Here is a 52,858-nt window from a genome sequence, read left to right as displayed (position 1 = left end):
CGACGGCGCCCCGCTCGTGGTGGAGCGGGGCGCCGTCAAGCGGCAGCGCCCGGACGTCATTCCTGCGGCGCGGCCTGTTAAACGGTGGCCTCCAGCGGGCCGAAAACGGCTTCGATCATGGCCCGTGCCGTTTCGTTGTCAGTCTTTTCGGCCAGCGCAAGCTCCGAGGACAGGATCCGCATGGCCTGTTCGAGCTGGTGCTTTTCACCGGCCGAGGAGCCGCGTTCGATGGCCCGCAGCGAGAGGTCGCGGACCACTTCGCTGACCCGGTAGATGTCACCGCTGTTAATCTTTTCCTGGTTGGCCTTGAACCGGCGCGACCAGTTTTCCTGATCCTCCGGCACCTTCGCCTTCAGGATCGCAAAGACTTCCTTGACGCCTTTTTTGCTGATGGCCTTGCGTACGCCGACCGTTTCCGCGTTGCCCAGCGGCAGTTCGATCAGCAGGCCGTCGTGATGCGCGCGGAACTGAACGAACTTGGTCTGGCAGTCCTTGAACGGCCGGGTCCGGAGATCGGTCACGGTGACAGCGCCGTGCGGGGGATAGACGAGGGTGTCGCCAACTTTAATGTTCATTGATGCCCTTTCATGCCATTATGGCAGATACTGCCACATTGGCAGCGAATACTCAAATATGGGGTATCTTGGAAGCTGCTATGCCACAGAAAACGCCGACCAGCGGCGCTTCCAGAACCGATGTGCCCGGCCCGACCACGGCTGAGCTCCCTGTCGCTGCACCCGGATTAAGGGAGCGACGGCGGCGCCAGACCCGGACGGAAATCAGCGAGGCCGCGCTGCATCTGTTTCAGGAACACGGCGTGGATGCCACCACCGTGGACGGCATTGCCCACGCCGCCGGGATTTCCCAGCGCACGTTCTTCCGGTACTTCACCAGCAAGGAAGAAGCCGCGCTGCCGGCACACCAGGATTTCGACGCCGCGCTCGAGGCCGGGCTGCTCACCATCGATCCGGCCGGCAACCCGCGCGAAGAGCTTGAGCGCGTCTACCAAGAGGTCATGCAGGGGTACGCGGACAACGACGCCCCGGCAGCCCGCCGCATGTTGCTCGTCAACCAGCTCATCCGCAAGGAGCCCCTGCTTAAGGCGGCCATGCTCAAGCACAATGCCACCCGGACAACCGGGCTGGTGGAGGCCCTGATGGACCGGTTCGGCCGCGACGGGGTGAGCGACCTGCAGATCAGGCTGGCGTTCGAGACCTGTGCGGCAGTGGTCCGGGTCGCGTTCGAGGTGTGGGTGGCCCGGCGCGAGGCCGGCCGGAATGACAACCTGCCGGACATTTACGCGGCTGCCCTGCAGTTGTCCCACTGACCATGGGAAACACAAGAACCCCGGCCCTTACGACGACGACGCCGTGTCCGTGCCCGAGCGGCCGGGCCTACGGCGAGTGCTGTGGGCCGTTCCACCGCGGCGAGGCCGAGGCGCCAACGGCGGAAGCGCTGATGCGGTCGCGCTACACGGCGTTCGTCGTCGGGGATGCCGCCTATCTGCTGCGCACGTGGCATTCCGAAACGCGGCCCGCGCGGCTCGAACTGGACCCCGCGCTGCACTGGACCGGGCTGGAAATCCTCAAGACCGTCCGCGGCGGCGTAACCGACCGCGTGGGCACCGTGGAGTTCCGCGCCGGCTACCGCGAGGGCGGCCGGGACCGCACGCAGCAGGAGAAGAGCACCTTTGTGCGCGAGGACGGCCGCTGGGTCTACCGCGACGCCATAGCCTGAGCGCACCCGGCCGAGATGGGCGGCGGCGGTGCACCACCCCGGGCTTCCGTCAGTCGCCCGCGCGCCCGGCATCACGCCGCGCGAGCACGGGGGCGCCGTCGTCGTTGTTCAGTCCAGGGCCAGGACGGCGTAGATCCCGAGCGCGCCGAGCACCACCACGCTGCCGGCAACCCAGGCGGCAGCGGCGGCGTCGGCGTGGATCCTCTCGTCGGCCACGCCGGAGACCGCCCGGCGGTACCGGAGTTTCTGCGTGATGTAGATGCCGAACGCCGTGCACAGCGCCACGGCGACCAGCGTCCCGGTGAACCAGCCGTATTCCGGCATCCAGCGCAGGAACATGGCTGTCGCCACGATCATGGCCAGAGTGGTCCGGCTCCAGGCCAGGGACGTGCGTTCGGGCTGCAGGCCGGCGTCGTGGTGTTCCGGCTCCGGCACGGCGCGGGCGCGTCGCATCAGGACGGCCGCAGGACGACGAAGACCACCAGCAAGGCCGCCACCACACCGCCGCCTACCGCCAGGATCGGGGCTATCAGCGGCAGCGGCAGGGGAGTCTTGTGGCGCATGGCCCGCTCGACGTTGAGCCAGCGGAAGAACGAGCCGCCGCCGATCGCCATGGCCAGGACCAGGAGGATGATGGCGATGGTCTTGCGGATTTCCGGGACGAAGACGCCGCCGGTGAAGACCTCCACCGCGATGCCGCCGGCCAGGAGTGCCAGCGAGGTGCGGATCCACGCCAGGAAGGTACGCTCGTTGGCCAGCGTGAACCGCGGGTCGGGCTCGGTGCCGCCGCGGAGCAGTTTGTCGGCGAGTTTGCCGCGTTCCGGGCTGGGCGAGGGCGAAGAAGTAGGCACGGCTTCATGGTAACCAAGTCCGCGGGTGGCGCGGCGACGGCTTACGTCACATGCCAGACGTCAGGCCGCCGGCCGGTCCCGGTCGTCGTCGTTGTCCTGGTCCATGCGGGCCACGGTGAAGAAGCGGTTGCCCGCCCCCTTGTGTGAACTCGGCACCAGGAGTTTGGAGTATTTTTCGCACCACTGGGCGGCGCCGCCGGAATCCGCGGCAGCCGCAGCGATGGCGTCAATATCGTCGGACCACCCCAGAACGCGTTCCCCCTCGAGGCAGAACTGGATGAGTCCCAACTCGGTATCTACATGCAGTTCGACGTCCACCCAAACGTCGAATAGCACAGTGCTGCTGGCTGTATCTTCTGTTTTGTATGTGTTCATCACGAGACCTGTGTTGCGCGTCACACCCTGTGGCGCCCTCCCACTATAGGGTTCACCATGCGGAATGCCAAACGGTTTCCCCAGCGTGAACGGCCGGTAAAGTGAATCGGGCGATGACTCAGACACCTTCCGCCCAGCGCCTCACCTGCAACGTGCCGATGCGTTGGGGAGACATGGATGCCTACGGGCACATCAACAACGTGGAAATCCTGCGCATTTTGGAGGAGGCACGCATCCACGCGTTCGGGCCTCCGGCCGGCACCGGCGGTCCCGGGCTCGAGGTGGATTTGCCGGTCTTCTCCGACCTGCCCGAATCCACCCAGGCTTTGGTGGCGGAGCACCGGGTGAAGTACGTCCGGCCGCTCAGTTACCGCAACATCCCGGCACACGTGGAGGTCTGGATCAGTGCGATCAAGGGCGCCAGCCTGACCATCGCCTACCGGATCATGGACCCGGTAACCGCCGAGCAGTGCGTGCTGGCCGAAACCACGCTCGCGTTCTTCCACACGGATACCGGGCGGCTGCTGCGCCTGAATGAGCGCCAGCGATCGATCCTGGAACCCTACCTGGGAGAGTCCAACTTCCGCTGAGACGACGACGGCGATCGGCCGCCGTCGTGCCTAGCCCTCCCAGCCCAGATTGCGGGCAATCCGCTCCAGCACGTCGAGGGTGGCCGTGTACTCTTCCTCGCTGATACCGTCCGCCATGCGGGCGCGCGTGCGGTCGATCACCTCACCGAGGGAGGCCAGGCTGGCCCGCCCGGTGTCGGTCAGCGCATAGTGGCCGTTCTCGGCGCTGACCCAGCCGCTTTCCACAAGTTCTTCGACCGGTTCCTGGGGCCCTTCGCCCTCTTCCTCCGGAATGAAAGGCCCTAGGGCTTCCGCGAGCTCGCCGGCGGTGGATGGCTTGTCCGCGAGCAGGTTCATCATCTGCCACTGCCGGCGGGTGATGCCGTGTTCCTCCATGGTCTCGATGAACTGCTCGTCGAGCAGCCGGTCAACGAGCTTCAGCCAATAACCGATAGGTCGTAGAGGTGCCATGCCGCCACCCTACAAGGGTCCGAGCGGCTGATCGACTGAAATTGCCGGACGCGCCGCTTAGTTGGCAAAGGCACCCCGGGGCCTGCGTGGCCGGTTCCTGACGGGCGCGCGGTTGGACCCGGCGCAGACGGGGACGCTTTCTGCCCTGAGCAGACCCTGCTGACGCCGACGGCGCCGCTTCCTACGATGGAAGCAGCCAGAAGGGAGTTCCGCCGTGCTCGAACTTCAGAAGCTTCATCGCGGGCCAAGTTCAGCGCCTCCGCCTTTGCTCCGCGACGTCTATGGGGCGGTGCTGCGCAGGGAGCGTCGTCGCCAGCGGCGCACCCTCGACGACGTCGCCAGCCGGGCCGGCGTGTCACTCCAGTACCTCTCGGAGATCGAACGCGGCCGTAAGGAGGCCTCCTCGGAGATCCTCGCGGCAGTCTGTGCGTCGCTGGGGTCGGGGCTGGCCGCCTTCCTGGCAGCAGTTCACCGTGAAATGGCGGCGGTCGAAGGAAGGGCTGTGCTGCATCTTCAGTCCATGCCATCGGCCTCCCGGCGCGTTGGCCGCGCGCGGCAGGAATGTGCAGATGCTGCTGACCTGCTTTCTGTGGGCTTGGCCGACCGGGACCTGACGCCGCAGGACATGGCGGACGCGGGCCGCCAACTGGGTACGGGCGCTCAAGGCGGGCCGCCGCCGCTTCTAATGGCCGCCTGACGTTATACGCCGCTGCATGCCCGGCGCGGGTCGCCGTGCACAGGGCAACGCGGGACGTGTTCCGGCAACGAACCCCTCCACCGCTCGCCGCCGTACACTGCGCCAGCGTCTGCGGCGGAATTGCGCCACCGGTTGCATCGGTTCTGCGCCACGGGTTGCGCAGGTTCTGCGCCGCCAACGGCTGCGGCCGGAGACAGGAAAAACGGGCAGGTGCAGCCTTTCGGCTGCGCCTGCCCGTTTTAGTTCGGACGTCCACTTGATCCGGGCTTGCCCGTTGCGGTTTCCGCCTGTTCCGGCGGTTGCCCGCTGGGGTGTCCGCCCGTGCCGGGGGTTACCCGGCGAGGTTCGGCCGGGCCGCCTGAGACTTAAGCCAGGGGGGCCAGCTTGGTCTTGCCGAAGACGGCGCGGTCCACCGAGATCCGGCCGGGGCCAACCAGTGCCAGCGCCAGCGCTGCGGCGCCGAGCAGCAGCACCAGTTCGTAGCCGCCGCCGTCCACGAAGACGCCGGCGGGAGCGTGGACGAGCACCAGGGCGCCGAGCATGTCCAGCGTCAACAGGGCCGCCACGAGCCGCGTCAGCAGGCCGAGGATCAGGGCGATGCCGCCGGCGAGCTCCAGGCCGGCCACGATCGGTGCGGCGATATCGGCGGCCGGGACGCCCATCTGGCCGAAGGCGGCCTGGGTGCCGGCGATGGTCCATTCGTTAAACTTCTGCCAGCCGTGGGCGACGAAGAGGAAGCCCAGGACAACGCGAAGAACTGTGCGTGCAGTGGTGGTCAAAGCGGAGTTAGTCATGATGTTTTCACCGTTTCAATGGTCAGAGGATCGGCCGTCTGGAACGAGCGATAAGCATCAATAACTTGACGCTTCAATCAAATAGTGACAGCAATAATGTTGAAGTGTCAACTTTCGGGCCGTGTCTGACGGTGCGAGGCGGGCAGCAGCCACAGCTGGCCGGACCGCACGGGCTGGCCGTCCCGAGCCCCAGCTGGCCGGACCGCACGGGCTGGCCGTCCCGAGCCCCTAGAGCATGCCGCCGCTGCCGAACGGTCAGGCGCGGCGGACCGGTTGGCGCAGGATTGTCCTGAGCTTGGCCGGTTCGGTCTTGCGCGGGTCGCCGAGATAGATCTCGTGGTGGTGCCCGTTCGGTTTCAACTCGTTGGCCGGTAGGAATTCATCCTTCAGGCGGGCCAGGGCCGGTCCTTCGTCGTCGTACGCACCCACGTGCATGACCTGGACGCTTAGCCCCTCGTCCAGCCATCCGTGCCGGAGCGATCCCACCGCGGGAAGACCCTTCGTGGTTGCCGCCTGCCGCATCGCGTCTTCGATGTGTTCGGGCTCCAGCCAGTCAGGCTGGCGGATCATCATCGTCCACGACCACTCGTCCTTGGCCCGCCGGGTGAAGGCGGTCATGTCCTCCGCCCACCAGAGGCCTTCCAGCGGACCGACGACATAGTCGCGCCCTAGTTGCTTCTTGCTGGTGAACTTCAGCGTGTAGGACACTGCGTATAGGGCCTCGACCGCCCGCAGGTACCCGTCCGCCGTGTTCGGATCGCCGTGGCCGTCCGCCTGCAGGAACTGCATGGGCGGCACGGTAACCAGCTGGAAATCCTTGCCCGGGGCGTACAGCTCCTTCTGGTCCTTCTTGAAATCCAGCTTGTTCATGGGGCTTTCCGGTGGTGGGCAGCGGGCTGTGTGGTCTAGTTATATCGCGTAGCCACGGATGAAACGAGGAACATGCTGCAGCAAATCGCCGCCGAATGGTGGACCAGGATCACGGCCGGCTTCGTGCGCGGTGAACCGCTCCAAGCCGGAGTGCTGGAGCTGGCGGTCATCCTGGCCGCGGCGCTGCTGTTGTCGGTGCCCCGAGCAAGCTGGCGGTACTTCGGGTTGTTCGTCACGGCGGTCCATGAACTTGGCCACGCGTTCGCGGCGCTGGCCACGGGACGGCTGGTGCGCGGAATCCACTTGCGGTTCGACCAGTCCGGCGCCATGATCAGCCGCGGGGCGGGCCGGGCATCAGCGGCCTGGACCGGTTTCTGGGGCTACCCAGTGCCCGCGCTGGTCGGGGCAGCGCTGGTGTGGGCCGCCTTCAGCGGTTGGTCCGGTGCCGCCCTGTCCGTCAGCGCGCTGCTGCTGCTGGCCACGCTGCTGTTCATCCGGAACCTCGAGGGCGTCGTCATCGCCGTGGGGTTGGCGGTAGGTGCTCAGCTGCTGGTGTGGTTCGCGCCGGTGGAGTGGCTCGGGCACCTGACGCTCGCCATCGGCGTCGGGCTCCTGGTGGGGGCCGTGCGGGACTGGCTGAATCTGCTGAGCGTGCACACCCGGCGCCGGCACCAGCTGGCCAATTCCGACGCCTTCATCATGGCGCGCAGGACCGGGGTCCCGGCCGCGCTCTGGCTGGCCGGGTTCGCGGTGGTCATCCTGCTTTGCTGGGCGGCTGCCGTGGCGACCGCGGCCGCTGTCGTCCCGCTGGCGATTCTGTAACGGATTCCCGGTCCCCTCGGCCTTCTGGAGTGGCCCTGCTCACAACTGTGTCATTCGCCGTGGGGCCCGCGGACAGCGCGCTGATCCACGGGAATTATCGCCGTGTGTGAGACGTTGTTGACCGATGTTGAAATCTGTGGAAGAGCAGCTATGATGGGCGCTCGCAGATAGGTCAAAACAACGAGAGCTTCAGGAGTTTTAAACCCGCATGGCAACCGATTACGACGCACCGCGCAACAAGGACGACGACAACAATAATGAGTCGCTCGAAGCCCTTCAGGCTCAGCGCTCCGGTGGTGCGAAGACCGCGCTGATCGACGTGGAAGACTCGGACACCGCCGAGGGCATCGATCTGCCCGGTGCCGACCTCTCCGGTGAAGAACTGGTGGTCCAGGTTGTTCCTCCCCGTGAGGACGAATTCACCTGTGGCTCCTGCTTCCTCGTTCGTCACCGCAGCCAAGTAGCCCGCGAAAAGAACGGCGAGAAGTACTGCCGCGACTGCGAAGGCTAAAACCTCAATCTTCCGAACCCCGCGCTGAGACCAGCGCGGGGTTCTGTGGTTAAGTCACACGCTTCGGACGGCCTCGCCGATCGGCGTGCCGCCGTTGATGAACTCGATCACCTTGCCCGCCGTGGCAGGAACGGCCAGCACTTCGGCCGCCACCATGGCAACGTCTTCGCGGCTCACTTCACCGCCGGGAGTGCCCGGTCCGGCTTGGATCTTCCCGGTCGCGGGCTGCAACGTCAACGAGCTCGGCCCCAGAATCGTCCAGTCCAGTGATGTGGACTTCAAGTAGTCGTCCGCGGCGGCCTTGGCATCGGCGTAGGGGAAGAACGCGTTGTCCTCCGGCACGCCGTGGTTCTTGCCGGCGCCCAGATAAGACACCATGATGTAGCGCTGCACCCCGGCCGCCACGGCTGCGTCCATCGACCGGATGGCCGCGTCCCGGTCGACTGCATAGGTCCGGGCTGGATTGCCTCCGCCAGCGCCGGCCGACCAGACGACGGCGTCGTGGCCGCGCAGTCGGTCTGTCAGGTCGTCGGTGGTTGTCTTCTCGACGTCGGCGATCACCGGCACCGCACCCGTTTCCCGGACATCGGCGACGTGGTCCGGATTGCGGATGATGGAGCTGACTTCATGGCCCTGCGCGGTGAGGATGCGGGACAGGTGCAGCGCGACCTTCCCGTGGCCCCCGAAAATGGCAATGCGTGACATAAGGTTCCTTTCGGTGTCGTCCATCCCAATCTAGGCACGGAGTCAGGTGGCGGCCAATGGCCGGCGTCCTTGACGGTGACGGCGCCCGGCCGTCGCCCGGCCCCACCTGTGCCTGATTCGGTGGCTGCTCGTCGCCGCGCTGGCTCCCCGTTGACGTCCGTTCGGCGGGTTGGTCCGCTGGTTAGGCCGCCGCGAGCCCGGCCCTCCGATTCCGCCGTCTTAGCCGTCGCTGCCGGTGAGATGGATACCGGCTTCCGGCGTGGCCACCCGGAAACTGAAGGACTGCTCGATGTACAGGTAGACGAACTTTTCATCATGCCGGTCGTAGCCCACCGAGAGGTCCTGGCCCGATTCGAACAGGAAATCGCCGCCGCGCAGGCTCATCACGATGGCCCCGCGGACTCCCGGCGCCCAGACAATCGGACCGCCCAGCAACTTGCGCAGGTGCTCGGACAGCAGATACCCGCCCCGCTCGGTCGCCTCCACCACGGCGGTGTAGTGTCCGGGGCCGAGGGCCAGGCCGAACGGACCTCCAATGCCGGCCTGGAGCAGCGCCGAGACGGCCTTGGCAACACGCTTGGGGTAGTCATTGAAGTCAGTCACGCGGGGCACCGGCGAATGCGGGGTCGCGCTCGTGACCCCCTCAATGCCGACCTGGCGCCAGCCATGGAATACGGCCGCGTTCTCCGCAATCGCAATCTGCATTGCTGCCTCGGCCAGGTCCGTGAGGTCCACATCGGCCGCACCCCGGTCATGGTCAAGCAGTTCCAGCCGGGAAACCTTGAACGGTGCGCGCATCTCCACCAGGGGCAGCACCCCGCGCCGCCGCGTCGCCACGCCGTCGGCCAGGGCCGGACCCGTGATGCTTTCGGTGCGGCCAAGGTTTGTCGCCGAATACTCCCAGCCGAATGGACCAGCGAAATCCACCATTTTGCGGGCCCCGAGCGCAACGGTGAGCCGCTCCCTGGCCTCCCGGTCCAGCAGCGCCCAACCACCGTCGGAGATGGGGGCGTGCTCGCGCAGCAGGTGATCCATGGTCATGAGAAGTCCTCCTTGAGGCTGCCGATTCCCAGGGACGAATCAGAACCGGCTCGCCACCGGCGAGGGTCCGTACGACGTGCCGCACCCGACGGAGAGCGGCCCACCGGCCCGGGTGCAGGGACTGCAGTTTCGTCGGTGCCCGCAGCCGTGCCGGCAGCCGTTGCTGCCTCGGCCGCCCCGCCGTTGGCCACAATGTCGCCGTCCTGAAAGAGGGTGCCCCGGGCGATCTGGCGCCATTTCGGTTTCCTGCGCAGGAGAAACTCCAGGTCCATGCTGAAGTGCTTGAACTCCTCCGCCAGGGAATCCTCCATGATGGCGACCGATTCCGGGTCCTTCTCCAGCGACATCCGTTGTGCGTACCAGCCGATGGCCTCGGCCTCCTCTGTCAGGTTGGCGCACATACGCGCAAAGGTCCGCGTCTCGGCGGAGAGCTCTGCGGCGGGTTCGTGGTACTGGTCAAAGCCCATCTGGATTCCTCCGTGAGGTTGCCTCTCTGCCAGCGTAGCCACGGCCCCGCCGGCTGACTACCTTTGACGGGCGGAAGGCCCGGGAGTGCGGCCTGGCTACCGTATGACCGCCAGGCGTAGCCATAGATCGGCCGAACTGCTGCGTTCTTGTCTATTTCTGGCCGGCCCGGATCGGCCATCTTCCGGGCGCTGGGATTGCCCCATCGCGTAGGGCTTCTGCCGGTGAAATCCGCGCTAGGCCCTACGCAGTACCCACCGGAAGAATCCATGAAGAACCACAGGGACGGCCCGTCGCGGCCGGCGAGTTCACGGCGGACCGCCAGGCAAGGCTCATCGCCGCCGGCGCGTTATCGCCGGACCGCCAGGCACGGCCCGGCGCCGCCGACGCGTTATCGGGAACGCTACCGCGGCATAGTAATGTTGCAGGGTGATTCGCCGATACTCCGCCTTGCTCATGCTGCCACTCGTCGCCCTGCTTGCCACCGGCTGCGCTCAGGTTGAACAGGCCGCCTCCGACGCCGTCGACCAGGCCGCTAATTCCGCTTCCGAGGCCGTGAACCAAGCCGCGTCCAACTTGGCCAACGCAGCGGTCGGGGAAGCAGTCAAGCAGGTGTGTGCTCCGATTCAGGACGGCAGCATCGGTGCAAAGGAACAGGAGATGCTCGCTGGTCTGGTTTCTGCCGCCGACGCAGCCGGTGTTCCCGCCGAGATCACGGGGCCGATGTCGCAGATCGCCGAGTCCGGCGACCAGATTCCGGCCGATGCCCTGGCCTCCATGCAGCAAGCCTGCGACAACAACGGCGCTCGGTAATTAGGCAAACAACTGGCCACTCCCAAACCGCTCTTGCGCGGAATGGGAAAGCCTGTGGGGCGCCAGGGCAGCCGAGTCCGGCGGCAACGCCGCTTTCAGAACGGCGGCGTTTCAGGCTGGGCCGGCCAACCATCGAAGGGGCTGGAACTTCTGCCGGGCGGCGCGGTGACCCCCGCGGCGCTGTCCGTCCCGATATCGAGTTCCGACTGCATCGGGACCTTCGGCGGACCTAAGTGGCCGAACGGCGTCCTGCGGACCGTCGCGTCAGGGTCTAATGGGCCTCCGTCCGGGGGAGGGCTGCCGGACTGACAGGGTTCTGAACCTACTTCGGCCGGCTCCGGCAGGCGTTCGGGCAGCGGCGCGTCTTTCAACCACACGTGGTTTCGGAGCGGCCTTTGAGCCGGGTCGACGCTGAGCGGCGGTAGGAACCAAGGCACGCCCTTGCTCACGGTGACCCGCCAATCTCCCTGATGCAGCAAATGGTGGTGGTGACCGGAGACCAAGACGCCATTGTCGACCGAGGTGGGACCACCCTTCTCAAACCACTGGATGTGATGCACTTCGGTCCAGGGCGAGGGCGCAGTACAGCCGGGGAAGGCACAACCTCCATCCCTGGCGATGATTGCCAGCCGCATGTACTTCGGAAACAACCGCTGGGACTGGCCGACATCCAGAACCGCACCCGTGCCGGAGAGGATCACCGGGATGATGTCGGCATCGCAAGCTATCCGCCGTATTGCCTTGGCGCTCAGCGGCCCGGAGAAGATGCTGGTTCCCGGACGTCCGAATTCGGAGGCCAAGTCCTTGTAGTCGATGGTGACCAGCAGCTGCGGCCGTCGACCGCCGGTGGCTGGTAGAAGATCCGTGGTGAGAGCGATTTTGCAGGCACCAATGAGGCCGTCGAGCTGCTTCTGCTGCCGGGTACGCCCGTCCTCTACCGTCGCATCAACTAAAGCATCCGCTCCGCTGTCTCGAGCATCCGTGTCCGGGGTTAAGACCTCGTCGTCGTCGCCGGAAGCGCCGTTTAACCGGGGGCCGCATCTTCAACCGCGTCAAATCCGACTGCCCCGGCCGTGGCCGTCCTCTCCCTCAAACGAGGGTTGGTGGCGGTGTTGTAGACGGTTGCAAGAACTTCATTCTGTTCGTCGGTGGCGTTGATTTCGTAGCAATGCAGGCCATTGCGCCGCCCGCGATAGAACAGGCCCTGGCGTGCTTTGAGCTCGGCTGTCCCGAGATCGGCGCCGGCAGGGTTGAGGCCGCCTTCCCAATACCGGATCAGCAGCCTGAGCGAGTCGGTGTCGTAATCGGAGGCATGCTGAACCAGTGCCTCTTCCATTTTGCGGAGCTGCTCCGGCTCGGCGGTGCGCCGCAGCCCATCGACAGCCCGTCGGATCAGAGTTGCGGCCTGACCGGAGACCATTCCATCATCCATTGCACGGGCGAGCACCGGCAGCCTGGGCGACACAACAGGCTTACCCGGGGGCGCCGGGCGGACTTCGGTGGCTTCCGCGAGTTGGAAGCGTCGTGCAGCCTCCTGCCGTGCAATGCCCAACTTCGCCCGCAGATAGTCTTCGTTCGATTTGTAGGCGCCGCGCATACGATGATTCGGTGCCTCGGGGTCATGCGGCTTGTCTGTATCCCCAACGGCGGCGATGTTTTGCTCTTTGATGATGCCCGCCAGAATCAGCTGGGTTTGACCAACAATGTTGGCCAGCTCTTCAACCTCTGCCGCCGTCCGGGCCACCGACTTGGTACTGCGTGTCAGCCCGTCGTTCCAAGGCGATTATTCAGTTCGCTGACCTCGGCGCGGACCCGGGCCAGCAGGACGGAATCGTCCTGCCCTGCCCCCGCAGCCTCATCCAGCACCTCGATCGCCATAGATACAGCCCATGAAGCCCGCGAACAGGGTAGGAGAACCAAGGGTCGGCATGTGGATGAGCAAGCACACGGGGCTGGCTGTGGAGAAGAAGTGGATGGGTGCTCAGGCACGGGCGGCGGCGGCGAAAGCCAAGCGTTCAAATCCCACCCGAACCCCGCCGTCAGCGGGCGACCGGCGCGCCCTCCACTGAAGCCGGCTCGCCGGCGGGCTCCTCTACCGGTTTCAGGATGAAGAACGCCGCCGCCACGGCCACGATGGAGATGAGGGCCCCGGCCAGGAAAGCCATCCGCACTCCGCCTGCCACCGCCGTCGTCGTTGCCGCACCTTCGGCGGAAAGAACGGCCGCCTGCATGGACATGACGGTGACGAACATGGCGGTGCCCGCTGCCCCGGCCACTTGCTGCACCGTGCCGATGACGGCGCTTCCGTGCGAGTACAGTTGCCGCCGCACCGACCCGAGACCAGCGGAAAACAGCGGCGTGAACAGCAGCGCCAGGCCGACGCTGAGCACGATGTGCGCCGCCAGCAGCGTCAGCGGGGCGGTGTCCTCGCTGACCGTGGAGAAGAACCAGAGCACGGCGCTGACTACCGCCGTTCCCGGCACCAGCAGCACCCTCGGGCCGAACCTGTCATAGAGCCGCCCGACGGCCGGGGCCAGCAGGCCCATCAACAGCCCGCCCGGCAGAAGCATCAGCCCGATCTGCAGCGGCTCGAGCCCCAGGACCTGCTGCATATATATAGGGAGCAAAATGATGGTGCCGAACAGTGCGGCCATGCTGACAGCCATCAGCCCGACGGACACGGAGAAGTTGCCGGAGTGGAAGGTCCGCAGGTCCAGTAACGCCCTGTCCGAGCGCTGCAGCCGAACCTGACGGAGCAGGAATACCAGCAGCCCCACGCCGCCGGCCGCAAACGCAACCCACATGGCGGCACCCGTGCCCGGCCCCGCCGTCGTTGTTCCGTGCCCCGCGCCGACCTGGCTGAGGCCGTAGATCAGCCCGCCGAAGCCGATGGCGGAGAGGGCCACGGACGGCAGGTCCAGCGGCACCGGCCGAGGCTCGGTCACGTTCTGGATCCGCCGGTTGCCCACCACCAGCATGGCCAGCGCGATCGGCAGCACCAGCCAGAACATCCAGCGCCAGGACAAGGTGTTGAGGATGATGCCGGAGATGGTCGGGCCGATGGCCGGCGCCACCGATATGACAATCGAGACGTTGCCCATCGTTTTGCCGCGGTCCTCGGCCGGCACCAGGTTCATCAGCGTGGTCATCAGCAGCGGCATCATGATCGCGGTGCCCGACGCCTGGACCACGCGGGCCACCAGCAGCACCTCGAACCCCGGAGCCAGCGCGGCCAGCAGCGTTCCCGCGGAGAACAGCGCCATCGAAGCGGTGAAAACTTGGCGCGTGGTGAAACGCTGCAGGAGGAATCCGGTCACCGGGATGACCACGGCCATCGCCAGCATGAACGCCGTGGTCAGCCACTGCGCCGCGCGGGCGCTGATGCCCAGGTCGTCCATCAGCTCGGTCAGCGCCACGGACATGATGGTCTCGTTCAGGATCACCACGAACGCAGAGACCAACAGGATGCCAATCACGCGCCGGTTCCGGCGCGTCTCATCAGCCGTCAGCCCGCTGCCCGTGGCAGACCCGGGCCGTGCCGAGGCTCTGTTCGTCGACATTTCTTTATTCACGGGAAGATCCTCGAGTGGAAATCGTGCTGTTGGGGGCGGCCGGAACAGCCCAAGATCGCCGGGCGCAGGCGGAGTAACAGCTTAACCTGCCCCCGCTGACTCCTATTCCCGGCGGTCAACCTCGAATAAACACGACGCCGGTGCTCGCCGCCGGGCGGCAACCGCCTCCTGCGGGGGAGGGGGGGCGCGCCAAATGGTTCCCCCACCCGTCCCCTTCAAGAGGACTCCCGCCGCGTAGTTAAAGTGGAGGGAAAGTCGCGCTTACGGGTTAAAAGAGGAGAAGCCCCGCCGGCGCAAGGCCGACGAGGCTTCCCTGTGATCCCGGACCGGCCGTTGGGGGAATAGCCGGTCCAGGAGTTTTAGGGGTGGTTACATCGTGTAGTAACCGGTAACGGGCATGGCGTTCACGTCGTGCACCATGGTGCCCTGGCTCGGGTTCAGTGCGCTGATCATTTTGCCGCCGCCCAGGTAGATGCCCACGTGGCCGCCGCCGTTCTGCACCACCAGGTCGCCCGGCTGCGGGTTGCTGGTCGGGGTCAGGGCGCCGCCCTGGTGCTGGCTGAGGCGGGGGAGGTCCACGCCGGCCTGGGCGTATACCCACTGGGTGAAGCCGGAGCAGTCCCAGCCGGCCGTGGAGGTGCCGCCCCAGACGTAGGGCGTGCCCTGGGCGGACAGGGCGATGTCCACGATGCTCTGGTTGCCACCGGTGGAGGCCGGCTTGATGTCGGCGCTGGCCAGCGAGACAGTCGCGGCGTCGGTCGACGCAGCCAGGGTCGTGGCGGCTCCGCCGCCGCCCTGCGCTGCCTGTCCGCCACCGGACTGGACGGACCCGGTCAGCGCGATCTGGTCGCCCGGGTAGATGATGGAGTACGCGCCCAGGCCGTTGATGGCCAGCACGTCCTGCACATTCTTGCCGTACTGGGCGGCAATCGTGCCCACCGTGTCGCCCGCGACCACGGTGTGCGTGGTGGCACCGGTAGCGGCACCGGCGTCGGCGGCCGAGCTGGTAACGGAAGCGCGCTCCACCTCGAAGCCGGCGTTGGCCGGAGCGGCAACGGTGTCCGTTGCATTGGCAGCGCCGTAGGTCGGGACCGTGACATCGGCGGCGGCATTGGCCGGCAGGCCGGCACCCAGCATCAGGCCACCGGCGGCGGTAACGACGGCGGCGCCGCGGCCGACGGTTCCGGCGCGGGACGAGACAGCCTGGGACAGACCGGCCACGGTGGTGTTGCGGACCGGGGTGGCACGGTGGCGTGCGCGATTGTTTTTGAGCAGCAAGAAGATACCTCTCCCAATGCCTGCGAGGTAAGCTGTCGGGTTCGGGTGGGAGTCACCCGGCCGTGCGGCAGCGCGGTAAGCACTCCGTACGACTTAACCCCAAGAGCCCCAAGAGGGGCCCGGAATGTGGGTCCCCCGCCTCTGCCAGATGTCTAGCGAACGAACTCGGAAAGGCTGGCAGAGCTAGGCAATACCCTCCGAGGACATCGGCGCATGATCGCCGACGTGCTGAAAACATTACATAACGGTTCGGTAACTGTCCAAGCCCTGAAATTTACCTGTGGATAACCTGAGAGCCATCTTTCGGTCAGGAGCGAGCAACCCCCAGGCGGCCGTTGCACGCGTCCGTCACGGTACATCGGGCGCAACAATCGGCCGATTAAGCAGTCGCTGCGGGCTAACTTGTACGCTGGCAGAGTGGTGGACTTCACGCTTAAACAGCTTCAGTACTTTGTTGCAGTCGCTGACCACGGCTCAATCTCGGCCGCCGCGGCCGCCAGCCACATCTCTCAGGCGGCGATGTCCCAAGCGCTGACCGAGCTGGAGCGGATCGTCGGCGCGCAGCTGATGGTGCGGCACCGGTCCCGCGGAATCGCCCTGACCGGCGTCGGGCAGCAATTCCTGCGGGACGTCCGGAGCCTGGTCCGGCACGCCGACGACGTGCAGAACAGCATCATCGAGCGCCAGCAGGGGTTGGTCGGCCCGCTGGCCATCGGCTGTTACAGCACCCTGTCCGCCTTCTGGGTGCCGGTGATCAGCGAACGGTTCATCAAGCCGCATCCGCGCCTCACCGTGACCATGGAGGAAGGCGAGGCCGCCGAGCTGCAGCACCGGATGCAAGAGGGCTATCTGGACGCGGTGCTGACCCATACGCGGCACCTCTTGCCCGGCGTGCAGGCCCGCACCGTCAAGGAAGGCCGGCCCTACGTCCTGCTGGCTGCAAGCCACCCGCTGGCTTCGCGCAAAAGCGTCCGGCTCGCCGAGCTGGCCGAAGAGGACTTCGTCTCGCTGGACATCCCCACCGTGCGCGATAACCAGTTGGTCAATCTGCGGTTGTCCGGGCTGGATCCGAAGATTGCCTGGCGTTCGTCAAGTTTTGAGGCGGTGCGGGGCATGGTGGCGCGCGGCCTCGGCTACACCGTGCTGGTGCAGCGGCCGCCGGGCAATCACAGCTACGACGGGCTTCCCCTGGCCACGGTGGAAATCGACGGGCCGGTCGGTCACAGCGACATCTGTGTGGCCTACGCCAGCGTCACCCGGCCCAGCCTCAGGCTGCGGGCATTCCTGGATTTTTGCGCAGAGGTCGGCGGCGCTGCGGCGAGCGGCTGGGATGAGCACACGACGGCGTGATCCCGCTTAACCGCGACGGCGGCCGCTGCCTTGGGCAACGGCCGCCGCATGCCCGTTACGGCACGGCTGGAGGAACTACATGTTCTCCGCGGTCAGGTCCTGGTCCTTTCCTTCCTTGATCGCCAAGATGCACAGCCCTGCGAGGACGAACGCGCCGGCCCAGACTGTCGCCACCAGCCACAGCTCGCCGCCGGCCGCCAGCACCAGCCCGCTGGCGATCATGGGGGTAAAACCTGCGCCCAGCGTCGAGGAGAGCTGGTAGACCAGCGAGGCGCCGGTGTAGCGCATCCGGGTCGGGAACAGCTCGGCGGTGAACGCCCCGAACGGTCCGAAGATCGTGCCCTGGATGACTCCGTTGGCCAGGAACAGCCCGATCGCGAACAGCCACAGCGTCCCGAGCTCCAGCATCCACATGATGGGGAAGGCCAGTACCGCACCGGCGGTGATGCCGATCAGCATCACGGGCCGGCGGCCGAGCTTGTCGCTGTGCCGGGCCGCAAACCAGATGGCGACGACGGTCAGCGCCGCGCCCAACGCTTTGACGTTGAGGACGCTCGTCCGGTCCAGGCCGACCTCGTCCACCACATAGGAGATGGCCCAGACGGTCATCAGGCCTTGGACGGTGTAGGAGCTCATCCCCACCAGCGTGCCCATGATCACGTTCTTCGGGTACTTCGTCAGCACCTCGAGAATCGGGATCTTTTTCTCCTCGGCCTTGTCCTCCAGCGCAAGGAACAGCGGGGACTCGGCGACCTTGAGGCGAACGATCAGGCCAATGCCCACCAGGACGATGCTGATCAGGAACGGCAGCCGCCAGCCCCAAGTCAGGAACTGCTCGTCCGGCAGCACGGACACGGCCGAAACCGCCAGGGTGGCCAACACCGCACCGGCGGGACCTCCCATGTTGGCGAAACTGGCCGCGAACCCGCGGCGTTCCTTCGGTGCGTGTTCCAGGCCCATCAGCATGGCACCGCCCCACTCGCCCCCGACGGCCAAGCCTTGGACGATGCGCAGGACAATCAGCGCCAACGGAGCGGCCATGCCTATCTGCGCCGTGGTCGGCAGCAGGCCGATCAGGGTAGTCGCCACGCCCATGAGCACCATGGAGGTGATCAGCACGCCCTTGCGCCCCAGCCGGTCACCGAAGTGGCCGAAGATGATCCCGCCGAGCGGCCGGGCGATGTAGCCGACCGCCAGCGTGGCGAAGGAGGCGAAGATCCCCACCGCGGGGTCCAGGTTCACGAAGAACACCGTGTTGAAAACCAGCGCCGCCGCGGTGGCGTAGAGGATGAAATCGTAGAATTCGATGGCACTGCCCAGGAAGCTGGACGCCAGGATGCGCCGCATCTCCGGGGTGTTGAGGCTGGGGACCTTCAGGTCCCCGGGCTGCCTGTCGTTCGCCGCAGGGGCCGACGCCGTCGTCGTGTTATTGCTCATGGTGCAACCGCCATTTCGTCATGATCGGCGACTCCGGTGGATTCCGGGTCGCTGGAAGAGAAGGAGATAACGTCCAGATCGTCGGGGATCAGGAACGTGCCGCTGAAGTCCTTGCCGTGTGCCTGCCAGACCGCGTCCGGCGTGGTTCCCGGCACCAGGTGGTGCAGCGCCAAGGTGCGGGCGCCGGCCTGCCGCGCGATCGCGATGGCGTCCTGCGGCGAGGTGTGGGACCTGCGGTGGTGGTCGATTGAGGCCCGGGCTTCGTCGGAATCGATGCTGCCGTACGCTCGCTGCACCCAGTCGAAGTCGATGGCCTCGTGCAGGAGCAGGTCGGTGCCGCGGGCCAGCCGCACCAGGTTCTGGCAGGGGGCGGTGTCGCCCGAGATCGTGACCGACCCTTCGGCCGTGTCGAACCGGAAGGCGAAGGCGGGTGCTACGGGCGGGTGCTCCACCAGGGTGGCTGTCACGGTGACCAGTTCATCGCGGTAGATCTCGAACGGCTCCATGCCGGCCGGCGTCGGGTTCTGGTTCGGGTGGTAGCCGATCGCGTCGGGGACCACAATGTCTTCGGCCACGAAATAGTCCAGCGGCGAGGGGCGCAGGGCGTCGATGACCCGGTCGTTGAGGTCGGTGGCGTACGCCTGCATCAGGTGGTGGAACATGTCCCGGGTGCCCGGCGTCGGCAATTGCGGGAAAACGGGCGACGGCGGAACCGTGGCGCGGGGTGAAGCCGGCGGCAATTCTCCCCGGTCGCCGGGTCCCAGGATGCGGATGCTCCGCTGTCCGGGCGTGAGGGTGAACAGCCCGAAGATGGCCAGCCCGGCCAGATCGATCGTGTGGTCGGAATGCAGGTGGGTCAGGAAAATCCCGCGCAACGACGAAACCTGCAGGCCTGCTTTCATCAGCTGGCGTCCGACGCCGTTGCCGGCGTCCACCAGATAGACGGCATCGCCGACGACGACGGCGGTGGCGATGCCGGTCCGGCGGCCTGCATTCTCACCGGTCCACCAGCGGGGACCGCCCGCGGTGCCCAGCGTGACGACGTGCGGCTTGAGGGAATGGGTCATGGGTCGAGCTCCTCGGAAGTCTTTCCGCCTGTGGTACCGGCGGAACCTGAATCCCATGATGCGGCTCACAAACACTTTCGTAAAACGGTAATAACCGACCTACTTAAACGGTTTCACTTATAACGTGGCCGACCCGTTCGGCTGCCGGCGATCCTCTGTCGGCGATCCTCATCCGCGTTCGTGCCATTGTCCGGGCACGGCGGCGGGAGTAGGCTCCGCCTTATCCGGGCCGCGGGGACGGCCGGCGCTTCGGCTGTGGCCGGCGGCGTGGCCCAGCCACTTCGGAAAGGAATGAGCGCCATGCCCATCACGCGTGAGTTGATCATCAACGGCGAGCACGTCCCGGCAGCCTCCGGCAAGACCACCGAGGACATCGGCCCCTACACGGGCGAACCCTTCGCGACCGTCGCTGCCGCCGGGCCGGAAGATGTCACGCGAGCGGTCGACGCGGCGTCGGCGGCCTTCGACGATTGGGCCGCTACGCCTCCCACCCAGCGGGCAAAGATTTTTCTGAAAGCTGCGGATTTGTTCGAAGAACGGATGCAGCAGGGCATCGAGCTGATGGCCGGCGAGGTGGGCGGCGTGGCGGTCTGGGCCGGGTTCAACGTCCAGTTGGCCGCCAACATCCTGCGCTCGGCCGCCGCGGCCACCACCGCGCCGCGCGGCGACGTGCTGGCCACCGACCTGCCCGGCAAATTCTCGTTCTCCGTCCGGCAGCCCTACGGGGTGGTGGCGGCGTTGTCTCCCTGGAACGCGCCCTTCATCCTGGGCATGCGGGCCATGGCCATCCCGATGGCCGTGGGAAACACCGTGGTGCTCAAGCCCAGCGAGGACGCGCCGCTTTCCTGCGGCCTGTTCCTCGCGGACGCGTTGCTGGATGCGGGCCTGCCCGCCGGAGTGCTGAACGTCATCACGAATGACCGGGCGGACGCGAACGAGGTGGTGAGCACCCTGATCTCCGACCCCCGCGTGCGCAACGTGAACTTCACCGGTTCCACCAAGGTGGGACGCATCGTCGGCACGCTGGCGGCGCAGAACCTGAAGCCTGCGGTGCTTGAGCTCGGCGGCAAGAACTCCCTGGTGGTGCTCAAGGATGCCGACGTCGACTACGCCGTGCAGGCGGCGACCTTCGGGTCGTTCATGAACGCCGGGCAGATCTGCATGTCCGTGGATCGCGTGATCGTAGACCGCAGCATTTCCGAGGAGTTCTCGAGCCGCTTCGCGGAGAAGGTCGCCACGCTGCCCACCGGGGACCCGATGAAGCAGGACACGGTGATTGGCCCGCAGGTCACGCAGGCCGCGGCGGACCGGCAGTATGCATTGATCGACGACGCCGTGTCCAAGGGTGCCACGGTGTTGGCCGGCGGCGGGAAGGCTGCCCAGGCCGTGGTGCCCGCGACGGTGCTCTCCGGGATCACCGAGGAGATGCGGATCTACGACGAGGAGATCTTCGGTTCGGCGACCACGGTGATGGAGGTGGACGGCCCGGAACAGGCGGTGAAGCTGGCGAACGACACGCACTACGGCCTGACCTCCGGTGTCATCACGGAGAACCTGGCCGAGGGCATCGAGGTCGCGCAGCGGCTCAAGACCGGCATCGGCCACGTCAACGACCAGCCGGTGCTGGATGAACCGATGGCACCGTTCGGCGGCATCCAAGAGTCGGGCTACGGCAAGTTCGGCGGGCAGGCCGGCATCAATTCGTTCACCGAGGAGCGCTGGATCACCATCCAGCAGAACGGGCACGCGCAGTACCCGTTCTAAGCCGTCAGTCGCGGATGCGGACGGCCGTTTCGCGCATGTAGCGGTCCACGTGCGCGTACGCGTCGCGGGTCAGGGCTTTCCAGAGTTCGACGGCGAGGCGCGGGTTTTCGCTCTCCAGCCGGCTCATGGTTTCGGCCGGGAGGAGCTTGACCCGAACGGGACCGTCGGCGCGCACGGTGGTTTCCTGCCGGTCCGCGCTGCCCAGCGCCATTTCGCCGAACGTCATGCCGGCGCTGAGGGTGGTGAGTTTGACCCTGATGTTCTCCGGCCCGGTGGAGGTGGTGGTGACGCGGCCGGACAGGATGAAATAGACGCCGGCGAAGCGCTGGCCAACCCGGCGGATGAGCTCGCCGTCGTCATAGCTGCGCTCTTCCATCAGCTCCGCGAGCGCGGCGGAGTCCTCCCGGTCGAGCGGGCTGAGCGCAGGGGAGTCGGCCACATCCACGGTGGCGGGCATACAGAGCTGATCGCCGTATCCGGCGATCAGCCGGTTTTCGGCGAATTCGACGGCGGTGCTGCGGGTGGCGAACGACGGCACCGGCCGCCCGGATTCCTCGAACCGCTGCGCCAGGGCGCCCTCGCCGTCGATCATCACCAGTTCGCGCCCGGCGTCCGCGAGCGAGGCGCGAAGCTGCTCCAGCATGTCCAGGGCGACCGGGGCGGTTTCGTCCACCCGGCGCATGTCCAGGATGACGAGTTCCACCGAATCGTCCAGGTCGCTGACCTCGCGCACCATGGATTCCGTGCCGGCGAACAGCAGGTCGCCGTTCAGCTCGATGACGCGGGCGCGGTGCCCGTTGGCGCGCAGCACCTCGGCGGCCTCGTCGTTGCGGCGGATCCCTGACGGGGCGTCGGTGATGTCGTAGCTGGCGCGGATGGCGTTGCGGCCGGTGCGCGCGGCCCGGACGAAGTGCAGCCCCATGTCGTGCGAGATCCGCCGGCTGGCCGCCACGCCGCGCACGCTGCTGCCGTGGTCGTCCAGCGGCGGCGAATAAACGGCCAGGCCCAACTGGCCCGGCAGCACCGCGAGCAAGCCGCCGCCGACCCCGGACTTTGCCGGCATGCCCACGTCCGAGAGCCAGGCACCGGCGTCGTCGTACATGCCGCAGGTAGCCATCACGGAGAGGACCCGTTCCTCCACCTCCAGGTCCAGCACCTGTTTTCCGGTGAGCGGGTTGGTGCCGCCGTTGGCCAGGGTGGCCGCCATGACCGAGAGATCGCGGCAGGTGACGAGCACCGAGCATTGCCGGAAGTAGTCCTCGGCCACCGGGTCCGGATCCTGCTCGATGATCTCGAAGGAGCGCAGCAGGTGGGCCAGCGCCCGGTTGCGGTAGCCGTGCCGCGCCTCCGACTGGAACGTGCGTTCGCTGACCGACAGTTCGCGGCCGGCGAAGGCGGAATAGTGCTCGAGGATGCGGCGGAAACCGGTCTTGCCGCCGCTGCCCTTGATCAGGGAGGTGGCGGTCAGTGCCCCGGCATTGATCATCGCGTTGGCCGGGCGGCCGGTGCCCGGAGCCAGGGAGATCTCGTTGAAGGCGTTGCCCGACGGCTCCACGTCCACCTTCTGGTCCACGGCGCCGAGGCCGAGGTCGGAGAGCGCGAGCCCGTACGTGAAGGGCTTGGAAATGGACTGGATGGTGAACTCTTCGTTCGAATCGCCGACCTCGTACACATAGCCGTCCACGGTGGCCAGGCAGATGGCGAAGTTGTCCGGGTCCGCGCCGGCCATCGCGGGAATCCCGCCGTACGGCTTGCCGTCCTTGAGGCCGGCGAGCTCGGCGTGCAGGGCGCGGAGATAGCTTTGGATAGGGGAGTCCATGATGCCAGCCTATGGGGTGGCAGGAACGTACAACCAACGGGGCAGGCCCAGGCCCGGCACCACGGGCCATGCCCGGCGAGCGGGCCGCCGAGGTGCCGATCATGCCGGAAAGCCGGGCTGCGGGGCCCGCCGGGTTAGATTGGCGGTATGACCGATTCCGGGCCGGTGCCGGCCGCCGACAACCCGCTGTTCGACTTGCTGGGCGCCGGTGATCGCGCCGGGGTCCTTGGCTATGCGGCAGCCATGCCGGACAGCGAAAAGCGGCGCCAGAAGTCGATGGTCCGGAGGTTCCGGACGGTGGTCTCGGCAGAGCCGACCGGCGAGCGCTCGCCGGACGGGTGGTGGCAGGGCCCGCTGAAGCCCGACCATTGGGCCGCCGCGGACATCGCCCACATGGCCTGCATCGGCGCCGAGCGGTCCGCCGACCTGTCCTACACCGACTTCAAAGTTGCGCGCGACGTGCCGCCGGTGTTGTTTCCGGGCCACCTTGACCTGTTCGTCGAGGCATGGGCTGCCCGCTATCTGCGCAATCCCAAAGGCTGGGACCGCAACCGCGGTATTGACGCGATGTTCGACTGGGTCCGCGACGGCCTCGTGCCGGCCCCGGCGCACCGAGGTGCGATGCTCCTGCTGTTGAGCCAGACGCAGGTTGAAGCCATCGACTTTCTCAAGTTCCTGCGGGCGCGGCCGGGATTAATCGACGTGACGCTCAAGGAACTGTTCCACGTACCGGGAATCAAAGGTGCCAGCGCCATGCAGTTCGATGAGGGCAATCCCTCGGAGAACCGCAAGCTGGCGGTTCTGCTGCCGCAGTTGGTGAAGCTGGGCTACTGGGACGCCGAGTGGGTCCGGCAGGGGATTGAACGCGTCCTGGTGAGCGACGAATGGCCGGACTACCAGAAGCGCTTTTTCAAGTTGTTGCGCAGCAACCTCGCGGAGTAGCAAGGGCCGGCAACGGAACTTGAATGGGCGGCCGTGCGGCAGGCCGTCCCCTGATGACTGGAAGTTTCCAGGTGGGCAGATCGAAGTGCACGAAGTCGTGGCGCACGACGTGTTTGCGGTTTGACGCCGGTGTTGCTGCGCTGATGCATCGTCTACGCTGAGGGAAAAGGCGCCGCGGCGAAAGGCAGGACAGCAATGACTTCCAATCCGCAGGGCACGGGACGGGACGGAGCCGAGGCCGGGGGTACCCACACCGGCCGATCGGGAGCGGGGCCGTCCGGTGGCTCCGGCCAGGGGGCATCCGGCGATCTTGGGCCCAAAACCGGCGGGACAGGCCGGGACGCGCTTGACGGGCGCGAGGCGAGGCAACAAGGCACCCGGCTGGGGATGATCTGGACGTCGGTGGTCGTTGCGCTGCTCCTGCTGGTGCTGCTGATTGTGTTCATCGCGCAGAACCAGGACCAGGTCCTGCTGCGCTATTTCGGCTTCGAGGGGCAAGTCGCACTGGGGCTGGCGCTGTTCGTGGCGTCGGTCGCCGGGGGAATCTTCGTCGCCGCCGCCGGGGCAGCCCGCATCATCCAGCTGCGCTACCGCACCCGCGTGAGCCGCAAGAACGGTTCGGCCCCGCGTTAATTCGGATTCGCAGATGGCACAGGACGTACATCGCCGGCTGTTCACGGTCGGTCACGGCACCAGCACGCCCGAAGAGCTGGCCGAACTGCTCCACGGCGCCGGCGTGCAAAAGGTCGTCGATGTCCGCCGGTTCCCGGGCAGCCGCAAGCATCCGGACATGGGTCGCGACGCGCTCACCGAATGGCTTCCGACCGCGGGCCTCGGCTACCGCTGGGAAGAAGAGTTGGGCGGCCGACGGCGGATTCCCGCCGGCGAGCCGGAGCCGGACAGTTGGTGGCAAGTCGCTGCGTTCCGGGCCTATGCCGCCTACACCCGCACCCCGGAATTCGCCAACGGACTGGCACGCCTGCTGACCGACGCCGAGGCCGCCGACGTGGCGATCATGTGCAGCGAGAGCGTGTGGTGGCGCTGCCACCGCCGGATCATCTCGGACGTCCTGGTGCTGCTGCACGCCTTCGAGGTAGTGCACCTGCTGCCCGGCGGCAAGAAATCTTTGCACGAACCGGCGGCGGGTGCGCGAACCGAAGCCGGCCGGTTGTACTGGGACCTGCCGGCGGCATGACGCCCGGGCGATAAACCACCGTTCGGGAACCGAGCGCAGTCGTACGCAATAAACCACGGCGCCGGGGAACCGAGCCGCGGCTCCGGAATAGAGCCTCGGCGGCCCGCGCGCCGGTGGGGGTCAGCGCTTGCGGCCGAAGACCAGCGAAGCCAGCGCCGTCGCCGCCGTCACCGTATACACCGCCGGCCAGGCGCCGATCTTCTTGGCCAGCGGATGGGACAAGCCAAAGGCCGCCAGATAGCCACCGGTCAGTGCCGCCGCCCGCCCGGTGCCGGCGTTGCGCTGCCACATCGCGAAGGCTCCGGCTCCCGCGGCGGCCAGCACGGCGCCGGCCAGCGGGCGGTTCTTGGTCGCCTGGCCGGTCTTGAAACCGCCGAGCAGGCCGGTGCTGGTGAGCAGGGTGGGGAGGACGGAACTCATGGGCATCTCCTTGGACGTCGGGACTTCCAGACTATCCCCGCCCATCCGCCAGCGGGGTGCTCGGCAACCTTGGTCTAGTGTCCTGGTCGAACCCGCCTGAGGGCAGCTGCCCAAGGTGCCGCCCTAGGGTGCCGCCGGCGGGGATCTCCTCTGGGCGGGACCCCGGCCACCCCCGCGGTGCCAGACGGTCAGGTAGAGGCGGTGGGCGGTGATGACCAGCGCCAGCCACGCGGCACCGAGGGTCCAGGCGACCAGGACATCGGTGAACCAGTGGTGGCCCAGAAAGACCCTGCTCAATCCCATGGCTACCGCGAACAGGGCCGCGGCGCCGACGGTGAGGATCTTCGACCGCCGCTTGGCTTGGCGCAGGATGAGCAGGTAGGCCACCACGCCGGCGATGACGACCGCGTTGAGGGAGTGCCCGCTGGGAAAGGACGCCGAATATTCGAACGGCGGCACCGCCTCCCGCAGGGGCGGCCGGGCCCGTCCGATGAACTGCTTGGCGGCAACCGTCATTAACAGCGACCCGGCGGCGGCGGTGGTGATCAGGATGGCTGGTGTCCAGGACCGCCGGCGGAAGGTCAGGATACCCATGACCAGCAACGCGAGGATCGGCATGCCGATGGGCCCGCCGATGTTCGTGAACGCGGTCACCGCCGTATTGAGCCAGGGTGACCGGACGGTTTGTGCAGCGTTTAGGACCGGCTGATCGAATTCGGCAACGCCGTCTTCGTCGGTCACCGCCTCGTAGATCTCGGTCGACGCGACGGTGAGCAGCACGGCGACCAGCGCCCCGGCGGCCAGCGTGAGGATCAACGCGGCGTGTGGACCCAGGATGCTGCTGAGGCGGTGCATCCCGCGTGCCAAAAACCTGCCCGGTGGCGTGTTCCACCGGGTCAGGTCCCGCCCGCCCAGGAAGCGCTCTTCGCGCTGACCGTCGACCGGCCGGGACGGCGCGTCGGCGTCGTCGTTGAATTCGTCAGGCATTACGCCCCCTCAGCGGCGGCGCCGCACCACCGCGTTACGGCGCCGCACGACCGCTCTACTGCGCGGCCTTCCGCCTCGCCGCGATCAGCTTGTGCGTTCCGTCGCAGTACGGTTTGATGCCCGACGCGCCGCAGCGGCACAGGGCGACCGTCTCCCGCGTCCGGGGCACGGCCTCGCCGTCACCGTCCACGAGGTCAAAGTCACCGCGCACCAGCAGCGGCCCGTCGGGGCAGACGACGATCTCGGTCGGTTCCTGGCTCGTCATAAATTTCTCCTATCGAAGCGTTAAAGTGGCTGAACCGCCGCCGCAGTGATGCCGGGCTGCTGGCCGCGCTCCGCAGCCGACGGCCGGAATACGGCACGCCGCCCGCCCAGCGCCAGCCCACGGCGAGCCATGAGGTCACGGCCCGCTCCAGCACCCACAGCGGTGCCCACAGCGCGGCCCACGCGCCGAACACCCGGGCACCGCCGGCGCGCCGCCGCCCCGCTTCCGCAAGGACGACGGCGGCGGCCGCCCACGCCCCGTAGCCCGCCGGCCGGCGCGCCTGCAGCAGCAGGAGCGGGACCAGCAGCAGCTCGACGGCCAGGCGCCCGGGCTGGGTTTGCGAATCGTAGGCCTGCCGAACCCGCTGGCCCACGAAGTGCCGGAAGGTGGGCGGCAGCCGCCGGACATAGATGCCGTCGGCCCGGATCTGGCGTCCGCCCGCGGCCTGGACCGTGCGGATCAGTTCCAGGTTCTCGAACAACACGTCGCCGCGGTAGCCGCCGGTCCTCAGCAGCAGCGAGCGGCGGACGCCGAGCGTGCCCGGGTAGTCGGACGCGAACGCCCGGTTCAGCAGGGACCGCGCGGTGTCCCAGCGGGCATGCCACGGCAGCGGGTCGAAGTAGTTCTGCGGGCGCACCAGTTCGGCCTGCGCCAGCAATTCCGCGACGGCGGCAAGGCTCTCCGGGGTGTACCGCACGTCGTCGTCGGCAATGATGACCCGGTCATGCCGCGCCTGCCGCAATCCGGTGAGCACCCCCTGGACTTTCCCGTTGGGCGTGGCCGGTCCGTCCGGGCGGAGATGCTGCACCCGCCGCCGCCAGAGCCGGTGATGCCGTTCGAACACGGGGTCGGCGGATCCGTCCACCACGGTGATGTCCACCCAGGCAGGCAGCGACATGAGGTACGCAGTCAGCTCGGCGTCGCCGGTGCAGTCCTGCCACTTCAGCGGCAGGACATACTCGATGCTCACACCGATGCGCCGGCGGCGACCGGCGCCTCTTGGCCCGGATCGAGCGGCTGGCGCAGCGCCGACCTGCCGGCATTCCACGCGTCCAGCTGCCAACCGCCGGCGAGTCCGTCCAGATAGCAGGCGCTGCCGGCACCGAAAAAGACGTCCGCGGCGCGCGTGGGGTCCTCGGCGATCAGCCCGCCGGCGAGATCCCGTCCGGCAATCTGTTCATGGACTGCATCCGCTTCAACATGCTCGTCGAAGTACTCGGCCACCTCGCCGTCAAAGCCCAGCCGGCGGAAGCCGCGGGCGTATTTTCCGTTCGGGATGGAGGAAGTCATTTCGTAGATGGCCAGATGCCCGCAGATGGCTCCGCGCAGCCTCCGCTGGAGCCCGAACATGGACATGGCGTTGACCGACGCCAGCGTGATGGCCGGAACCGAGTCCACATATGCGCCGAAGGACGAATTAAGGCCCAGCCCCTGCATGGTGCGCGCGAACAGCTGCGAGTGCATCCGCCCCGGCTTTCCGCCGCCGTACTCGTCCGCCTGGATCTCCACCATCGCCGACTTCGCCCGCCCGTGCAGGCGCGGAATCGCCCAGGTATGCGGGTCGGCTTCTTTGAGCTGGTACACGGAGCGGAGCACCACAAATTCCTTCGCCTGCTCCAGCGTGGCCTCGCGCGCCATGAATCCGGAGACGCTCGGCCCGCCGTCGTCGGCTGCCATCTCGAACAGCCGGTCCGCCACGGCCTGCGCCGTCAGCCGCTCCGGCACCGCCACGGACACCGACTCCCGCAGCCTCGCTTCCAGGTCTTGCTCAATCTTCGCGCGGACCTGCAGCAGCGGCAGATTCCACTCCCACCGGTCGTTCACCCCGTCCAACCCGCCGTAGTGCAGTTCGTACAGGCAGAACAGTGCCAGCTGCAGATCGTCGTCGAACAGGATGTCCGCCGTTGCGGCCAATGCCTGCTCTGTTGCGTCCTGCACCTGCGGCAGGGCGTCCGGAACGTCGTTGCGCTGCAGCGCGGCCAGCAGTGTTTCACTGACAGGACCCCGGGGATGTGGAAGCTTCACGGCGTCTCCTTATGTAGCCCGCGCATGGCGTTATGTACCGCGCTCGGCGGCGATCTGTTGATCTCAAGTGCATCCCGGCGGCCGCGGGACGTCAAGGCCCCGCCCGGCCGCTGACCCGCAGCGCGCAGCAGGAACGTCCCCCGCCGCTTGGCTTCACTTCCCAGCGGTGGCAAGGTGGGAAGAGTCCGAACATCCCCGTAGGAAGGACGGAAGACATGCCCGAAATTGCCGGCAAAAAGGTCCTGGTAGCGGTGAGTAACCGCGGCGTCGAACAGGACGAACTGAAAATCCCGGTCGAAAAACTGCGCGCGGCCGGGGTCGACGTCACGATCGCGGCACCCGAAGCCGGCGACGTGGAAACCCTGGTCGGGGACTGGGACCGGGGCGAAAAAATCCCGGTGGACAAGTCTTTGCCGGATGTTTCCGACGGCGACTACGACCTGCTGGTCCTGCCCGGCGGGACCCTGAACGCGGACCAGCTGCGGCTGGACCCGGACGCCCAGGGCATCGTGCGGTCCTTCTCCGAATCCGGCCGGCCGATCGCCGCCATCTGCCACGGACCGTGGCTCCTGGTCGAAACCGGGCGCACCCGCGGCAAGACCCTCACCTCCTACGTCTCGCTCAAGGCGGACATCATGAATTCCGGCGGCCACTGGGACGACGAACCCGTGGTGATCGACCGCGAGCACGGCTGGACCCTGGTCACGTCCCGCAACCCGGGCGATCTGGACCAGTTCGTGGCCGCCGTCATGGACGTCCTGGCCGAAACCCCTTGAGCCCGGACGTTACGCCCGTGCAGCCCCCTTCCGCGCCGCCCGTGCCGGCCCCGCAGAAGGGAACCGGCCCCATCGCCGACATGGATGCACGCCTGCCCTTGGCTTGGCCGGAGGTCACGCCGGCGCAGGGCAGCGTGGTGCTGCGCCAATTCCGCAGCGACGACGCCCATCTGGCGTTGGAGTTGGCCCGGGATCCGTACATCCCGCTGATCAGTTCCATCCCTTCGCCGTGCCGGGAGGACGACGCGGTGGAGTGGATCCTGCGCCAGAACGGCCGGTTCACCTCCGGCGCCGGGTACTCCTTCGCGGTGGCGGACGCGGAGTCGGATCGGGCAGTGGGCCAGATCGGACTGTGGCTGACCTACCTGCCGGAAGGCCGGTCGACCGCCGGCTACCTGATGGGCCCGGCATACCGGGGGCAGGGCCGGGCGGCGGATGCGCTCGCGGCGCTCGCGGCCTTCGCCTGGACCATCCCGGAACTGCACCGGCTGGAGCTTTACATCGAGCCCTGGAACAACGCCTCGATCCGGACCGCCGAATCCGCAGGTTTCAGCCGCGAGGGCCTGCTGCGCAGCTACCAAACCGTCGGCGGGGTGCGCCGGGACATGCTGCTCTATGCCGCGGTCCGCCCGCAGGCCTAACCCATTCCCGTATATACCGGGCAGCTATACCATGTTGCCGTGCCGAACGCACCGGGTGCGTTATGCCAGAACCTGCACCTGCGAAAACTGAAGGGTATGACGGGCCGGCGGCGCCTGGCCGCCAGCCTGCCGTTTCTGTCACAGGAGTGTGTGCCATGAGCGATTTGTTGAGGTGGCCGCCGTTCGAGCGCCGCTCGCCCTTCGAATTGGCGGAGCCGTTCCGCCGCTTTTTCGAGGGTGAACAGGAAAAATCCATGATTCGGGTGGAGGAGGAAATCAAAGACAACGTCCTGACCATCCGCGCCGAACTGCCGGGCATCGACCCGGAGAAGGACGCCGAGATCTCCGTCTCCGAGGGACAGTTGCATATCCACGCCGAGCGCCACGAGCGGAAGGAGCAGAAGGAGAAGGGCAGCTACCGCTCGGAGTTCCGCTACGGATCCTTCTCCCGCAGCGTGCCGCTGCCCCAGGGCGTCAAAGACGAGGACATCACCGCCACCTACCGGGACGGAGTGCTCGAGATCAAGGCCCCTGTTCCCCAGGTGGAGGTGGAAACGCCGCGACAGAAAATACAGGTCAGGCGCGGGTAGGGCGCCGGTTGCGTCAGCGCCCGGCAACTACGTCAGCCGCCCCACAACTACGACGACGGTGCCCGCTAAGTCGGGCACCGTCGTCGTAGTTTCGAGAGAGGGAGAATCAGAGGTTGATCTTGACGTCCGCCTTCTCACGCAGGTCCGTGACCAGGGCCTGGGTGGCTTCGGTTTCCTTCTGCGCCTGAATCTGCTGCTCCAGGTTCGGGCGCATTTCCTTCATCGAGGGGACCTCGGCCTTCTGGCCGGTCTGTTCGCCCATCTGCTCCTGCTGCTTCTTGGCCTGCTCGTAGGCGGCCTTCAGCTCGTCCTCGGTGGGCTTGGCGTTGCCGGCCTCCTCGGCAATCAGTTTGTCCACCCGGACCTGGGTTTCCATCTCGGCATTGACCTCGTCCTCGGTCATGCCCTGTTCCTTGATGGCGGCCATGAGCTCGTCCACGGTCTTGAACTGGTTGGCCTTCGCCATCTCCTCCAGTGAGGCCTGCACGTCCTTGTCGGACGCCTTGATCCCGCGGTTGTCCGCTTCCTGAATCAGCAACTGCGTGCCGACCATGGCCTCGGCCGTCTGCTGCTTCAGCGCGTCCTGGTCCACGTCCTGCCCCGTCATCTGGGACTGCATGGCCATCTGCTGGAACTGCCCTTCGTACGCGGCGGTGAACTTGTCCTTCGGGATCTCCGTCCCGTTGACCACGGCCACCACGTCCGGGATGCCTTCAAGATCCGGCTCCGGCAGCTGGGCCTGCCCTTCCGCACCCGCGCCGGCTTCCGCGGAGGCCGCCGGGCTCGAACCGCTCTCCTCCGCCGGCGACCCGCCACAGGCGGTGAGGACGGCGATGGAGCCGGCAACGGCCAGGCTCATTAACCACTTCTTAGTCACTCTGTTCTCCCATCTCGGTGCATAAGTGAGCGACACTACTGGGCCAGCATGTGTGTTGCCGTGGCGAAAGCTGGGAGAAACCTAGGCAAAAGCGGAGGGAGGGCGACGGTGGCTGGCGGTAGGGCGCGCGTACGCTGTGTCCATGAAACGCTTCGAGCGATGGTTCCCCGCAGCGGCTTTGGCCGGGCTGGGCGTGGCTGCCCTGCTCTATAAGGGGCAGGACGGCGAATGGCTGCCCGCCATCATCTTCGCCACGCTGCTGCTGGCCGGCGCGTGGGCGGTCAGTCCCTTCTTCGGCAGCCGGCGGGCCGCCCCGTGGACCGCGTTGCGGGACCAAAGCGACGATCCTGGCCGGGTGGTCATCTTCTGGCGGCCCGGCTGCGTCTACTGCCTGCGGCTCAGGGCAACCCTGGGCCGCAACGGCCGGGCCGCCCACTGGGTGAACATCTGGCAGGACCCGGAAGGCGCGGCGTTCGTCCGGCAGCACAACGACGGAAACGAAACCGTTCCCACGGTGTTGCTGGGCGGAGAGGTCGTGACCAACCCTGAGCCCAGCCTTGTCGGCCGGGCCTTGGCCGGCAGGTAAGCGCGGACTCTATCCCCGGTCCGAGCGGCTGAGTACCATGGTGCCTGCAGCCACACGCGCCGAGCGCGGCCGGGCATGTGTACCGCCGGCATTTGACGGACTGGGGCTGCCTGAAGTGCGCCGGCGTCCAGGCTGGCCTCGTTCCTGTTGGGGGCGGGAGCCGGGCCTTGGAGGGCACACTGTGACGGGGAAGCGCACCCAGGGGGAGGTGGCACCATGCGGGTTTCGAATGCCTCTGCCAGTCCCCTTGATGCGACGTTGGAGACCGCTGGGCGGATTGCTGACGCGCTGACGCACGAGAACCCGATAGCCGGGCGCCGGTCCGGCTGCCCGCATCCTGCCAACCCAGCCGTAGGCGCTTAGTCCGGGCACGGTTCCGGCACGCGCTGCGAAAGGACCGTCATGACCGCCCAACCTGTCCCGCCTCCCGCGCCCAGTCCTGCGCCGCCAGCCGCCCGGATGAAGCCGGGACACTGGGTGCTGCTGATCCTCGGCGTGCTGCTGAGCGTCGCCGGGCTGGCCTTGACCATCAGCGCCGCCGTCATTCTGGGTGCCAACGCAGTGCAGGGCGACGGCCGCTACCTGACCGGGCCGACGGAGCAGTACCAGAGCACGGGGTATGCCCTGGTCGGCCCTTCCGTGGTCGTCGACCCCGGGGCAGCGGGGATGCCCAATATTCCGCCGGTCGGAGACCTGGCCAGTTTTCAGGTGCGCGTCACCCCCGTGGTTCCGGACCAAGAGGTGTTCGTGGGCATCGCCGAGGCCTCCGACGCGGCGGCCTATCTGGAGGGCGTCTCCTACACCTCGCTGGGTGACGCCTCCCGGTCCGACGACGGAGACCGGCCGGGGCGCTCGTCGTGGTTCGATGACGACGACGAGGTGACCTCGGAAGGGGACCGCGTGCCGGCCCCGCCCGGCGAGCAGGACTTCTGGACGGAATCGACCTCCGGCAGCGGCCCGCAGCAAGTTGCCTGGGACCTGCAGCCCGGCCGATGGTCGCTCGTCGTGATGAACGCGGACGCCTCCCGCCCGGTGTGGGTGGAGGTGCAGGCAGGGGCACGATCCGATGTGCTGGGACCGGCCGGGAACGGCCTGCTGATCGCCGGACTGGTCGGCCTGGTCATCGGCATTCCCCTCCTGTTGCTCGGTTCCGCCGGCCTGGGCCGCGACATCGATCCCGATCGTTCCCGTCCGGGCCAGCGTCCGGACGGCATGGATCAGTACCGCCGCCCGGGCCAGGGCCCGGGAGCCGCACCGGCCGCGAGCGCCGGGTGGGGACGGTCGACGCAGTCATACCCGGTGCTGGTGACCGGCTTCCTGGATGGCCGGCTCTCGCGCTGGCTCTGGCTCGTCAAGTGGTTGTTGGCGATTCCGCATTACATCGTCCTGGCCGTGCTGTGGTTTGCCGTGCTGGTGGCCACGATCGCGGCCGGGATCGTGATCCTGTTCACCGGGCGTTATCCGAGGTCCTGGTTCTGGTTCAACGTCGGAGTGCTGCGCTGGTCCTGGCGTGTGGGTTTCTACGGGTACTCCGCGCTGGGCACGGACCGGTATCCGCCGTTCACCTTGGCCGCCGCGGACTACCCGGCCAACCTGGACGTGGCGTACCCGCAGCGCCTCTCGCACTGGCTCGTGCTGGTGAAATGGTGGCTGCTGGCCATCCCGCACCTGCTCATTGTCGGCATCTTCACGAGTGGCACCGGTGCGGCCTGGGACCGCGGTTGGGGCAGGGGTTGGGGCGAGGACTCGTATGCGTCCCCGGCAACGTGGGGTCCGTCGCTGCTGGGCTTGCTCGTGCTGATCACCGCGGTGATCCTGCTCTTCAGCAGCCGTTACCGGCAGGAGCTGTTCGACCTGATCATCGGCATCAACCGCTGGGCCTACCGGGTGGCGGCCTACGTCTTGCTGATGCGCGACGAGTACCCGCCCTTCCGCCTGGACCAGGGGCCGGTCGACCCGTCCGCCCCGGGCGCAGCGCAGGGGCCCGTCGATCCGTCGGCCCCGGCCGCAGCGCAAGGGCCCCTCAACCCGGGGGCCGCGACTCAGGGGCAAGGGCCCGTCTACCCGGGGACCGCCCCTCAGGGGCCAGGGCCCGCCAACCCGCAGGAGCCGACAGCCCGGCCGCAAGAACCCGGGACACCCGGAACACCGCCCCCGGGCAACGGGGGACCGGAGCCGTGGACCCGCCCGCCAGGAACGACCTAAGCCAAGAGACTGCTCCTGGCAGCCTTCACCCGCGTTCCTTCTGGCCACGCAGCGGACCCAGCTAGGGTGTGTCTCCGCATTAGGCGAAGCCAGGTAAGGACGAGATTGCTCGCCGATGATTCCGGGCGGCGCCGCTCAGCCGTGTCGACCGTCGCACGCTCCGTCGGGCGCTCCCCGTAGAATCCGATCGGAGAGGGAGGGACAGTTGTGCTGGAACTGACGACGCCCGCATCGTCGATTCGGATCTTGCCGGACGACCGTCCAGCTGATCATCCTGCCGACCGCCAGGGAACTGTACTTCTCCTACCTGCACGAGCGGGCAGGCCTCTCCGGTCCGAAACCGCCGGTTCGCACGCATGACCCGCCGCACCAACGACGCGCTGACCCTGGCCGCCCCAAAAGCATGGGGAGTGTCAACCAGATCCAAATGGGCTCGCGCACTGCCGGTCATCGACGGTTGCGGCTTGGGGGTGCTCCGAGGTGTTCAAGCCGCCACCACGGGTCACATAACAACTTGAGCAAACGCAGCGGATAACCCTGCAGGCCCCAAACCGGTACCCGCTAGTCTTCAGCTGAGACGTTCATTCCAGCAGGAGCGGGTGTATGGAGCGGGGGCGGTTTAAACGGGGAGTCGGCGCGGTCATTGGGGTGACTGCCGCGGGCGCGGCGACGGTGCTTTGGTCCGCCGTTGCCGCAAACGATCGGGAAGCGCCCGCTTCCCCCTCCGAAGGCGTTATTTTCGGGCTTTGGAGCTTCCTCTACGACACGCAGGCTCCTCCCGCGCGGGTGATTCTGGCGGCCGCTGCCCTGGCGCTTCTGCTTGTGACCGGCATAGCGCTGCTCGAGCGGCTCGTGTCGACCAGATCGCGCCGCTCCATCGACCACCGGGCAACTCCCCTGGCTCCGAGGCTGGTGATGGCCGCAACCCGCGGTGTCTACGCAGGCCCAGTCACGGTGACCGTGTTGATTCCGGCCCACAATGAGGAGGCTTCCCTCCCCGAAACCATCGCTTCCCTGCTGGCCCAGTCGCACAAGCCGGAACGAGTCATCGTTGTCGCCGATAACTGCAACGACTCCACCGTCCGACTTGCCGCCGAAGCCGGGGTCGAAGTCTTCGAAACAGTGGACAACACGCAAAAGAAGGCCGGAGCGCTGAACCAGGCGCTCAAGATGCTGCTGCCGGGACAAGGCGACAACGACGTCGTCATGGTGATGGACGCCGACACGAGACTCGATGACGGCTTTCTGGCGGCCGCGGTCCAACGCTTCACAGACGACCGCGCGCTGATGGCTGTAGGCGGGTTGTTTAACGGGGAGGAAGGGCACGGGCTGCTTGGCCAGTTCCAACGCAACGAGTACATCCGTTATGCCCGTGAGATGCGCCGCCGCCGCGGCCGGGTGTTCGTGCTCACCGGCACCGCCTCCCTCTTTCGTCCCGCTGCGCTGCGCGCGGCGGCACTGCAGCGCGGACGGTCGATTCCAGGGAAGCCAGGTGACGTCTATGACACGGCGTCACTGACGGAAGACAACGAACTAACCATCGCGCTGAAGTCTCTCGGCGCCCTAACGATCTCCCCGGCGCAGTGCACGGTCGTCACCGAACTGATGCCCACTTGGCGCACCTTGTGGGCGCAGCGCCTGCGCTGGCAGCGCGGTGCCCTGGAGAACATCGGCGCCTACGGCGTTACCCCCCAGACGCTTCGTTACTGGGCCCAGCAACTGGGCATCGGCTACGGCGTTATTGCCCTGGGCTCCTACCTGCTGCTCATCGCGCTGATGGTGCTCTCACTTGATGATTGGATCTTGTTCCCATTCTGGCTCGGGATGGGTGCCCTGTTCGCCGTGGAACGGACGGCCACGGTGTGGAAGGGCGGCTGGCGGGCACGCCTGCTAGCACTCACGCTGTTGCCCGAACTGTTCTTCGACATGTTTATAAACATCGTCTACGTCAAAGGAATCATCGACATATCCCTGGGCCGGAAGGCCACATGGAAGCACGTCACGCGCCGCGGCCCGGCAGCAGCAAGGGCGGCCCGGTCATGACCGGCGCCTACTTCATACTGTCCGCCGGAATCCTGCTTCCCGAACCGATCCTGCACTCCGAACTGTTTGCGGTCCTAGCGGCCTTCGTTGCCATAAACACCGTCATGTATGCCGCGCTGGCCGTGACCAAGATTCTACCCAAGGTCTACCCCGCCGACTGGATGCGCAGAACCAACCAGCGCTCCGAGACGCGCAGCATCCACCCTGACACGCGCCGGGGGCACGCTCGTTCCGGCGGACGCCGAGCTGACGGAATGGCTGTCCCTGCCCCGCCCGTCGTGGACATGCCACGCCGCGGAACCAGCTAGGGCAGAGGTGTCCGGGCCAGCGCTATCGCCAGGCCGTAGGCCGCCGCCATCACCATGAGCTCGGCGGCGGCCAGCCGGAGGAACGGCCGCAGCGGCGCGGGTCCGGCCGACAGCCCGGGATCCGCCATGGCCGGGAGGCCGACGGGAGCACGTTCCCGGGCAGCAAAGGCGCGCAGCGTCGTGCGGCGATGCAGCCAGCCGCACACAATCAACAGCGCGAACGCCGCCGCCTTGCCCAACACCAGGAACCCGTAGCCGGAGACCAACGCGGCCGGGGCCTGAATCTGGAGCACGGCATTGACCAGGCCGCTGGCAGCCACCGCCGTGGCGCACGCCAGCGCCAGCGCGCTGTAACGCCGCACGGTCCGCAGGAAGTCGTCGGGTGCCCGCAGCGCCAGGTACGCCACGCCCGCCAACCCGCCCGCCCAGACGCCAGCGGCGGATACATGAAGGCCCAGGCTGGCAACCGCCAGGAAGTGTTCGTCGTGGCTGGAGGCGTGGCCTGCCAGCGGCGGCATGGCGAGGGCTGCCACCAGAAGAATCAGGGCCAGTCCCGCGCCGGTCGCCGTGCGCGAGAACCGCGCGGTCGCCGCCGCCACGACCGTCAGTACCGCCTGGAAGAGCAGGACCCTGCCGGGCCTGACCTCCAAGACCACCCGCATCAGCTCCGCGGGGTCCAGTTGGGTGACGGACACGCCGAGCAGTTCGCTCCCGGTAAACCACAGGCGGACCACCACGGCCGGCACCGCGGTGGCTCCCAGCGCGGCCGCCACGACGACCAGCCCCCGGCCGGCAGACGACAGTTCCTGGCTTCCCGCGGGGAGGGCAAGCAGCGCCACGCAGGCGAAGCCGATGGCCAGGACCATGCCGACGGTGGCCAGCAGCGTTGCCGCCGGAAGCGCCCAAGCGGTCGCTGCTCCCGCCGAGGGCAGACCCGGCAGGGGCGGCGCGACCGCGCCTCCCGCGGCAAGTCCCAGGACCATCAGGCCGGCCCCCAGCAGCAGGCAGCAGCCCGCAACAGCCCACATCGGCAGCCGGCGCAGGGGCATAACCGGAGGTTCTGCTGCCGGCTGCGTGCCCGGTTCCGCGTCGGGATGGGTCATTCGTGCAGGATAGGGCGCGCACCCCGCGGCGTCGAGAGGCTGCGGGCCGCCGGTCGCCTTCAACCGTTGTCGCCGCCAACGCGACGGCGGCGGCCGCCCTACGCCCGCTGACGCGGCGGCCGCCGCCGGGTAGGCTGTCCAGCGATGAATACCAACGAGATACTGCTGCAGCGCAACGGCCGCCTGGGCCACATCGTCCTGAACCGCCCGAAGGCCATCAACGCCCTCAACGACTCGATGATCACGTCGATCACGGCGGCCCTCCGCGAGTGGGCCGAGGACGACGCCGTCGAGACCGTCCTGATTTCCGGCGCCGGGGAACGGGGATTGTGCGCCGGAGGCGACATCGTGGCCATCTACCGGCACATGAAGGACGGCGGCGACCAGCTCTTCTGGGAAGACGAGTACCGGATGAACTCGCTGATCTCCCGTTACCCGAAGCCGATCGTGGCGTTCATGGACGGCGTGGTGCTCGGCGGCGGCGTCGGAGTGTCGGCACACGCCTCCTACCGGGTGGTGACCGAGCGGACCAAGGTCGGCATGCCGGAGACCCGGATCGGGTTCATTCCCGACGTCGGGGGCTGCTTCCTGTACTCGAGGGCACCGGGGGAGCTCGGCACCCACCTCGCGCTGACCGCAGGCACCGGGACCGGAGCCGACGCCATCGTGATGGGCCTGGCCGACTACTTCGTGGACAGCGCCGAGTTGCCGGCCCTGGCGGCCGCGCTCGCCGAGGCCCCCGCGATTGAGGCGATGGCGGCCTTCTCCCACACGGACGTCCCGGCGTCGGACCTGGACAAGGAACGCCACTGGATCGACGAGTGCTACGCCTACGACGACGCCGAGCAGATCCTCGCCGCCCTGCGGCACTCGCCGGTCCCGGCCGCGCGCGCCGCCGCCGAGGAGATCGCCCTGAAATCGCCCACCGCCGTGAAGCTCGCGCTCGAGGCACTCCGCCGGGCGGGCAGGATGGACACGCTGGAGGAGGTGCTCGACCAGGACTACCGCCTGGGCATCCGGCTGGTCGCCGCTCCGGACTTCGCCGAGGGCGTCCGCGCCCAGGTGATCGACAAGGACCGCAATCCGCGCTGGAACCCGGCCACGCTCGCGGAGGTGGACCGTGCCGCCGTCGAGTCCTACTTCGCGGACCTCGGCGAGGACGAACTGGGCCTGGCCGCATCCGTTGCGGCACAACCAGCCGCGGGCAGCTAGACGAACGGCGCGGGCCCCGGAAACCGGGAACCCGCGCCGTCGAGCCTTTACTACTTCTTGTCGTCTCCGGTCATCCGCTGGCTCAGGTAGACCGGGATCATCGACACGATGATCAGCACGGCAGCGATCACGTTAACCACCGGCGCCTGGTTGGGCCGGGCCATGTTGTTGAAGATCCAGATGGGCAGGGTCTCGGTTCCGGGCGGGGCCGTGAAGGTGGTCACCACGATCTCGTCGAAGCTCAACGCGAAGGCCAGGAGGCCGCCGGCTACGAACGCCGAGCGGAAACCCGGGAACGTGACCTGGAAGAAGGTCTTGACCACGTTGGCGCCCATGTCCATGGCGGCCTCTTCCAGGCCCTTGTTCATCCGGCCCAGCCTGGCCTGCACGTTGTTGAACACCATCACGATGCAGAACGTCGCGTGGCCCACGATCACCGAGAACAGCCCGAGGCCGATGCCCAGCGGTTCCAGCACCGTCTTGAACGTGTTGTTCAGCGCCACGCCGGTGACAATGCCCGGCAGTGCGATGGGCAGCACCACCAGCAGGTTGACCGTGTTCTTCCCGAAGAAGTCGTACCGGGAGAGCGCGAACGCGATCATGCTGCCCAGCAGCAACGCAATCACGGTGGCTACCGTGGCCACGCGCAGCGAGGTCCAGAGCGCCTCGCGCACGCCCTCGTTGCGGAAGGCGGCTTCCCACCAGCGGGTGGTGAATTCGGTGATCGGAAACGCGCCGGAGGTGGTGGCGTTGAAGGAGTTGACGATCACCAGCAGCAGCGGCAGGTAGATGGCGGCCATCACCAGCCCGGCGAACAGGCGCAGGGTGACCTTGGCGGAGGAGGAAAGTCTCATCGGTGAAGTTCCTAAAGCTGCTTGAGGGCGCCGGACTTGCGGGCCAGGAAGAGGTACAGGACAACCACCACGATGGGCACGGTGCCGAACGCGGCGGCCAACGGCGGATTGAGGTTGATGTTGGAGGCGATCACCGTGCCGATCACCTGCGTTTTCCCGCCGACGAACTGCGCCGCGATGTAATCGCCCAGGCTCAGCGAGAAGGTGAAGATGGATCCGGCGATGAACGCCGGCTTCAACAGCGGGACGGCCACGGTGCGCACTGTGGACCAAGCCTTCGCGCCCAGGTCCGAGGAAGCGTCGAACAGGTTGTCCGGGATCTGGCGGAAGGCCGAGTACACCGGCACCGCCATGTACGGGAACCACAGGTAAGCCAGCGTGACCACCAGCGCCGCGGTGCCGTAGCCCGGCCCGGTCATGCCCAGCGGGGCCAGCAGCCAGTCCAGCGGGCCGCCGCTGGAGAACGTGATGCGCCAGGAGAACACCTTCACCAGGTAGCCGGCCCACAGCGGCAGCGTGATGCCGATGGCCAGCACCGCGCGCATCCGCGGCGAGGCGACCTTGGCCATGTACAGTCCCAGCGGCAGCGCCAACGCGGCGCACAGCACGGTCACGGCCAGCGCGATGCCGATGGTCCGCAGCGCGGTGAACTGATAGGCCGGCACGGTGAGGATCTCCACGAAGTTCTCCACGGTGAACGCGGGGATCACCTTGGAGGTGAAGGAGTCGGTGGTCCAGAAAGCGGTGATGAACAACAGGATCAGCGATCCGATGTACAGCACGCCCAGCCAGGCCAGCGGCAGGGTCAGGAGCGCGGTCAGCCGCAGTTTGGGCCGGGCGTAGAGCAGTCGGGAGATCCGGTCGCCCAGTCCGCTGCGCTCGCTGCCCGGCGCCGAGGCGCTGCGGGCTGCGGCCTCCGGTTCGATCGTTGGTGCTGCCATGGTGGTTTCGGCGGGCCTGCCCGCCGTTCCTCCTTCAGATGCGGTGCTGATCAGGATGCGTGTGCACGGCCGGCGGGGACACCGCCGTCGTGCTGGGAATGCCTCCACAGCAGGGGCACGACGGCGGTGCTCACCGCGCGCCGCGCCCCTGCCATGGGGAGGGTGCTGGAGGGAGGGACTAGCCCTTGACCTCGGTCCAGGCCTTGGTCCACTCCTGGTAGTTGGTGCACGTGGTGTCGGTGCGGCCGTCAATGCACTGCTCCACCGGGGTGGTCCACATCCACACCTGCTTGTAGTACTCCTCGTCCGTGGCGTGGTAGGTGGCGCAGTGCTCCTCGTTCTCCTTGGAGCCTTCGCACGCCAGCGCGTTGGCCGGGGCCATGCCAAAGTTCTGGGCCATCTTGGCGTTCACCTCGGCGGAGGAGGCCCAGTCCATCCACTGGTAGGCGCAATTGGGGTTCTTGGACTGCGCGGAGAGCATCCACGTGTCGGACCAGCCGGTGGCGCCTTCCTTCGGCAGCACGGACTCAACCTTTCCGCCGTCGGCCTGGGCGATGTTCACGATGACCTGCCAGCCCGTGCCCAGGGACGCGGTCCCGGAGGAGATGGAGGAGACGGCCTTGAGCGCGTCGTTCCAGTACTCGCCGGCGATGCCGTTCTGGGTCTTGAGCAGTTCCACCGCTGCGGCCAGCTGCTCCTTATCCAGCGCGTAGGGGTTGGTGATCCCCAGCTCCGGCTGGGTGGCCATCAGGTAGAGGGCCGCGTCGGCGATGAAGATCGGCGAATCGTAGGCCATGATCTCGCCGGCGTACTCGCTGTTCGGGTCCCAGGTGGCTTCCCACGAGTCAGGGGCTTCGGGCACCGCCTCGGTGTTGTACATCAGGACGTTGGCGCCGCGGCCGATGGGAACGCCGTAGGTCTTGCCGTTGAGCGTGTCGTAGATCTGGCCCTTCAGGCCGTCCACGATGTGGCCGAAGTTCGGGATCAGATCGGTGTTGATCGGGGCCACGTCGCCGCCGGCAATGAGGCGCAACGAGGCATCGCCGGAGGCCGAGACCAGGTCGTACTCGCCGGTGCGCATCAGCTGGACCATCTCGTCGCTGGTGGCGCCGACCTTGCGGTTGACCTTGCACTGGGTCTCTTTTTCGAACTCGGTGACCCAGTCGGCGTCGGGGTTGGTGGAGCCGTCCTCGACGAAGCCGGCCCAGGCGATGATGTTGACTTCGCCCTCGGACTCGCCCACCTCGGTGGCGGCCGGGATGTCAGGGACCTGGATGCCGCCGCCGGCGGACGAGGCGGGAGTGGAGCCCCCGCAGCCGGCCAGGACCAGCGAAAGCGAGGCGAGTGCCGCCAGCGGCAGTGCCTTGGTGATCTTCATGGAGTACCTTTCCTTCAGGGTGCGTAGTGACGGAGTTGGTGCGGGACTAGACGGTGTAGTTGAAACGGGAAGACCACTGCAGCCGGACCCGGTCGCCGCGCTGGGCGCCGGAGGCGCGGGCATCGTTCGGCTCCTGGACAATCAGGGTCTGCCCGACGGCGGTGCGTGCCACGAAGCGGGTGGCGGGACCGGTGTAGATGACCTCCTCGATCAGCGCTTCCACGGTGGAGAGGCCATCGGCTTCCACGGGCTCGTCGAGGCGGCGGATGTGGATGCGCTCCGGCCGGATGCTCAGCAGGGCGTCGGAGCCGGTGAGCTGTTTGGCCAAGGCGCCCTCCACCAGGTTGGTGTTGCCGAGGAAGGAGGCGACGAACCGGCTGCCGGGGCGCTCGTACAGGTCCTCGGGCGTGCCCACCTGTTCCACCACGCCTTCGTTGAACACGGCGACCCGGTCCGAGAGTGTGAGCGCTTCTTCCTGGTCGTGGGTCACGAAGACGAACGTGATGCCCACTTCGCGCTGGATTTGCTTCAGTTCCACCTGCATCTGTTCGCGCAACTGCTTGTCCAGCGCGCCGAGGGGCTCGTCCAACAGCAGCACCTGCGGACGCAGGACCAGTGCCCGCGCCAGGGCAACACGCTGACGCTGGCCGCCGGAGAGCTGCGAGGGCAGCCGGTCGGCCACCCGGGGCAGGCGGATCATCTCCAGCGCCTCGTTCACCAGCCTGCGGCGCTCGCTCCGGGGCGTCTTGCGCAGCTTGAGCCCGTACTCCACGTTCTGCGCCACGCTCAGGTGCGGGAAGAGCGCGTAGTCCTGGAACACGGTGTTGACGTCGCGTTCGAACGGCGCCTTGCGGGTGACGTCGCGACCGGCCAGATCGATGCGGCCGGAGGTGGGGAGTTCGAAGCCGGCGATCATGCGCAGCACGGTGGTCTTCCCGGAGCCGGAGGGGCCCAGCAAGGAGAAGAACTCGCCCTGGCGGATGTCCAGGTCCAGACCTTTGACGGCGGTGAAGTCGCCGAAGGTCTTCGCGACCTGCTGCAGGGAGATGGCAGGCGTGGCGGAGGCCCCCGTGCTGTCCGGCGCGGTGGTTGCGGAGGTGGCTGTGGCTTGCACGGCTGGGTCCTTTCAAGAGGGCTGATGTGGCGTGGACTACATCGTCTTGCGTTAACATATGAAACCAGAGGTTAAATGTAAAGCGGGTCACATCGGGTAGATTTCTTGTTACGGCCCGTTCCGGCCGCAGGCGCTCCGCCGCGTCCTGCCGTCCTGCGGGCGGTCCGTCTGGAAGGATCGACGCATGCCCAAGGAATCACCGCCACGCCAGCGCTTGCTCGCCGCGGTCTTCGCCCCGCTGGGCGAGGGCGGCAAGGCGCAGCGCGTGGAGGACCGGATCCTGGAAGGGATTGCCGCGGGTGTGCTGGCCGACGGCGACCGGCTGCCCAGCGAGGCCGAGCTGGCCTCCTCCTTGGGCGTGGCCACGGTGACGGCCCGGGAAGCCTTGGTGGGCCTGCGATCCCGCGGGCTTGTGGCCACCCGGCGGGGCCGCGACGGAGGCACCTTCGTTACCGTCCCCACCGGACGGCGTGCGGAACTGGTCCGCGACCGCCTGGGCCGGATGAGCCGGGTGGAGCTGCGCGACCTGGCTATCCATTACCGTGCCATTGCGGCGACCGCCGCCGAACTGGCGGCGGATTTTGCCGATCCCGACGACGCCGAAATGCTGCGCCGGATCCTGCATGCTTCCCGGTCAACAGGCACCGGCGGCGCCGTCGTCGGCGATTTCCTGCTGGAGTTGGCAGCCTTGAGCCAGTCGGCGCGGCTGACGCGTGAATTCGTCCGGCTCTATAAGGACTTTGGTCCGTTGTTGTCGGTGCTCCACGAGGACGCAGAGTTCGACGCCACGATGGTGCAGATGTGCGACCGCATTGCCGACGCGGTTGCCGCAGCCGATGCCGCCACGGCGCGCACAACCGTGACCGAACAAATCCAGACCGGATTGGCGGCGCTGATCGACGAACACGCCCGGCTGACCGACCGGCCCGCCGGCCCGACCCGCGCTACCGCCCAAAGGAGGACGGGATGAACTCCATGGCCCAACCGGTATCAGCACGTGCGGCGGATCCGCTCGCCGAGGTCACCGGATTCTTCGAAGACATCCTGGCCGAAGTGAACGCGTGGGTGCCCGCCTTGGCCGGGTTGTTTGAGGATCCGGCCCGGCCGCCGGGCGGCAAGCAGGTGACCGCGACCATGCAGCCGCTGGTCGCTGAGCTGGTGGGGAGGGAGGAAAGGCCCGTGGTCGGCGCCGGCTTTGTGGCCGCCGCCCACGCGGTGGCCGACGCTTCCTGGCACATGGCGTGGTGGCAGGGCGAGAGCATGGAGCGGCTGGTCTTGCCCGCCCTGGCATCGGCCTCCGACGCCTACACGCGGCGTGAGTGGTTCACCCGGCCGATGGAAACCGGCCTGCCGCATGTCACCGGACCCTACGTGGACTTCCTCTGCACTGACGAATACACCATGACCATGACGGTCCCGGTCTCGGTGGGGGACCGGCGCGTCGGCGTGGCGGGCGCCGACGTCTTTGTCGAATCGCTGGAACCGCTGCTGCTGCCGGCGCTGAAGAACCTGCACCCGGCCGCGGCCCTGGTCAATCGTGCCGGCCGGGTGGTGGTTTCCGCCGACGCCCAGCTGGCCGCCGGCACGCTGCTGGCGCCGGGTGCCGTCCCGGCGACCGGTCCGGCGGCAGGGAGGATCGGCGATCCGGGAAGCCAAGCCGCTCCGGCCCGCCCCCGGACGGTGCCGCCCCGCGGCGACCGGTACAACGAGGTGGAACTGGTTGTGCTGGACTGCGGCCGGCTGCCGCTGGCGGTTGTGTACCCGCAGGCCTAACGGCCAGACCGGCGGAGCACGTCGTGGCTTAAAGGCTGTCCCCTGGAAGCCGGGCCGGGATCGTGCCAGCCGCGATCAGGTGCCGGCGTCCCGCTGGCCCGGGGCGTTTGCCTCGTGGTTTCGGAGCCCGTGGGTGCGCCGGTCCTCTTTCATGGCGGCTTCGAACAGGTGCTTGCGGCCGCCGGCCAGCGTTTCACGTGCCTGCCGCTCCAGCTCCTTGAAGGGACCGTAGTAGATCTCGTCGTACTCGTCGATGATCTGGAACGTCCAATGCCCCTCGATGACGTTGCGGCCCACGATCTCCCGGTCGACGCGCTCGGCCAGTTGCCGGTGTCCGGCCTTGCGCAGCAGCTCCACCGCCTCGCCCAGCGCCAAGTCGGCCGTACCGGTGAGCCGGTGAAAGCCGTACAGCAGGCCGCGGGCGTGTTCCACCGCTTCCAGCGCCTCCGAAATCTTGCCCAGGGCCTCAAGGGTGGCGTCGTCGAGGCCCTCGGGGCGCCGGTACTTTTCGGCGGGCACGTCGTCAGGTCGCTTTGTCATGGTGCACTCTTTCCGGTTGTCGCGTCACCGGCAGCCCCGAGTCCGGCGGCCCCCAGCCCGGCAGCGTTGCGTCCGGCGGCCGAGTCCGCGGCGGTCGCCTCGCCCCCAGCCCCGAGCGCGGATGCACGGCGGATGATGTTGCGGGCCATGGAGGGGAAGATCAGCCCGTGGAACGGGAGCACCAGCCACCAGTAGAGCTTGCCGGAGAGCCCGGTGGGGAAGTAGATGGCGCGCTGCCGGTAGACGCTGCCGCCGTCCGCGGGGACCACCGACAGTTCCAGCCAGGCCTGACCCGGCACCTTCATCTCGGCGTGCAGCCGCAGCAGCCGGCGCTCGGGCGCGTCCTCAATGGCCTCCACCCGCCACCAGTCAACGGCGTCGCCCACGCTGAGCCGGTCGGCATGCCGCCGGCCGCGGTTGAGTCCGGCGCCGCCCACCAGTTTGTCCAGCACGCCCCGGATGGCCCAGGCCGCGGGCCACGAGTACCAGCCGCTGTCCCCGCCGATCCCCTGGATCACCCGCCAGACGTCCTCGGCGGCGACGGCGGAGCCGCGTTCCCGCGCGTCCACGAAGACGGTGCGGCCCGCCCACTCAGGGTCGCTGGGCAGCGGGTCCGACGGCGGGCTGTTGGAGGCGTTGGTCCAGCTGGTTTCCACCTCGCCGCTGGCCATCTTCCCCAGCGCCAGCTGCACCGCGCGGCGGTACCCGGTCAGTCCGCCCTCGGGCGGCGGGATGTAGCGGTCGATGTCGTGTTCCGCGGAGACGGCGTCGTGCTGGAGGGACTGCACCAACGGCACGGCCATGGCGTGCGGGATCGGAGTCGTCAGCGCCACCCACCAGCCGGCCAGCGCGGGAGCCGGAATCGGCAGGGCATAAATCAGCCGCCGCGCCAGCCCGGCCTCGCGCGCGTACCCGTACATCAGTCCCGCGTAGGTGATCCGTTCCCGTGAGCCGATGTCGAAGGTGCGGTTCAGCCCGGCCGGCAGCTCCGGCGCCCGTTCCAGGTAGTGCAGCACATCGCTGATGGCTATCGGCTCCACGGTGCGCCGCACCCAGCTGGGCGCCGGCATGACCGGCAGGTTTTCGGCCAGATGCCGGATCATCTCGAAGGAGGCGGAACCGGAGCCGATCACGACGCCGGCCTGGAAGACCGCCGCCGGCACCTCGCCTTCCAGCAGCGTCCGGCCCACGGCAGCCCGCGAACGCATGTGGCGGGACAACTCGACGTTCTCCGGATGCAGCCCGCCCAGATAGACGATCCGTTGCGACCCGGCCGCGGCGGCAGCGGCCGCAACCGTGTGCGCTATCGCGAGTTCGCGCCCTTCATAGTCGTTCCCGGAGGCCATGGAGTGCACCAGGTAGAACACCGTCTGCACGCCGGCGCAGGCCAGCTTGGCGTCGTCGGCGTCGGCGAGGTCGCCGGCAACAACGTCCACGTCGTCGTGCCACGGAACGGCCGCGAGCTTGCCCGGTGAGCGGACCAGGACGCGCACGGCGTAGCCGCGGGCCAGCAGCCGCGGAACCAGCCGCCCGCCAATGTAGCCGGTGGCGCCGGTGACCAGCACCAGTTGCGGCGTCGGTTCCGGTGGAGTGGCCATGACGCCATGCTTCCACCCGCGCCGGGCCCTGTCACGGGGTCAAGGGCCCGGAAAGCGCCGGACGTCAGTCCCTGGAGCGCGGCTCTGCGCCGCTCAGCCCGCGCCGCAGCAGGTACGGCAGGATCCACAGCAGGAAGAACATTGCCACCAGCACGCCGCCGCCCACCGCCAGGGCGGGGACGTCGCCGGCGATCACGTCCACGATGAACGCCACACAACCGGTGGCCAGCAGCCCGATCCCCAGCACCGCGACCCTCACGATCCGGTGCCCGTGCGCCACGGTCGCGTCTTTGAGGTGCAGCCCGAACAGCTGGCGGTGGATCGCCACCGGCGTGAGGATCACGCCGGTCATGAGCGCCGCAAGCACCAGCAGCGCGATGTACAGGCTCACCTGGTACGGGGCCAGATCGCTGAAGCGGCTCTGGAACGGAAGCGTCATCAGGAACGCGGTGATGATCTGCGCGCCGGTCTGCATCACCCGCAGCTCCTGCAGCAGCTCGTTCCAATTCCGGTCCAGCTTCTCCTCGAAGGTCTCGGTCCGGCCCTTTGAATGTTCGTTAACGCGATCTTCCGTAGCCATAGGAAAAACTTAGCGTCTCCGGCCGCTCTCCACTCAACCGGGGGAAGTACGACGGCGGGGCGCATCCCGAGGGGAGAGACGCCGCCAAAAAAAATTTCCATGAAAGTGCATCCAAATACCCCGCCCGGACAGTAGTAGGGGTGTAAGCACCGATCAGCCCGGAGCACCCGGGCCGTTGAAGGAGAACAAAATGCGCAAGAGCATCGTTACGGTTTCAGCCCTGGGGCTTCTGGCACTCGGCGCGGCAAGTCCCGCCCAGGCGGCCGAACAGGAAGCCCAGCTCTCGGTCCTGCACGGCGTCCCCGATTTGACCGTGGACGTGTGGGTGAACGGCGAACGGACGCTGGATGACTTCGCTCCCGGCGACCTGGCCGGTCCGCTGGCACTGCCCGCGGGCGAGTACTCGCTGGCCATCACCGCCTCGGACGCCGAGAACGCCGACAGCCCCGCCATCGGCCCGGTGGATGTCCAACTGGCAGGCGGCGGCAACTACACCGCCGTGGCCAACCTGGACGCCGAGGGCAATCCCACCGCCAACCTTTTCACCAACGACGTCTCGGCCATTGAGGCCGGCAAGGGCAAGCTGACCGTGCGCCACACGGCCGCCGCCCCCGCCGTCGACGTGCTGGCCGGAGGATCCCCGGTGATCCAGGGCCTGTCCAACCCGGACGAGCAAACCCTCACCCTCGACCCGGGCACCATCTCCGCTGCGGTGGCCGCGGCGGGCACCACCGAACCGGTGATCGGGCCGGCCGACGTGCCGGTGGCGGAGGGCACCCACACGATTGTCTACGCCTGGGGCAGCCTGAATGACGGCAACCTGGCCCTTGCGGTGCAGAACATCGAAGGACTGCATTCCGCGCCGGGCGCCGTGCCGGGCGGCATGGCGGGCGCGGCCGCAGAGGCCGGCCCGGACTACACCATCGCCGCGGTTGCCGGCGGAGCAGTGCTGCTGCTCCTCGGCACCGGCGCAGTCGCCCGTCGCAAGCAAGCGGTTCGCACCACCGACTAACTGCGACGGGTCCGAAAAGAAGCCGGCGGCGCCAGCCCGGGGCGCCGCCGGCTTCCATCGCTTTAGCACCGGCAACCATCGCTTCGGCACCTGCAACCACCCCTCGAGGAAAGAATCATGACAACCGTACCGACGACGACGATGGGCACCCGCGCAGGGCTCCTGTGCTGCGGCGTCTTGATCGCCGCTACCGGCTGCGCCGCACCGATGCAACCCGCCGCGGGCCGGCAACTGGTTCCGGCGGCCTCCCCGGCAGCTGTTGGAAACCCCGCAGGGCCGGGCGAAACCGCGGTCCCGGCGGTCGACAAGATCCCCGACCCTGCCGACATTCCGGTGCGGCTGGCCGCACCACTGACCGCCGCCAATCAGGAGACGCCGCCCACCCGGCTGGTCGTGGCCGGCACGTCAATCGATGTGAGCGTCGTCGACGTCGGCGTCACAACGGGTAACGCCATGGAGATCCCCGAGTCGGTGGAGCAGGCGGGTTGGTACCGCTACGGTGCCGCGCCGGGCGACCGGACGGGGACCGCGGTCATAGCGGCCCACGTTGACACCTTGGCGGGCCTGGCTCCCTTCTCCGAACTGAGGCAGCTGGAGCAGGGCACCCGCATCACGGTGGAACGGGCTGCCGCCGGTCCCGTGACCTACCGTGTCGCCGAGGTGGCGCTGATGGACAAGGACGATTTCGACGGAAACGGCATCTTCCGCCGCGATGGACAACCGCTGCTCAAGCTGGTCACCTGCGGTGGCCAATGGCTGGACGCGCGAGAGGATTACAGCCACAATGTGGTTGTCACGGCAGTTCCCGACTGACTTTTCCGGTCCCGCAACAACTGTTCGCGTGGCGTTTCCTCCGACCAACCGGAAGGACGCAGGCTTGGTACCTCATCCTTTCGAAGCGTGGGACACGAACATTGACGCAGCCTTCGCGGCGGGTGAGGAGGCTGCCATCGCCGATGCCTACCGGCACCTGGCCCCGCTCGTCCACACGCTGGCCTCCAGGGCCCTGCAAGACAAGTCCGCGGCGGACGATATCACCCAGGAAGTATTCATCCGGGCGTGGCGATCGCGGGAAGGATTCGATCCCGCGCTCGGCCGGTTGCCCGCATGGATCGTTGGGATCACCCGCCGCGCCATCGCCGATGCCTATTCCTCCGCCGCCCGCGAGCAGCACAAACTGCGGGCCGTTTCGGCGGTCATGCCGGACCCCGCATTCGCCCGGGACTCTCAGTCGCCGGAGGTCCTCGCTGACCGCCTGCTGCTGGACGATGAGCTGGAGCGGCTGGGTGAACCCAAGGGCTCCATCATGCGCCTGGCGTTCTACGAGGATCTGACCCACGAGCAGATCTCCCACCGGCTGGACCTACCCGTTGGTACCGTCAAGAGCCATATTCATCGCAGTTTGCACCACCTGAGGAGCCGATTGGAGGTCGACCATGCAGCATCTTGAACCGGAACTGATCAGCTTGCTGGCGCTGGACGACGCCGTCGGCAACCAATCGGACAGGGACCATCTGCGCCGCTGCAGCCAGTGCGCTGAGGAGTACCAAGCGCTGCGCCGCGCGGTGGAGGCGGTCAGGGCCAACCCCGAACCAACCCTCGAGCCGCCGGATCCGGCGGTGTGGGAAACCATTCACCGGGAACTCGCGCTTTCCCCCGAACTGGCCGCGGACCCATTGCAGGGTCGTACGGAAACAGCGCCGGCCGGGCGCCGGCCGGCCCGGACCGCCTCATCCCGGGGGGTATCTGCCAAGCCCAAGGCTGCCCGGCGCCTCCCCGCCGGGCCTCCGTCCTCCCGGCGCGTGTCCTCCCGGCACCTGCCCGCCTGGCTGGCCGCGGCGGCCGCGGTGGCGATCGTCGCCGCCATCGGCATCTCCTGGGGCGTCACCCGCAACGCCGCCACGCTGGCGCAGGCGCAGTTGGAACCGCTGGAGCAGTACGCGGCCACCGGAACGGCCCGGGTAGTGGAAGCCAACGGCACTAGGGAACTCGAGATCCGGCTGAGCGAGAACGAGGCGCAGGGATACCAGGAGGTGTGGTTGATAGCACCGGATTTGTCCGCCCTGGTCAGCCTCGGTGTGATGGACTCGGACACCGGCAGGTTCGCCATCCCGGACGGACTGGACCTGTCGCGGTTCCCCATCGTCGACGTTTCGGACGAACCGCTGGACGGAAACCCCGAGCACTCCAGCGTCAGCATCGTCCGCGGCACCCTCGACACCTAGCCGTCCCTCCGGTAACGACAGGAAGGTCCCGCAGCGCACCCGAACATCCGTCGACAGCCGGAGGAACCATGCAGCAGCAAACGGAGACGAGGACCGGGCGGGCCGTGCCGATCCTGGTGTTGGCCAGTTCCCTGGCGGCCATCGTTGCCGCCTTTTGGGGCAGCGGGGCGCTTATGGGAACGCCGATCCAGGAGGCGGCAGGGGGTTGGCTGAATGAGGACTCGACGCCGCTGGCCCCGGCCTCGGCCGCCTTCCGCATCTGGTCGCTCATTTACCTGGGCCTGCTGGCCTACGCGGTGTGGCAACTGTTGCCGGCGCAGCGGCAGTCGGAACGGCACGCGGCCCTGCGTCCCTGGGCGGTGGCGGCCATGCTCCTGAACGCTGCCTGGATCTGGGTGGTGCAGGCCGGCCTGTTGGTGTTCAGCCTCACGGTGATCGTTGTCCTGCTGGCGGTGCTGGCGCGCATCCTCGTGCTGCTGGTCTGGTCGACGTCCGGCGCGTGGCTGGACACCCTGATCACCGACGGCACCTTCGGGTTGTATCTGGGCTGGGTCACCGTGGCCACGGTCGCCAACACCTCCGCCGTCCTCGCCGCGTCCGGGCTGGACGGCTTGGGGCTGCCGGTCACCTTGCTGTCCTCCATCGTGCTTGCCGTCGCGGCGGCGGTGGGCGTCGGAACCGCCCTGTACAGCCGCGGCCGGCTCGCGCCGGCGCTGGCCACCGCCTGGGGCCTGGCCTGGATCGCCGTCGGGCGCCTGGACGGTGGGCTGGTGGACGAAGGCACCGCGATTGCGGCCGGCATCTGCGCCGCGGTGGTGCTGCTCTCCGCCGTCGTCATCCGGTTCATTGCCAGGGGAGCGCCGGGAGATTAGTAAGGGTGCTGAATTTCGCCCTTGGCTGACGGACATGGCTCCGACGGGACGAAACCGCCGGCCATGGCTAGGTTGGGAATAGCAGCACGCCGACAAGCGGCAGCACCTACACAAGGAGGTTTCTCATGGCGGAAACGAACCGATCGAAGGCAAGCTACACCGTACCGGGGCTCGAACTTGAAGAGGGTGTCAAGGTCGCCGACCTCTTGCAGATGCGGCTTCACGCCCTCAACGACCTGCAGCTGACGCTCAAGCACGCACATTGGAACGTGGTGGGCCGCGACTTCATCGGCGTCCACGAAATGCTGGACCCGCAGATCGAAAAGGTCCGCGCGATGATCGACGAGACCGCCGAGCGCATCGCCACCCTGGGCGTCTCGCCGAACGGTTTGCCCGGCGCCCTGGTCAAGGAGCGCAGCTGGGACGACTACGACATCCACCGTGCCGGGACCGCCGAGCACCTGGCCGCCCTGGACGTCGTGTACAACGGCGTGATTTCCGACCACCGCGAGGCCATCGAAACCGTCGGCGAGATCGATCCGGTCACGGAGGACATGCTGATCGGCCAGACCGCCGAGCTGGAGCTCTTCCAGTGGTTCATGCGCGCACACCTGGAAAACAGCGCCGGCGAACTGGCGACCGAAGGCGCCAAGACCGAAAAGGGCGCGGCCAAGAAGACCAAGTAGGCCGGCGGCGCCCTCCGGCGCGCCTCGCCGCATCCAGGGCCCGGCGGCACCCCCCCAAAAGTGCCAACCAGACCACCTCCGTACCCCCAGACCGCAGACCAC

59 protein-coding genes, 1 pseudogene and 1 riboswitch are annotated in these 52,858 nt (G+C 67.7%); of the genes and pseudogenes, 28 read left to right on the top strand and 32 right to left on the bottom strand.

All coding sequences use genetic code 11. The annotated features are described in order from the left end of the window. Positions 1 to 77: 77 nt before the first annotated feature. Entirely contained in the window at positions 78 to 575 is a 498-nt protein-coding gene (locus AC5RVG_RS16010; RefSeq protein WP_494014631.1) for a CarD family transcriptional regulator, read from the bottom strand. A 2-nt stretch (positions 576 to 577) separates the two neighbouring features. On the opposite strand from AC5RVG_RS16010, the gene AC5RVG_RS16005 reads away from it, so the two are divergent. Together AC5RVG_RS16005 and AC5RVG_RS16000 are read left to right on the top strand one after the other, a co-directional pair. Then, positions 578 to 1,327, top strand: a complete 750-nt coding sequence (locus tag AC5RVG_RS16005; protein ID WP_494014630.1) for a TetR family transcriptional regulator — start codon at positions 578 to 580, stop codon at positions 1,325 to 1,327. A gap of 2 nt (positions 1,328 to 1,329) precedes the next feature. Continuing rightward, positions 1,330 to 1,737: a YchJ family protein gene (locus AC5RVG_RS16000; protein ID WP_494014629.1), complete on the top strand. Its 408-nt coding sequence runs from the start codon at positions 1,330 to 1,332 to the stop codon at positions 1,735 to 1,737. A 108-nt stretch (positions 1,738 to 1,845) separates the two neighbouring features. On the opposite strand, the gene AC5RVG_RS15995 is transcribed toward AC5RVG_RS16000, so the two are convergent. The 3 genes from AC5RVG_RS15995 to AC5RVG_RS15985 are packed head-to-tail and all read right to left on the bottom strand — an operon-like array spanning position 1,846 to position 2,924. After that, positions 1,846 to 2,190, bottom strand: a complete 345-nt coding sequence (locus AC5RVG_RS15995; protein ID WP_494014628.1) for a DUF202 domain-containing protein — start codon at positions 2,188 to 2,190, stop codon at positions 1,846 to 1,848. Continuing rightward, the gene (locus tag AC5RVG_RS15990) at positions 2,190 to 2,588 is read right to left on the bottom strand and encodes a YidH family protein (RefSeq protein WP_494001704.1); all 399 of its coding nucleotides are present in this window, start codon (positions 2,586 to 2,588) and stop codon (positions 2,190 to 2,192) included. The genes AC5RVG_RS15995 and AC5RVG_RS15990 overlap by 1 nt, the downstream gene beginning before the upstream one ends. 60 nt (positions 2,589 to 2,648) lie before the next feature. Beyond that, on the bottom strand, positions 2,649 to 2,924 hold the full coding sequence (locus AC5RVG_RS15985; protein ID WP_494014627.1) for a hypothetical protein: 276 nt from the start codon (positions 2,922 to 2,924) through the stop codon (positions 2,649 to 2,651). A gap of 152 nt (positions 2,925 to 3,076) precedes the next feature. Between AC5RVG_RS15985 and AC5RVG_RS15980 the strand changes: the two genes are divergently transcribed. After that, a complete protein-coding gene (locus tag AC5RVG_RS15980) occupies positions 3,077 to 3,553 on the top strand; it encodes an acyl-CoA thioesterase (RefSeq protein WP_494014626.1) in 477 nt (158 codons plus the stop codon). Between the two features lie 30 nt (positions 3,554 to 3,583). On the opposite strand, the gene AC5RVG_RS15975 is transcribed toward AC5RVG_RS15980, so the two are convergent. Beyond that, positions 3,584 to 4,003 carry a MarR family winged helix-turn-helix transcriptional regulator gene (locus tag AC5RVG_RS15975; RefSeq protein WP_494014625.1) on the bottom strand — a complete coding sequence of 140 codons (420 nt, stop codon included), beginning with the start codon at positions 4,001 to 4,003 and terminating at the stop codon, positions 3,584 to 3,586. 214 nt (positions 4,004 to 4,217) lie between these two features. Between AC5RVG_RS15975 and AC5RVG_RS15970 the strand changes: the two genes are divergently transcribed. Further along, the gene (locus AC5RVG_RS15970) at positions 4,218 to 4,700 is read left to right on the top strand and encodes a helix-turn-helix domain-containing protein (protein WP_494014624.1); all 483 of its coding nucleotides are present in this window, start codon (positions 4,218 to 4,220) and stop codon (positions 4,698 to 4,700) included. Positions 4,701 to 5,065: 365 nt separating this feature from the next. Here AC5RVG_RS15970 and AC5RVG_RS15965 read toward each other — a convergent pair whose 3' ends face one another. Continuing rightward, positions 5,066 to 5,494 carry a DoxX family protein gene (locus AC5RVG_RS15965; RefSeq protein ID WP_494014623.1) on the bottom strand — a complete coding sequence of 143 codons (429 nt, stop codon included), beginning with the start codon at positions 5,492 to 5,494 and terminating at the stop codon, positions 5,066 to 5,068. Positions 5,495 to 5,749: 255 nt separating this feature from the next. Next, positions 5,750 to 6,364, bottom strand: coding sequence for a GyrI-like domain-containing protein (locus AC5RVG_RS15960; protein WP_494014622.1), 615 nt, complete (start codon positions 6,362 to 6,364; stop codon positions 5,750 to 5,752). Positions 6,365 to 6,436: 72 nt separating this feature from the next. Between AC5RVG_RS15960 and AC5RVG_RS15955 the strand changes: the two genes are divergently transcribed. Both AC5RVG_RS15955 and AC5RVG_RS15950 read left to right on the top strand, forming a co-directional pair. Next, positions 6,437 to 7,186, top strand: a complete 750-nt coding sequence (locus AC5RVG_RS15955) for a M50 family metallopeptidase (protein WP_494014621.1) — start codon at positions 6,437 to 6,439, stop codon at positions 7,184 to 7,186. A 208-nt stretch (positions 7,187 to 7,394) separates the two neighbouring features. After that, positions 7,395 to 7,697, top strand: a complete 303-nt coding sequence (locus AC5RVG_RS15950; protein ID WP_493979582.1) for a DUF4193 domain-containing protein — start codon at positions 7,395 to 7,397, stop codon at positions 7,695 to 7,697. 54 nt (positions 7,698 to 7,751) lie between these two features. Here AC5RVG_RS15950 and AC5RVG_RS15945 read toward each other — a convergent pair whose 3' ends face one another. The 3 genes from AC5RVG_RS15945 to AC5RVG_RS15935 all read right to left on the bottom strand — a co-directional run bounded on the left by AC5RVG_RS15945 (position 7,752) and on the right by AC5RVG_RS15935 (position 9,910). Continuing rightward, the gene (locus AC5RVG_RS15945; RefSeq protein ID WP_494014620.1) at positions 7,752 to 8,402 is read right to left on the bottom strand and encodes an SDR family oxidoreductase; all 651 of its coding nucleotides are present in this window, start codon (positions 8,400 to 8,402) and stop codon (positions 7,752 to 7,754) included. 219 nt (positions 8,403 to 8,621) lie between these two features. After that, positions 8,622 to 9,443 carry a family 1 encapsulin nanocompartment shell protein gene (locus tag AC5RVG_RS15940; protein WP_494014619.1) on the bottom strand — a complete coding sequence of 274 codons (822 nt, stop codon included), beginning with the start codon at positions 9,441 to 9,443 and terminating at the stop codon, positions 8,622 to 8,624. Then, complete coding sequence (locus tag AC5RVG_RS15935; protein ID WP_494014618.1) at positions 9,440 to 9,910, bottom strand: ferritin family protein; 471 nt, start codon at positions 9,908 to 9,910, stop codon at positions 9,440 to 9,442. Before AC5RVG_RS15935 ends, AC5RVG_RS15940 begins: the two co-directional genes overlap by 4 nt. A gap of 427 nt (positions 9,911 to 10,337) precedes the next feature. Here AC5RVG_RS15935 and AC5RVG_RS15930 point away from each other — a divergent pair, with 427 nt between their 5' ends. After that, a complete protein-coding gene (locus AC5RVG_RS15930; protein ID WP_494014617.1) occupies positions 10,338 to 10,721 on the top strand; it encodes a hypothetical protein in 384 nt (127 codons plus the stop codon). 95 nt (positions 10,722 to 10,816) lie between these two features. On the opposite strand, the gene AC5RVG_RS15925 is transcribed toward AC5RVG_RS15930, so the two are convergent. From AC5RVG_RS15925 to AC5RVG_RS15905, 5 genes and pseudogenes are all read right to left on the bottom strand, one after another. After that, entirely contained in the window at positions 10,817 to 11,356 is a 540-nt protein-coding gene (locus AC5RVG_RS15925) for an HNH endonuclease signature motif containing protein (protein ID WP_494014718.1), read from the bottom strand. Then, positions 11,342 to 11,656, bottom strand: a pseudogene (locus AC5RVG_RS15920) (DUF222 domain-containing protein); the annotation flags it as partial. The gene AC5RVG_RS15925 and the pseudogene AC5RVG_RS15920, both read right to left, overlap by 15 nt. An 89-nt stretch (positions 11,657 to 11,745) precedes the next feature. Then, on the bottom strand, positions 11,746 to 12,465 hold the full coding sequence (locus AC5RVG_RS15915; protein ID WP_494014616.1) for a DUF222 domain-containing protein: 720 nt from the start codon (positions 12,463 to 12,465) through the stop codon (positions 11,746 to 11,748). 295 nt (positions 12,466 to 12,760) lie between these two features. Then, positions 12,761 to 14,281: an MDR family MFS transporter gene (locus tag AC5RVG_RS15910; protein ID WP_494014717.1), complete on the bottom strand. Its 1,521-nt coding sequence runs from the start codon at positions 14,279 to 14,281 to the stop codon at positions 12,761 to 12,763. A 381-nt stretch (positions 14,282 to 14,662) separates the two neighbouring features. Continuing rightward, on the bottom strand, positions 14,663 to 15,571 hold the full coding sequence (locus AC5RVG_RS15905) for a C40 family peptidase (protein ID WP_494014615.1): 909 nt from the start codon (positions 15,569 to 15,571) through the stop codon (positions 14,663 to 14,665). 3 nt (positions 15,572 to 15,574) lie between these two features. Next, positions 15,575 to 15,739, bottom strand: a riboswitch (cyclic di-AMP (ydaO/yuaA leader). Between the two features lie 249 nt (positions 15,740 to 15,988). Here AC5RVG_RS15905 and AC5RVG_RS15900 point away from each other — a divergent pair. Beyond that, a complete protein-coding gene (locus AC5RVG_RS15900) occupies positions 15,989 to 16,921 on the top strand; it encodes a LysR substrate-binding domain-containing protein (protein WP_494014614.1) in 933 nt (310 codons plus the stop codon). 75 nt (positions 16,922 to 16,996) lie between these two features. On the opposite strand, the gene AC5RVG_RS15895 is transcribed toward AC5RVG_RS15900, so the two are convergent. Next, positions 16,997 to 18,358 (bottom strand): MFS transporter, encoded by a 1,362-nt coding sequence (locus AC5RVG_RS15895; protein ID WP_494001687.1) that lies wholly within the window; start codon positions 18,356 to 18,358, stop codon positions 16,997 to 16,999. Beyond that, complete coding sequence (locus AC5RVG_RS15890; protein WP_494014613.1) at positions 18,355 to 19,425, bottom strand: MBL fold metallo-hydrolase; 1,071 nt, start codon at positions 19,423 to 19,425, stop codon at positions 18,355 to 18,357. The genes AC5RVG_RS15895 and AC5RVG_RS15890 overlap by 4 nt, the downstream gene beginning before the upstream one ends. A gap of 300 nt (positions 19,426 to 19,725) precedes the next feature. Between AC5RVG_RS15890 and AC5RVG_RS15885 the strand changes: the two genes are divergently transcribed. Then, on the top strand, positions 19,726 to 21,189 hold the full coding sequence (locus tag AC5RVG_RS15885) for an aldehyde dehydrogenase family protein (protein WP_494014612.1): 1,464 nt from the start codon (positions 19,726 to 19,728) through the stop codon (positions 21,187 to 21,189). A gap of 4 nt (positions 21,190 to 21,193) precedes the next feature. Here AC5RVG_RS15885 and glsA read toward each other — a convergent pair whose 3' ends face one another. Beyond that, positions 21,194 to 23,008 (bottom strand): glutaminase A, encoded by a 1,815-nt coding sequence (glsA, locus tag AC5RVG_RS15880; RefSeq protein ID WP_494014611.1) that lies wholly within the window; start codon positions 23,006 to 23,008, stop codon positions 21,194 to 21,196. A gap of 147 nt (positions 23,009 to 23,155) precedes the next feature. Here glsA and AC5RVG_RS15875 point away from each other — a divergent pair, with 147 nt between their 5' ends. The 3 genes from AC5RVG_RS15875 to AC5RVG_RS15865 all read left to right on the top strand — a co-directional run bounded on the left by AC5RVG_RS15875 (position 23,156) and on the right by AC5RVG_RS15865 (position 25,145). Then, on the top strand, positions 23,156 to 23,950 hold the full coding sequence (locus AC5RVG_RS15875; protein ID WP_494014610.1) for a hypothetical protein: 795 nt from the start codon (positions 23,156 to 23,158) through the stop codon (positions 23,948 to 23,950). Positions 23,951 to 24,145: 195 nt separating this feature from the next. Next, complete coding sequence (locus AC5RVG_RS15870; RefSeq protein ID WP_494014609.1) at positions 24,146 to 24,583, top strand: LapA family protein; 438 nt, start codon at positions 24,146 to 24,148, stop codon at positions 24,581 to 24,583. A 13-nt stretch (positions 24,584 to 24,596) separates the two neighbouring features. Beyond that, complete coding sequence (locus AC5RVG_RS15865) at positions 24,597 to 25,145, top strand: DUF488 domain-containing protein (protein ID WP_494014608.1); 549 nt, start codon at positions 24,597 to 24,599, stop codon at positions 25,143 to 25,145. A gap of 120 nt (positions 25,146 to 25,265) precedes the next feature. Here the strand turns inward: AC5RVG_RS15865 and AC5RVG_RS15860 are convergent, their stop codons facing one another. From AC5RVG_RS15860 to AC5RVG_RS15840, 5 genes are all read right to left on the bottom strand, one after another. Next, positions 25,266 to 25,565, bottom strand: coding sequence for a hypothetical protein (locus AC5RVG_RS15860; RefSeq protein ID WP_494014607.1), 300 nt, complete (start codon positions 25,563 to 25,565; stop codon positions 25,266 to 25,268). Between the two features lie 123 nt (positions 25,566 to 25,688). Continuing rightward, the gene (locus AC5RVG_RS15855; RefSeq protein WP_494014606.1) at positions 25,689 to 26,552 is read right to left on the bottom strand and encodes a phosphatase PAP2 family protein; all 864 of its coding nucleotides are present in this window, start codon (positions 26,550 to 26,552) and stop codon (positions 25,689 to 25,691) included. Positions 26,553 to 26,607: 55 nt separating this feature from the next. Continuing rightward, complete coding sequence (locus AC5RVG_RS15850) at positions 26,608 to 26,817, bottom strand: CDGSH iron-sulfur domain-containing protein (RefSeq protein ID WP_494001678.1); 210 nt, start codon at positions 26,815 to 26,817, stop codon at positions 26,608 to 26,610. Then, positions 26,753 to 27,787 carry a glycosyltransferase family 2 protein gene (locus AC5RVG_RS15845; protein ID WP_494014605.1) on the bottom strand — a complete coding sequence of 345 codons (1,035 nt, stop codon included), beginning with the start codon at positions 27,785 to 27,787 and terminating at the stop codon, positions 26,753 to 26,755. Before AC5RVG_RS15845 ends, AC5RVG_RS15850 begins: the two co-directional genes overlap by 65 nt. After that, on the bottom strand, positions 27,784 to 28,842 hold the full coding sequence (locus AC5RVG_RS15840) for an iron-containing redox enzyme family protein (RefSeq protein WP_494014604.1): 1,059 nt from the start codon (positions 28,840 to 28,842) through the stop codon (positions 27,784 to 27,786). The genes AC5RVG_RS15845 and AC5RVG_RS15840 overlap by 4 nt, the downstream gene beginning before the upstream one ends. Positions 28,843 to 29,057: 215 nt before the next feature. Here AC5RVG_RS15840 and AC5RVG_RS15835 point away from each other — a divergent pair, with 215 nt between their 5' ends. The 3 genes from AC5RVG_RS15835 (at position 29,058) to AC5RVG_RS15825 (ending at position 30,849) form a co-directional block, all read left to right on the top strand. After that, on the top strand, positions 29,058 to 29,618 hold the full coding sequence (locus AC5RVG_RS15835) for a type 1 glutamine amidotransferase domain-containing protein (RefSeq protein ID WP_494014603.1): 561 nt from the start codon (positions 29,058 to 29,060) through the stop codon (positions 29,616 to 29,618). An 80-nt stretch (positions 29,619 to 29,698) separates the two neighbouring features. Beyond that, positions 29,699 to 30,259, top strand: a complete 561-nt coding sequence (locus AC5RVG_RS15830) for a GNAT family N-acetyltransferase (RefSeq protein WP_494014602.1) — start codon at positions 29,699 to 29,701, stop codon at positions 30,257 to 30,259. A 155-nt stretch (positions 30,260 to 30,414) separates the two neighbouring features. Then, on the top strand, positions 30,415 to 30,849 hold the full coding sequence (locus tag AC5RVG_RS15825) for an Hsp20/alpha crystallin family protein (protein ID WP_494014601.1): 435 nt from the start codon (positions 30,415 to 30,417) through the stop codon (positions 30,847 to 30,849). A 106-nt stretch (positions 30,850 to 30,955) separates the two neighbouring features. On the opposite strand, the gene AC5RVG_RS15820 is transcribed toward AC5RVG_RS15825, so the two are convergent. Then, the gene (locus tag AC5RVG_RS15820) at positions 30,956 to 31,708 is read right to left on the bottom strand and encodes a SurA N-terminal domain-containing protein (RefSeq protein WP_494001672.1); all 753 of its coding nucleotides are present in this window, start codon (positions 31,706 to 31,708) and stop codon (positions 30,956 to 30,958) included. A 160-nt stretch (positions 31,709 to 31,868) separates the two neighbouring features. Here AC5RVG_RS15820 and AC5RVG_RS15815 point away from each other — a divergent pair, with 160 nt between their 5' ends. From AC5RVG_RS15815 to AC5RVG_RS15800, 4 genes are all read left to right on the top strand, one after another. Beyond that, on the top strand, positions 31,869 to 32,312 hold the full coding sequence (locus AC5RVG_RS15815; protein WP_494014600.1) for a glutaredoxin family protein: 444 nt from the start codon (positions 31,869 to 31,871) through the stop codon (positions 32,310 to 32,312). A gap of 402 nt (positions 32,313 to 32,714) precedes the next feature. Beyond that, positions 32,715 to 34,517 carry a DUF4389 domain-containing protein gene (locus AC5RVG_RS15810; RefSeq protein ID WP_494014599.1) on the top strand — a complete coding sequence of 601 codons (1,803 nt, stop codon included), beginning with the start codon at positions 32,715 to 32,717 and terminating at the stop codon, positions 34,515 to 34,517. A 648-nt stretch (positions 34,518 to 35,165) separates the two neighbouring features. Continuing rightward, positions 35,166 to 36,560 carry a glycosyltransferase family 2 protein gene (locus AC5RVG_RS15805; protein WP_494014598.1) on the top strand — a complete coding sequence of 465 codons (1,395 nt, stop codon included), beginning with the start codon at positions 35,166 to 35,168 and terminating at the stop codon, positions 36,558 to 36,560. Then, a complete protein-coding gene (locus AC5RVG_RS15800; RefSeq protein WP_494014597.1) occupies positions 36,506 to 36,868 on the top strand; it encodes a hypothetical protein in 363 nt (120 codons plus the stop codon). Before AC5RVG_RS15805 ends, AC5RVG_RS15800 begins: the two co-directional genes overlap by 55 nt. Here AC5RVG_RS15800 and AC5RVG_RS15795 read toward each other — a convergent pair. Further along, positions 36,865 to 37,971 carry a copper resistance D family protein gene (locus AC5RVG_RS15795; protein WP_494014596.1) on the bottom strand — a complete coding sequence of 369 codons (1,107 nt, stop codon included), beginning with the start codon at positions 37,969 to 37,971 and terminating at the stop codon, positions 36,865 to 36,867. The genes AC5RVG_RS15800 and AC5RVG_RS15795 overlap by 4 nt on opposite strands. A 144-nt stretch (positions 37,972 to 38,115) precedes the next feature. On the opposite strand from AC5RVG_RS15795, the gene AC5RVG_RS15790 reads away from it, so the two are divergent. Beyond that, positions 38,116 to 39,183, top strand: a complete 1,068-nt coding sequence (locus AC5RVG_RS15790; RefSeq protein WP_494014595.1) for an enoyl-CoA hydratase/isomerase family protein — start codon at positions 38,116 to 38,118, stop codon at positions 39,181 to 39,183. Positions 39,184 to 39,233: 50 nt separating this feature from the next. Here the strand turns inward: AC5RVG_RS15790 and AC5RVG_RS15785 are convergent, their stop codons facing one another. The 4 genes from AC5RVG_RS15785 to AC5RVG_RS15770 form a co-directional block, all read right to left on the bottom strand. After that, positions 39,234 to 40,037, bottom strand: a complete 804-nt coding sequence (locus tag AC5RVG_RS15785) for an ABC transporter permease (RefSeq protein ID WP_493968560.1) — start codon at positions 40,035 to 40,037, stop codon at positions 39,234 to 39,236. 11 nt (positions 40,038 to 40,048) lie between these two features. Next, on the bottom strand, positions 40,049 to 40,978 hold the full coding sequence (locus AC5RVG_RS15780) for an ABC transporter permease (protein WP_494014594.1): 930 nt from the start codon (positions 40,976 to 40,978) through the stop codon (positions 40,049 to 40,051). 178 nt (positions 40,979 to 41,156) lie between these two features. Next, a complete protein-coding gene (locus AC5RVG_RS15775) occupies positions 41,157 to 42,356 on the bottom strand; it encodes an ABC transporter substrate-binding protein (RefSeq protein ID WP_494014593.1) in 1,200 nt (399 codons plus the stop codon). A gap of 46 nt (positions 42,357 to 42,402) precedes the next feature. After that, positions 42,403 to 43,470: an ABC transporter ATP-binding protein gene (locus tag AC5RVG_RS15770; protein ID WP_494014592.1), complete on the bottom strand. Its 1,068-nt coding sequence runs from the start codon at positions 43,468 to 43,470 to the stop codon at positions 42,403 to 42,405. A gap of 184 nt (positions 43,471 to 43,654) precedes the next feature. Between AC5RVG_RS15770 and AC5RVG_RS15765 the strand changes: the two genes are divergently transcribed. Together AC5RVG_RS15765 and AC5RVG_RS15760 are read left to right on the top strand one after the other, a co-directional pair. Then, positions 43,655 to 44,440, top strand: a complete 786-nt coding sequence (locus tag AC5RVG_RS15765; protein ID WP_494014591.1) for a winged helix-turn-helix domain-containing protein — start codon at positions 43,655 to 43,657, stop codon at positions 44,438 to 44,440. Further along, positions 44,437 to 45,243, top strand: coding sequence for a cache domain-containing protein (locus AC5RVG_RS15760; protein WP_494014590.1), 807 nt, complete (start codon positions 44,437 to 44,439; stop codon positions 45,241 to 45,243). The genes AC5RVG_RS15765 and AC5RVG_RS15760 overlap by 4 nt, the downstream gene beginning before the upstream one ends. Before the next feature lie 75 nt (positions 45,244 to 45,318). On the opposite strand, the gene AC5RVG_RS15755 is transcribed toward AC5RVG_RS15760, so the two are convergent. From AC5RVG_RS15755 to AC5RVG_RS15745, 3 genes are all read right to left on the bottom strand, one after another. Continuing rightward, complete coding sequence (locus tag AC5RVG_RS15755) at positions 45,319 to 45,783, bottom strand: hypothetical protein (protein WP_494014589.1); 465 nt, start codon at positions 45,781 to 45,783, stop codon at positions 45,319 to 45,321. Further along, positions 45,780 to 47,381 (bottom strand): SDR family oxidoreductase, encoded by a 1,602-nt coding sequence (locus tag AC5RVG_RS15750; protein ID WP_494014588.1) that lies wholly within the window; start codon positions 47,379 to 47,381, stop codon positions 45,780 to 45,782. Before AC5RVG_RS15750 ends, AC5RVG_RS15755 begins: the two co-directional genes overlap by 4 nt. Positions 47,382 to 47,445: 64 nt before the next feature. Beyond that, entirely contained in the window at positions 47,446 to 47,961 is a 516-nt protein-coding gene (locus AC5RVG_RS15745; protein ID WP_494014587.1) for a DUF6328 family protein, read from the bottom strand. Positions 47,962 to 48,151: 190 nt separating this feature from the next. Between AC5RVG_RS15745 and AC5RVG_RS15740 the strand changes: the two genes are divergently transcribed. From AC5RVG_RS15740 to AC5RVG_RS15715, 6 genes are all read left to right on the top strand, one after another. After that, entirely contained in the window at positions 48,152 to 48,973 is an 822-nt protein-coding gene (locus tag AC5RVG_RS15740; protein ID WP_494014586.1) for a DUF4397 domain-containing protein, read from the top strand. 117 nt (positions 48,974 to 49,090) lie between these two features. Beyond that, positions 49,091 to 49,786 carry a class F sortase gene (locus AC5RVG_RS15735; RefSeq protein WP_494014585.1) on the top strand — a complete coding sequence of 232 codons (696 nt, stop codon included), beginning with the start codon at positions 49,091 to 49,093 and terminating at the stop codon, positions 49,784 to 49,786. Positions 49,787 to 49,850: 64 nt separating this feature from the next. Continuing rightward, positions 49,851 to 50,423 (top strand): RNA polymerase sigma factor, encoded by a 573-nt coding sequence (locus tag AC5RVG_RS15730; protein WP_494014584.1) that lies wholly within the window; start codon positions 49,851 to 49,853, stop codon positions 50,421 to 50,423. Beyond that, complete coding sequence (locus AC5RVG_RS15725; protein ID WP_494014583.1) at positions 50,410 to 51,198, top strand: anti-sigma factor; 789 nt, start codon at positions 50,410 to 50,412, stop codon at positions 51,196 to 51,198. Before AC5RVG_RS15730 ends, AC5RVG_RS15725 begins: the two co-directional genes overlap by 14 nt. Before the next feature lie 68 nt (positions 51,199 to 51,266). Further along, positions 51,267 to 52,070 (top strand): TspO-related membrane protein, encoded by an 804-nt coding sequence (locus AC5RVG_RS15720; protein WP_494014582.1) that lies wholly within the window; start codon positions 51,267 to 51,269, stop codon positions 52,068 to 52,070. 125 nt (positions 52,071 to 52,195) lie between these two features. Beyond that, the gene (locus AC5RVG_RS15715; protein ID WP_494014581.1) at positions 52,196 to 52,756 is read left to right on the top strand and encodes a Dps family protein; all 561 of its coding nucleotides are present in this window, start codon (positions 52,196 to 52,198) and stop codon (positions 52,754 to 52,756) included. Positions 52,757 to 52,858: the final 102 nt, after the last annotated feature.

It is taken from the genome of Arthrobacter senegalensis, assembly GCF_059091765.1.
The sequence above is the reverse complement of the archived record's forward strand: the minus strand, read 5'-3'. Positions and strand labels throughout refer to the sequence as shown.

Excerpts from the sequence above, each read along its gene's own strand:
- AC5RVG_RS15800 (WP_494014597.1), top strand. The coding sequence starts at position 36,506 with ATGGAAGCACGTCACGCGCCGCGGCCCGGCAGCAGCAAGGGCGGCCCG.
- AC5RVG_RS15745 (WP_494014587.1), bottom strand. The coding sequence starts at position 47,961 with ATGGCTACGGAAGATCGCGTTAACGAACATTCAAAGGGCCGGACCGAG.
- AC5RVG_RS15815 (WP_494014600.1), top strand. The coding sequence starts at position 31,869 with ATGAAACGCTTCGAGCGATGGTTCCCCGCAGCGGCTTTGGCCGGGCTG.
- AC5RVG_RS15945 (WP_494014620.1), bottom strand. The coding sequence starts at position 8,402 with ATGTCACGCATTGCCATTTTCGGGGGCCACGGGAAGGTCGCGCTGCAC.
- AC5RVG_RS15885 (WP_494014612.1), top strand. The coding sequence starts at position 19,726 with ATGCCCATCACGCGTGAGTTGATCATCAACGGCGAGCACGTCCCGGCA.
- AC5RVG_RS15875 (WP_494014610.1), top strand. The coding sequence starts at position 23,156 with ATGACCGATTCCGGGCCGGTGCCGGCCGCCGACAACCCGCTGTTCGAC.
- AC5RVG_RS15825 (WP_494014601.1), top strand. The coding sequence starts at position 30,415 with ATGAGCGATTTGTTGAGGTGGCCGCCGTTCGAGCGCCGCTCGCCCTTC.
- AC5RVG_RS15820 (WP_494001672.1), bottom strand. The coding sequence starts at position 31,708 with ATGAGCCTGGCCGTTGCCGGCTCCATCGCCGTCCTCACCGCCTGTGGC.
- AC5RVG_RS15975 (WP_494014625.1), bottom strand. The coding sequence starts at position 4,003 with ATGGCACCTCTACGACCTATCGGTTATTGGCTGAAGCTCGTTGACCGG.
- AC5RVG_RS15870 (WP_494014609.1), top strand. The coding sequence starts at position 24,146 with ATGACTTCCAATCCGCAGGGCACGGGACGGGACGGAGCCGAGGCCGGG.
- AC5RVG_RS15855 (WP_494014606.1), bottom strand. The coding sequence starts at position 26,552 with ATGCCTGACGAATTCAACGACGACGCCGACGCGCCGTCCCGGCCGGTC.
- AC5RVG_RS15735 (WP_494014585.1), top strand. The coding sequence starts at position 49,091 with ATGACAACCGTACCGACGACGACGATGGGCACCCGCGCAGGGCTCCTG.
- AC5RVG_RS15850 (WP_494001678.1), bottom strand. The coding sequence starts at position 26,817 with ATGACGAGCCAGGAACCGACCGAGATCGTCGTCTGCCCCGACGGGCCG.
- AC5RVG_RS15765 (WP_494014591.1), top strand. The coding sequence starts at position 43,655 with ATGCCCAAGGAATCACCGCCACGCCAGCGCTTGCTCGCCGCGGTCTTC.
- AC5RVG_RS15715 (WP_494014581.1), top strand. The coding sequence starts at position 52,196 with ATGGCGGAAACGAACCGATCGAAGGCAAGCTACACCGTACCGGGGCTC.
- AC5RVG_RS16010 (WP_494014631.1), bottom strand. The coding sequence starts at position 575 with ATGAACATTAAAGTTGGCGACACCCTCGTCTATCCCCCGCACGGCGCT.
- AC5RVG_RS15940 (WP_494014619.1), bottom strand. The coding sequence starts at position 9,443 with ATGACCATGGATCACCTGCTGCGCGAGCACGCCCCCATCTCCGACGGT.
- AC5RVG_RS15955 (WP_494014621.1), top strand. The coding sequence starts at position 6,437 with ATGCTGCAGCAAATCGCCGCCGAATGGTGGACCAGGATCACGGCCGGC.
- AC5RVG_RS15860 (WP_494014607.1), bottom strand. The coding sequence starts at position 25,565 with ATGAGTTCCGTCCTCCCCACCCTGCTCACCAGCACCGGCCTGCTCGGC.
- AC5RVG_RS15895 (WP_494001687.1), bottom strand. The coding sequence starts at position 18,358 with ATGAGCAATAACACGACGACGGCGTCGGCCCCTGCGGCGAACGACAGG.
- AC5RVG_RS15935 (WP_494014618.1), bottom strand. The coding sequence starts at position 9,910 with ATGGGCTTTGACCAGTACCACGAACCCGCCGCAGAGCTCTCCGCCGAG.
- AC5RVG_RS15790 (WP_494014595.1), top strand. The coding sequence starts at position 38,116 with ATGAATACCAACGAGATACTGCTGCAGCGCAACGGCCGCCTGGGCCAC.
- glsA (WP_494014611.1), bottom strand. The coding sequence starts at position 23,008 with ATGGACTCCCCTATCCAAAGCTATCTCCGCGCCCTGCACGCCGAGCTC.
- AC5RVG_RS15865 (WP_494014608.1), top strand. The coding sequence starts at position 24,597 with ATGGCACAGGACGTACATCGCCGGCTGTTCACGGTCGGTCACGGCACC.
- AC5RVG_RS15910 (WP_494014717.1), bottom strand. The coding sequence starts at position 14,281 with ATGTCGACGAACAGAGCCTCGGCACGGCCCGGGTCTGCCACGGGCAGC.
- AC5RVG_RS15965 (WP_494014623.1), bottom strand. The coding sequence starts at position 5,494 with ATGACTAACTCCGCTTTGACCACCACTGCACGCACAGTTCTTCGCGTT.
- AC5RVG_RS15960 (WP_494014622.1), bottom strand. The coding sequence starts at position 6,364 with ATGAACAAGCTGGATTTCAAGAAGGACCAGAAGGAGCTGTACGCCCCG.
- AC5RVG_RS15950 (WP_493979582.1), top strand. The coding sequence starts at position 7,395 with ATGGCAACCGATTACGACGCACCGCGCAACAAGGACGACGACAACAAT.
- AC5RVG_RS15835 (WP_494014603.1), top strand. The coding sequence starts at position 29,058 with ATGCCCGAAATTGCCGGCAAAAAGGTCCTGGTAGCGGTGAGTAACCGC.
- AC5RVG_RS15980 (WP_494014626.1), top strand. The coding sequence starts at position 3,077 with ATGACTCAGACACCTTCCGCCCAGCGCCTCACCTGCAACGTGCCGATG.
- AC5RVG_RS15760 (WP_494014590.1), top strand. The coding sequence starts at position 44,437 with ATGAACTCCATGGCCCAACCGGTATCAGCACGTGCGGCGGATCCGCTC.
- AC5RVG_RS16000 (WP_494014629.1), top strand. The coding sequence starts at position 1,330 with ATGGGAAACACAAGAACCCCGGCCCTTACGACGACGACGCCGTGTCCG.
- AC5RVG_RS15925 (WP_494014718.1), bottom strand. The coding sequence starts at position 11,356 with ATGCGGCTGGCAATCATCGCCAGGGATGGAGGTTGTGCCTTCCCCGGC.
- AC5RVG_RS16005 (WP_494014630.1), top strand. The coding sequence starts at position 578 with ATGCCCTTTCATGCCATTATGGCAGATACTGCCACATTGGCAGCGAAT.
- AC5RVG_RS15810 (WP_494014599.1), top strand. The coding sequence starts at position 32,715 with ATGACCGCCCAACCTGTCCCGCCTCCCGCGCCCAGTCCTGCGCCGCCA.
- AC5RVG_RS15995 (WP_494014628.1), bottom strand. The coding sequence starts at position 2,190 with ATGCGACGCGCCCGCGCCGTGCCGGAGCCGGAACACCACGACGCCGGC.
- AC5RVG_RS15780 (WP_494014594.1), bottom strand. The coding sequence starts at position 40,978 with ATGGCAGCACCAACGATCGAACCGGAGGCCGCAGCCCGCAGCGCCTCG.
- AC5RVG_RS15795 (WP_494014596.1), bottom strand. The coding sequence starts at position 37,971 with ATGACCCATCCCGACGCGGAACCGGGCACGCAGCCGGCAGCAGAACCT.
- AC5RVG_RS15725 (WP_494014583.1), top strand. The coding sequence starts at position 50,410 with ATGCAGCATCTTGAACCGGAACTGATCAGCTTGCTGGCGCTGGACGAC.
- AC5RVG_RS15750 (WP_494014588.1), bottom strand. The coding sequence starts at position 47,381 with ATGGCCACTCCACCGGAACCGACGCCGCAACTGGTGCTGGTCACCGGC.
- AC5RVG_RS15890 (WP_494014613.1), bottom strand. The coding sequence starts at position 19,425 with ATGACCCATTCCCTCAAGCCGCACGTCGTCACGCTGGGCACCGCGGGC.
- AC5RVG_RS15740 (WP_494014586.1), top strand. The coding sequence starts at position 48,152 with ATGCGCAAGAGCATCGTTACGGTTTCAGCCCTGGGGCTTCTGGCACTC.
- AC5RVG_RS15785 (WP_493968560.1), bottom strand. The coding sequence starts at position 40,037 with ATGAGACTTTCCTCCTCCGCCAAGGTCACCCTGCGCCTGTTCGCCGGG.
- AC5RVG_RS15830 (WP_494014602.1), top strand. The coding sequence starts at position 29,699 with ATGGATGCACGCCTGCCCTTGGCTTGGCCGGAGGTCACGCCGGCGCAG.
- AC5RVG_RS15720 (WP_494014582.1), top strand. The coding sequence starts at position 51,267 with ATGCAGCAGCAAACGGAGACGAGGACCGGGCGGGCCGTGCCGATCCTG.
- AC5RVG_RS15755 (WP_494014589.1), bottom strand. The coding sequence starts at position 45,783 with ATGACAAAGCGACCTGACGACGTGCCCGCCGAAAAGTACCGGCGCCCC.
- AC5RVG_RS15775 (WP_494014593.1), bottom strand. The coding sequence starts at position 42,356 with ATGAAGATCACCAAGGCACTGCCGCTGGCGGCACTCGCCTCGCTTTCG.